The 55865-nt window shown below is 70.1% G+C and carries 58 protein-coding genes and 1 pseudogene (1 of these 59 running past the window's edge); 31 read left to right on the top strand and 28 right to left on the bottom strand.

The window, feature by feature from the left end; genetic code table 11:
* Positions 1-343, top strand: the 3' end of a protein-coding gene (locus tag U3653_RS21580) for an amino acid permease (protein WP_195081677.1). Its footprint begins 1094 nt before the window's first position; the window shows 343 of its 1437 coding nt (coding positions 1095-1437); the start codon falls outside the window, past its left edge; its stop codon occupies positions 341-343.
* Between the two features lie 9 nt (positions 344-352).
* On the opposite strand, the gene U3653_RS21575 is transcribed toward U3653_RS21580, so the two are convergent.
* The 7 genes from U3653_RS21575 to U3653_RS21545 form a co-directional block, all read right to left on the bottom strand.
* Positions 353-718 (bottom strand): DUF4345 family protein, encoded by a 366-nt coding sequence (locus U3653_RS21575; protein WP_195081678.1) that lies wholly within the window; start codon positions 716-718, stop codon positions 353-355.
* A 192-nt stretch (positions 719-910) separates the two neighbouring features.
* The gene (locus tag U3653_RS21570; protein ID WP_195081679.1) at positions 911-2320 is read right to left on the bottom strand and encodes an MFS transporter; all 1410 of its coding nucleotides are present in this window, start codon (positions 2318-2320) and stop codon (positions 911-913) included.
* 141 nt (positions 2321-2461) lie between these two features.
* A complete protein-coding gene (locus U3653_RS21565) occupies positions 2462-2863 on the bottom strand; it encodes a DUF779 domain-containing protein (RefSeq protein ID WP_195081680.1) in 402 nt (133 codons plus the stop codon).
* Entirely contained in the window at positions 2863-4380 is a 1518-nt protein-coding gene (gene adh / locus U3653_RS21560; protein WP_195081681.1) for an aldehyde dehydrogenase, read from the bottom strand. The genes U3653_RS21565 and adh overlap by 1 nt, the downstream gene beginning before the upstream one ends.
* An 83-nt stretch (positions 4381-4463) precedes the next feature.
* Positions 4464-5666: a helix-turn-helix domain-containing protein gene (locus U3653_RS21555; protein WP_195081682.1), complete on the bottom strand. Its 1203-nt coding sequence runs from the start codon at positions 5664-5666 to the stop codon at positions 4464-4466.
* Between the two features lie 230 nt (positions 5667-5896).
* Positions 5897-6451: a DUF8020 domain-containing protein gene (locus U3653_RS21550; protein WP_195081683.1), complete on the bottom strand. Its 555-nt coding sequence runs from the start codon at positions 6449-6451 to the stop codon at positions 5897-5899.
* Between the two features lie 586 nt (positions 6452-7037).
* Positions 7038-7379, bottom strand: a complete 342-nt coding sequence (locus U3653_RS21545) for a hypothetical protein (protein ID WP_195081684.1) — start codon at positions 7377-7379, stop codon at positions 7038-7040.
* A 211-nt stretch (positions 7380-7590) separates the two neighbouring features.
* Between U3653_RS21545 and U3653_RS21540 the strand changes: the two genes are divergently transcribed.
* Both U3653_RS21540 and U3653_RS21535 read left to right on the top strand, forming a co-directional pair.
* Positions 7591-8103, top strand: coding sequence for a mycothiol transferase (locus U3653_RS21540; RefSeq protein ID WP_195081685.1), 513 nt, complete (start codon positions 7591-7593; stop codon positions 8101-8103).
* A gap of 1037 nt (positions 8104-9140) precedes the next feature.
* Positions 9141-9935: a metallophosphoesterase gene (locus U3653_RS21535; RefSeq protein WP_323124315.1), complete on the top strand. Its 795-nt coding sequence runs from the start codon at positions 9141-9143 to the stop codon at positions 9933-9935.
* Positions 9936-9944: 9 nt separating this feature from the next.
* Here the strand turns inward: U3653_RS21535 and U3653_RS21530 are convergent, their stop codons facing one another.
* Positions 9945-11375: an AIM24 family protein gene (locus tag U3653_RS21530; RefSeq protein ID WP_195081687.1), complete on the bottom strand. Its 1431-nt coding sequence runs from the start codon at positions 11373-11375 to the stop codon at positions 9945-9947.
* Positions 11376-11603: 228 nt separating this feature from the next.
* Positions 11604-11900: a hypothetical protein gene (locus U3653_RS21525; protein ID WP_067806823.1), complete on the bottom strand. Its 297-nt coding sequence runs from the start codon at positions 11898-11900 to the stop codon at positions 11604-11606.
* 396 nt (positions 11901-12296) lie between these two features.
* On the opposite strand from U3653_RS21525, the gene U3653_RS21520 reads away from it, so the two are divergent.
* Positions 12297-12491: a hypothetical protein gene (locus tag U3653_RS21520; RefSeq protein ID WP_195081688.1), complete on the top strand. Its 195-nt coding sequence runs from the start codon at positions 12297-12299 to the stop codon at positions 12489-12491.
* A gap of 96 nt (positions 12492-12587) precedes the next feature.
* Here the strand turns inward: U3653_RS21520 and U3653_RS21515 are convergent, their stop codons facing one another.
* Together U3653_RS21515 and U3653_RS21510 are read right to left on the bottom strand one after the other, a co-directional pair.
* Positions 12588-13292 carry a DUF6081 family protein gene (locus U3653_RS21515; RefSeq protein WP_195081689.1) on the bottom strand — a complete coding sequence of 235 codons (705 nt, stop codon included), beginning with the start codon at positions 13290-13292 and terminating at the stop codon, positions 12588-12590.
* Between the two features lie 15 nt (positions 13293-13307).
* Positions 13308-14225 (bottom strand): SAM-dependent methyltransferase, encoded by a 918-nt coding sequence (locus U3653_RS21510; protein WP_195081690.1) that lies wholly within the window; start codon positions 14223-14225, stop codon positions 13308-13310.
* Between the two features lie 668 nt (positions 14226-14893).
* On the opposite strand from U3653_RS21510, the gene U3653_RS21505 reads away from it, so the two are divergent.
* The gene (locus U3653_RS21505) at positions 14894-15790 is read left to right on the top strand and encodes a Sco1979 family transcriptional regulator (RefSeq protein ID WP_195081691.1); all 897 of its coding nucleotides are present in this window, start codon (positions 14894-14896) and stop codon (positions 15788-15790) included.
* Positions 15791-16464: 674 nt separating this feature from the next.
* On the opposite strand, the gene U3653_RS21500 is transcribed toward U3653_RS21505, so the two are convergent.
* Positions 16465-17214, bottom strand: a complete 750-nt coding sequence (locus U3653_RS21500) for an LGFP repeat-containing protein (protein WP_397070947.1) — start codon at positions 17212-17214, stop codon at positions 16465-16467.
* Positions 17215-17521: 307 nt separating this feature from the next.
* Positions 17522-18403 (bottom strand): LysR family transcriptional regulator ArgP, encoded by an 882-nt coding sequence (locus U3653_RS21495; RefSeq protein WP_195081692.1) that lies wholly within the window; start codon positions 18401-18403, stop codon positions 17522-17524.
* Between the two features lie 74 nt (positions 18404-18477).
* On the opposite strand from U3653_RS21495, the gene U3653_RS21490 reads away from it, so the two are divergent.
* Positions 18478-19101: a LysE/ArgO family amino acid transporter gene (locus U3653_RS21490; RefSeq protein ID WP_323124316.1), complete on the top strand. Its 624-nt coding sequence runs from the start codon at positions 18478-18480 to the stop codon at positions 19099-19101.
* A 10-nt stretch (positions 19102-19111) separates the two neighbouring features.
* Here U3653_RS21490 and U3653_RS21485 read toward each other — a convergent pair whose 3' ends face one another.
* Positions 19112-19918, bottom strand: a complete 807-nt coding sequence (locus U3653_RS21485; protein ID WP_195081693.1) for an LLM class flavin-dependent oxidoreductase — start codon at positions 19916-19918, stop codon at positions 19112-19114.
* A 519-nt stretch (positions 19919-20437) separates the two neighbouring features.
* Between U3653_RS21485 and curA the strand changes: the two genes are divergently transcribed.
* On the top strand, positions 20438-21454 hold the full coding sequence (curA, locus tag U3653_RS21480) for an NADPH-dependent curcumin/dihydrocurcumin reductase (protein WP_195081694.1): 1017 nt from the start codon (positions 20438-20440) through the stop codon (positions 21452-21454).
* Here curA and U3653_RS21475 read toward each other — a convergent pair whose 3' ends face one another.
* The 3 genes from U3653_RS21475 to U3653_RS21465 all read right to left on the bottom strand — a co-directional run bounded on the left by U3653_RS21475 (position 21455) and on the right by U3653_RS21465 (position 23091).
* The gene (locus tag U3653_RS21475; RefSeq protein WP_195046122.1) at positions 21455-21808 is read right to left on the bottom strand and encodes a hypothetical protein; all 354 of its coding nucleotides are present in this window, start codon (positions 21806-21808) and stop codon (positions 21455-21457) included.
* Between the two features lie 64 nt (positions 21809-21872).
* Entirely contained in the window at positions 21873-22700 is an 828-nt protein-coding gene (locus tag U3653_RS21470; protein ID WP_195081695.1) for an SAM-dependent methyltransferase, read from the bottom strand.
* Positions 22701-22935: 235 nt separating this feature from the next.
* On the bottom strand, positions 22936-23091 hold the full coding sequence (locus U3653_RS21465; RefSeq protein WP_195081696.1) for a hypothetical protein: 156 nt from the start codon (positions 23089-23091) through the stop codon (positions 22936-22938).
* A 372-nt stretch (positions 23092-23463) separates the two neighbouring features.
* Here U3653_RS21465 and U3653_RS21460 point away from each other — a divergent pair, with 372 nt between their 5' ends.
* Positions 23464-23745, top strand: coding sequence for a hypothetical protein (locus U3653_RS21460; protein WP_195081697.1), 282 nt, complete (start codon positions 23464-23466; stop codon positions 23743-23745).
* On the opposite strand, the gene U3653_RS21455 is transcribed toward U3653_RS21460, so the two are convergent.
* A complete protein-coding gene (locus tag U3653_RS21455; RefSeq protein WP_195081698.1) occupies positions 23735-26953 on the bottom strand; it encodes an AfsR/SARP family transcriptional regulator in 3219 nt (1072 codons plus the stop codon). The genes U3653_RS21460 and U3653_RS21455 overlap by 11 nt on opposite strands.
* 306 nt (positions 26954-27259) lie before the next feature.
* Between U3653_RS21455 and U3653_RS21450 the strand changes: the two are divergent.
* The 3 genes and pseudogenes from U3653_RS21450 to U3653_RS21440 all read left to right on the top strand — a co-directional run.
* Positions 27260-27529 (top strand): annotated as a pseudogene (locus tag U3653_RS21450) (NADPH-dependent FMN reductase); the annotation flags it as partial.
* A 58-nt stretch (positions 27530-27587) separates the two neighbouring features.
* The gene (locus U3653_RS21445) at positions 27588-27842 is read left to right on the top strand and encodes a hypothetical protein (protein WP_323124317.1); all 255 of its coding nucleotides are present in this window, start codon (positions 27588-27590) and stop codon (positions 27840-27842) included.
* Positions 27843-27968: 126 nt separating this feature from the next.
* Positions 27969-28520, top strand: coding sequence for a dihydrofolate reductase family protein (locus tag U3653_RS21440; RefSeq protein ID WP_195081699.1), 552 nt, complete (start codon positions 27969-27971; stop codon positions 28518-28520).
* A 61-nt stretch (positions 28521-28581) separates the two neighbouring features.
* On the opposite strand, the gene U3653_RS21435 is transcribed toward U3653_RS21440, so the two are convergent.
* From U3653_RS21435 to U3653_RS21425, 3 genes are all read right to left on the bottom strand, one after another.
* Complete coding sequence (locus U3653_RS21435; protein WP_157111944.1) at positions 28582-28824, bottom strand: hypothetical protein; 243 nt, start codon at positions 28822-28824, stop codon at positions 28582-28584.
* 309 nt (positions 28825-29133) lie between these two features.
* Complete coding sequence (locus tag U3653_RS21430) at positions 29134-30105, bottom strand: DUF5996 family protein (protein WP_195081700.1); 972 nt, start codon at positions 30103-30105, stop codon at positions 29134-29136.
* Positions 30106-30316: 211 nt separating this feature from the next.
* Complete coding sequence (locus U3653_RS21425) at positions 30317-30493, bottom strand: hypothetical protein (protein ID WP_195081701.1); 177 nt, start codon at positions 30491-30493, stop codon at positions 30317-30319.
* Between the two features lie 444 nt (positions 30494-30937).
* On the opposite strand from U3653_RS21425, the gene U3653_RS21420 reads away from it, so the two are divergent.
* The 12 genes from U3653_RS21420 to U3653_RS21365 are packed head-to-tail and all read left to right on the top strand — an operon-like array spanning position 30938 to position 42755.
* Positions 30938-32176: an aspartate aminotransferase family protein gene (locus U3653_RS21420; RefSeq protein ID WP_195081702.1), complete on the top strand. Its 1239-nt coding sequence runs from the start codon at positions 30938-30940 to the stop codon at positions 32174-32176.
* A 19-nt stretch (positions 32177-32195) separates the two neighbouring features.
* Entirely contained in the window at positions 32196-33239 is a 1044-nt protein-coding gene (locus tag U3653_RS21415) for an SDR family oxidoreductase (protein WP_195081703.1), read from the top strand.
* Positions 33239-33697, top strand: a complete 459-nt coding sequence (locus U3653_RS21410) for an SRPBCC family protein (RefSeq protein ID WP_195081704.1) — start codon at positions 33239-33241, stop codon at positions 33695-33697. Before U3653_RS21415 ends, U3653_RS21410 begins: the two co-directional genes overlap by 1 nt.
* Entirely contained in the window at positions 33694-35172 is a 1479-nt protein-coding gene (locus U3653_RS21405) for a class I adenylate-forming enzyme family protein (RefSeq protein WP_195081705.1), read from the top strand. The genes U3653_RS21410 and U3653_RS21405 overlap by 4 nt, the downstream gene beginning before the upstream one ends.
* Positions 35172-35441, top strand: coding sequence for an acyl carrier protein (locus U3653_RS21400; RefSeq protein ID WP_195081706.1), 270 nt, complete (start codon positions 35172-35174; stop codon positions 35439-35441). The genes U3653_RS21405 and U3653_RS21400 overlap by 1 nt, the downstream gene beginning before the upstream one ends.
* Positions 35425-36120: a dihydrodipicolinate reductase C-terminal domain-containing protein gene (locus tag U3653_RS21395; protein WP_195081707.1), complete on the top strand. Its 696-nt coding sequence runs from the start codon at positions 35425-35427 to the stop codon at positions 36118-36120. Before U3653_RS21400 ends, U3653_RS21395 begins: the two co-directional genes overlap by 17 nt.
* Complete coding sequence (locus tag U3653_RS21390; RefSeq protein ID WP_195081708.1) at positions 36117-37286, top strand: acyl-CoA dehydrogenase family protein; 1170 nt, start codon at positions 36117-36119, stop codon at positions 37284-37286. The genes U3653_RS21395 and U3653_RS21390 overlap by 4 nt, the downstream gene beginning before the upstream one ends.
* A gap of 7 nt (positions 37287-37293) precedes the next feature.
* Entirely contained in the window at positions 37294-38004 is a 711-nt protein-coding gene (locus U3653_RS21385) for a class II aldolase/adducin family protein (RefSeq protein WP_195081709.1), read from the top strand.
* 7 nt (positions 38005-38011) lie between these two features.
* Entirely contained in the window at positions 38012-39193 is a 1182-nt protein-coding gene (locus U3653_RS21380; protein ID WP_195081710.1) for a hypothetical protein, read from the top strand.
* 21 nt (positions 39194-39214) lie between these two features.
* On the top strand, positions 39215-39829 hold the full coding sequence (locus U3653_RS21375) for a hypothetical protein (RefSeq protein WP_195081711.1): 615 nt from the start codon (positions 39215-39217) through the stop codon (positions 39827-39829).
* Positions 39826-42018: an MMPL family transporter gene (locus U3653_RS21370; protein ID WP_195081712.1), complete on the top strand. Its 2193-nt coding sequence runs from the start codon at positions 39826-39828 to the stop codon at positions 42016-42018. Before U3653_RS21375 ends, U3653_RS21370 begins: the two co-directional genes overlap by 4 nt.
* Complete coding sequence (locus U3653_RS21365; protein ID WP_195081713.1) at positions 42015-42755, top strand: oxygenase MpaB family protein; 741 nt, start codon at positions 42015-42017, stop codon at positions 42753-42755. Before U3653_RS21370 ends, U3653_RS21365 begins: the two co-directional genes overlap by 4 nt.
* Positions 42756-42899: 144 nt before the next feature.
* Here the strand turns inward: U3653_RS21365 and lipB are convergent, their stop codons facing one another.
* From lipB to U3653_RS21350, 3 genes are all read right to left on the bottom strand, one after another.
* A complete protein-coding gene (gene lipB, locus U3653_RS21360; RefSeq protein ID WP_195081714.1) occupies positions 42900-43535 on the bottom strand; it encodes a lipoyl(octanoyl) transferase LipB in 636 nt (211 codons plus the stop codon).
* Positions 43536-43575: 40 nt separating this feature from the next.
* On the bottom strand, positions 43576-44028 hold the full coding sequence (locus U3653_RS21355; RefSeq protein WP_323124318.1) for a hypothetical protein: 453 nt from the start codon (positions 44026-44028) through the stop codon (positions 43576-43578).
* Positions 44029-44159: 131 nt separating this feature from the next.
* Complete coding sequence (locus tag U3653_RS21350; protein WP_323124319.1) at positions 44160-45446, bottom strand: PucR family transcriptional regulator; 1287 nt, start codon at positions 45444-45446, stop codon at positions 44160-44162.
* Positions 45447-45601: 155 nt separating this feature from the next.
* Here U3653_RS21350 and U3653_RS21345 point away from each other — a divergent pair, with 155 nt between their 5' ends.
* Complete coding sequence (locus U3653_RS21345; protein WP_195081715.1) at positions 45602-46507, top strand: class I adenylate-forming enzyme family protein; 906 nt, start codon at positions 45602-45604, stop codon at positions 46505-46507.
* 64 nt (positions 46508-46571) lie between these two features.
* Here U3653_RS21345 and U3653_RS21340 read toward each other — a convergent pair whose 3' ends face one another.
* Both U3653_RS21340 and U3653_RS21335 read right to left on the bottom strand, forming a co-directional pair.
* On the bottom strand, positions 46572-47378 hold the full coding sequence (locus U3653_RS21340; protein ID WP_195081716.1) for an MBL fold metallo-hydrolase: 807 nt from the start codon (positions 47376-47378) through the stop codon (positions 46572-46574).
* 99 nt (positions 47379-47477) lie between these two features.
* The gene (locus U3653_RS21335; protein ID WP_195081717.1) at positions 47478-48188 is read right to left on the bottom strand and encodes an SDR family NAD(P)-dependent oxidoreductase; all 711 of its coding nucleotides are present in this window, start codon (positions 48186-48188) and stop codon (positions 47478-47480) included.
* Between the two features lie 25 nt (positions 48189-48213).
* On the opposite strand from U3653_RS21335, the gene U3653_RS21330 reads away from it, so the two are divergent.
* Positions 48214-48666 carry a MerR family transcriptional regulator gene (locus tag U3653_RS21330; RefSeq protein ID WP_323124320.1) on the top strand — a complete coding sequence of 151 codons (453 nt, stop codon included), beginning with the start codon at positions 48214-48216 and terminating at the stop codon, positions 48664-48666.
* Between the two features lie 42 nt (positions 48667-48708).
* On the opposite strand, the gene U3653_RS21325 is transcribed toward U3653_RS21330, so the two are convergent.
* Entirely contained in the window at positions 48709-49521 is an 813-nt protein-coding gene (locus tag U3653_RS21325) for a class I SAM-dependent methyltransferase (protein WP_195081803.1), read from the bottom strand.
* 72 nt (positions 49522-49593) lie between these two features.
* On the opposite strand from U3653_RS21325, the gene U3653_RS21320 reads away from it, so the two are divergent.
* Complete coding sequence (locus U3653_RS21320) at positions 49594-50184, top strand: TetR/AcrR family transcriptional regulator (protein WP_195081718.1); 591 nt, start codon at positions 49594-49596, stop codon at positions 50182-50184.
* A gap of 16 nt (positions 50185-50200) precedes the next feature.
* Here U3653_RS21320 and U3653_RS21315 read toward each other — a convergent pair whose 3' ends face one another.
* On the bottom strand, positions 50201-51202 hold the full coding sequence (locus tag U3653_RS21315; protein ID WP_435406579.1) for an alpha/beta hydrolase: 1002 nt from the start codon (positions 51200-51202) through the stop codon (positions 50201-50203).
* Positions 51203-51617: 415 nt separating this feature from the next.
* On the opposite strand from U3653_RS21315, the gene U3653_RS21310 reads away from it, so the two are divergent.
* The 5 genes from U3653_RS21310 (at position 51618) to U3653_RS21290 (ending at position 55596) form a co-directional block, all read left to right on the top strand.
* Positions 51618-52022: a GlcG/HbpS family heme-binding protein gene (locus tag U3653_RS21310; RefSeq protein ID WP_195081720.1), complete on the top strand. Its 405-nt coding sequence runs from the start codon at positions 51618-51620 to the stop codon at positions 52020-52022.
* A gap of 249 nt (positions 52023-52271) precedes the next feature.
* A complete protein-coding gene (locus U3653_RS21305; protein ID WP_195081721.1) occupies positions 52272-52832 on the top strand; it encodes a DUF6764 family protein in 561 nt (186 codons plus the stop codon).
* Positions 52833-53038: 206 nt separating this feature from the next.
* Entirely contained in the window at positions 53039-53179 is a 141-nt protein-coding gene (locus U3653_RS21300; protein WP_195081722.1) for a hypothetical protein, read from the top strand.
* A 178-nt stretch (positions 53180-53357) separates the two neighbouring features.
* Positions 53358-55055, top strand: a complete 1698-nt coding sequence (locus U3653_RS21295; protein WP_195081723.1) for an FAD-dependent oxidoreductase — start codon at positions 53358-53360, stop codon at positions 55053-55055.
* A gap of 52 nt (positions 55056-55107) precedes the next feature.
* On the top strand, positions 55108-55596 hold the full coding sequence (locus tag U3653_RS21290; RefSeq protein ID WP_323124321.1) for a GNAT family N-acetyltransferase: 489 nt from the start codon (positions 55108-55110) through the stop codon (positions 55594-55596).
* Positions 55597-55865: the final 269 nt, after the last annotated feature.

Raw genomic sequence — 55865 nt, 5'->3', positions numbered from 1 at the left:
CCTGGTCTCCCCGGACAAGGCATTCGCCTACATCACCTCGGTGTCGACCATCGGCATCATCTTCGTCTGGGGCGTCATCCTGGTCTGCCACCTGCTCTACCGGGCCAAGGTCGCCCGCGGCGAGCTGCCGGCGAGCGATTACCGGCTGCCCGGCGCGCCCTACACCACCGTGCTCGCGCTGGCGTTCCTCGGATTGGTGGTCGTGCTGCTGCTGTTCACCGACAGCGGCCGCACGGCGCTCGTCGTCGGCGCGGTGTGGGCGGTGCTGGTGTCGGCCGGATACGTCGCGCTCCGGAAACTCGCCGGCTCCGGCACGGCGGCGGACGCCGCGCGGACCAGCTGACCGTTTGCGCTAGGCGGCGAGGAAGAGCGCGGCGGCCCCGATCGTCTCCACCGCGGCGTAGAACCAGGTGGGATAGAAGGCCGTTCGCTCGTCGAGCACGGCCGACACCACCCGGCCCATGGCCATGCCGGCCAGTGCCGCGCCGACCGCGACCATGATCCCGCCGCGCAGCGCGGCGAGGTCGACGGCGGCCACCGCGAGCACGGCCGCCATCGCCAGTCCGAAGCCGCCGTAGACGGCGCGCACCTCATAGCGCGCGCTCGGTTCGGTGAGCCGGATACCGAAGGGCCGGATCAGAGCGGCGGGCGCGGCGAGCGCGTAGACACCCATACCCAGGAAGAACACCCCGATTATCACGCATACGGCCTGCGCCACTGCGACCTCCACATTCTCGCTCGGTTGGAAAGCCCAGCTCGCGTCACGGCCGGTGCCGAAGGCTTCCGGAAAACCCGCTGCCTCGCGGGCTGTGCCGCATGCTCCCGCAGGCTGTCGAGCGCGCACTGGAGTTCACCGACCGACAGTATCGCCGGGGACGGACGCTACCCAGCCCTGGGCCGCCGCGACCGGTCAGGCGCTGGCCGAACGCCGGGGCATCATGGCCGAGGCGACGAGCATGACGACGGCCATCGCCGTGATCGTGACGAAGACCAGATGCACCGCCGAGGCCAGTGCGGCAGGCTCCGGGTGATCGGTGTGCCCGACACGCGAATTGACGATCGCGCCGAACACCGCGACGCCCACCGCACTGCCGATCGAGCGCGCGAACATGTTGGCCGAGGTGACCACACCACGCTCGGTCCATTCGGCGCTGGTCTGCGCGGCGATCAAGGTCGGGGTCGCGACCAGTCCCATCCCGGTGCCGATCACGAAGCAGGACGCGGCGACCTGCCACAGTGCCGAGTGCTGCGTGATGAACAGCGTGCTGGTGGCGCCGAGCGCGGCCAATCCGCTGCCGATCAGGGCGGTGGCGCGAAAGCCGAAGCGCAAGTACACCTTTCCGGCTTGCGATGCGGCCAGCGGCCATCCGAGCGTCAGCGCGCCGACGGTGAGGCCCGCGACCAGCGCCCCGGTGCCGAGCACGCCCTGGGTGAAGGTGGGGACATAGGACGTCGCGCCCAGCACGACGGCCCCCACCAGCACCGACGCCAAACTGCTCGCGATCACCACGCGCCGGGTGAACACCCACAGCGGCAGGATCGGATTGCGCGCAGCGCGTTCCACCAGTCCGAACAGGATGAGCACGACCGCGCCGCCCACGAAGATCCCGATGCTCGCCGGAGACGACCAGGCCCAGGCCTGACCGCCTTCGAGTAGGCCGAGGATCAACGCTCCCGCGCCGAGGGTCAGCAGCGCCGCGCCCAGGTAGTCCACGCTCTGCCGCTGCCGGGGAGCGCTCTCGGCGAAGTTGCGCACCAGCATCCATCCGGCGAGCGCGGAGAGCGGAAGATTGATCAGGAAGATCCAGCGCCAGCTGACGTACTCGGCGAACAGACCGCCCAGCAGCGGGCCCGCCACACTGGACATGGCCCACACGCTGGCCAGATAGCCCTGGACCTTGGCGCGCTCTGACAGCGTGTACAAGTCGCCCGCGATCGTCATCGTCATCGGCTGGATCGCACCCGCGCCGATGCCCTGCACGGCGCGGAAGACGATCAACCCCAGCATGCTGGTCGCGACGCCGCACAGCAGCGAACCCAAGGCGAACATCGCAATGCCGAACAGGATCACCGGTTTGCGGCCAACGGTGTCGGCGAGCTTGCCGTAGATCGGCACCGTCACCGCCTGGGCCAGGAGATAGATGGAGAACAACCAGGGGAACTGCGCGAAGCCGCCGAGACTGCCGGTGATGGTGAGCACCGCTGTGGCGATGACCGTCGAGTCGAGCGCGACCAACGCGGTCGCCAGCATCAGCGACCCGAGAATCGCGCCGCGCTCGGATCGAAATCCCACGGACACCGTCGCCGTCTCGGTCGCCACCCGCGGCCCCTCTCGTTCGCCTGTCTAACCACCTCCAACGACCGTATCCGCTTCCCGACTATTCCCGCATGGGCTTTATTTCGTCCTCGGGACAGGAAAGGGCTGCTCACCGGTGGTCCGGTGAGCAGCCCACACTACGGATCAGTGCGGCAGATCCGCCCCGGTCAGCGGCGGCTCGGCTTCGAGGACCGCGAGCTCCTCGTCGGTGAGCAAGCGCGAGCGGATCAGGAAACGCACGCCTTCGGGAGCCTCCAGGGAGAACCCGCTGCCGCGTCCCGGCACCACGTCGACGGTGAGATGGGTGTGCCGCCAGTACTCGTACTGATCGGCGCTCATCCAGAACGGGGTGTCCGCCGCCGGATACCCGAGCAGCACGTCCGACCCGCCGACCCGGAACTCGCCGCGCGGATAGCACATCGGCGAGCTGCCGTCGCAACAGCCGCCGGACTGATGGAACATCACCGGACCGTGCTGTTCGATCAGTCGCCGCAGCAGCGCCTCCGCGGGCGCGGTGAACTCGACGCGGTGGACCGGACCGGGCATCAGAAGAATCCGAGCTTGTCCGGCGAGTAGCTGACCAGCAGGTTCTTGGTCTGCTGGTAGTGGTCGAGCATCATCCGGTGGTTCTCGCGTCCGATGCCGGACTTCTTGTAGCCGCCGAAGGCCGCGTGCGCGGGGTAGGCGTGGTAGCAGTTGGTCCACACCCGGCCTGCCTTGATCTGGCGGCCCAGGCGGTAGGCGGCGTTGATGTCGCGGGTCCACACGCCAGCGCCCAAGCCGTAGAGGGTGTCGTTGGCGATCTTCAGCGCCTCGTCGACGGAGTCGAACGTGGTCACCGACACCACCGGCCCGAAGATCTCCTCCTGGAAGATCCGCATGTCGTTGCGGCCGGAGAAGATCGTCGGCTCGACGTAGAAGCCGCCGGGGAACTCGTCCACCTTGCGCGGGCCGCCGCCGGTGAGCACCTCGGCGCCTTCCTGGCGGCCGATGTCGATGTAGGACAGGATCTTCTCGAACTGGTCGTTGCTGGCCTGCGCGCCGATCATGGTGGCCTCGTCCAGCGGGTTGCCGCTGACGATGGCCTTGGTGCGTTCGACGCACCGGGCGATGAACTCGTCATAGATCGAGGAGTGGATCAGCGCGCGGGACGGACAGGTGCACACCTCGCCCTGATTGAGCGCGAACATCACGAAGCCCTCCACGGCCTTGTCCAGGAAGGCGTCATCGGCGGCCATGACGTCGGGCAAGAAGATGTTGGGACTCTTGCCGCCCAGCTCGAGGGTGACCGGGATGATGTTCTCGCTGGCATACTGCATGATCAGCCTGCCCGTGGTGGTCTCACCGGTGAAGGCCACCTTGGCCACCCGCGGGCTGGACGCCAGTGGCTTGCCCGCTTCGACGCCGAAGCCGTTGACCACGTTCAGGACTCCCGGCGGCAGCAGATCGGCGATCAGTTCGACGACCTTCAGGATGGAGGCCGGGGTCTGCTCGGCGGGCTTGAGCACCACCGCGTTGCCCGCCGCCAGCGCGGGCGCGAGCTTCCATGCGGCCATGAGGATCGGGAAGTTCCACGGGATGATCTGCCCGACGACGCCGAGCGGCTCGTGGAAGTGGTAGGCGATGGTATCGGCGTCGATCTCGCTGATCCCGCCTTCCTGGGCGCGGACCGCTCCGGCGAAGTAGCGGAAGTGATCGACCGCAAGCGGCAGGTCGGCGGCCAGCGTCTCGCGCACCGGCTTGCCGTTCTCCCACGTTTCGGCCACCGCCAGCGCCTCGAGGTTGTCCTCGATCCGGTCGGCGATCTTGTTGAGGATGTTGGCTCGTTCGGTGGTCGACGTCGCGCCCCACGCGTCGGCCGCCCGGTGCGCGGCGTCGAGGGCCAGTTCGATGTCGGCGGCCGAGGACCGCGCGACCTCGCAGAACGTCTGGCCGTCCACCGGGGAGGGATTCTCGAAGTAGCGGCCGTCCACCGGGGCGGTCCACTCACCGCCGATGAAGTTGTCGTAGCGTGTGGCGAATTCGACCACGCTGCCTTCGGTTCCCGGCTTCGCGTAGCTCATGGCGGGTGACTCCTCGCTGGTTGCGGACGTGATGCGGGTCACTATGCCGCGCGAGGGTTGACGAAACGTTGAGGCGCGCGAGCTCAGTCGCGCAGCGCGCCGTGCAGCCGGGCGGCCGCGAGGGCGCGACGGCCGTCGCCCGGGGGAAGCAGGCGCAGCGCGTGTTCGTGGATCTCGACGTCGTGCGGCGCGCGCTCGCCGTAGCGCAGCGCGTGCTCGACGTTTCCACTGGACAGCACGGCGGTGCGCACGCCGACTTCCAGATACTCGCGCCACTGCACGATGCCCGGCGTGTCCGAGTCCGGCAGCAGGGGACCGCGATACAACTCGACCGCGGTAGCGGTGTCGCCCGCCTCGAGCGCGGCCAGCACGTCCACGGCATCGCAGGACAGTGGGCTCACCAACTGATAGACGCGGCTGGTGATGTCGCCGCCGGTGGCGCGCCGCAGGTAGGACATCTCCGATTTGAGCGTGCTCGCGCCGACCGGCCGGTCGCCGTACACCGCGAAGTGCAGGCGTTCGTGGGTGAAACCCTCGGGCTCGAGCGCCAGCAGCGTCAGGATCTCCAGGTGGCGGGGGCGCAGCCGCACGGGCGCGCCGTCCCGGATCAGGCGGGCGGCGCCGAGGCAGGTCAGCCGGACCCCTGGCGCGGCCATCCGATGGTGCAACTTGGTCTCGATGGCGGTGACCAGGGTACGAGCGGTGGACATGGCCAGCGGGTGGGCGCGGTCCCAGGTGGTGGACAGGTCGAGCACGCCGAGCTGGCGACCGTCCGCCGCGCGGATGGGTGCGCAGTAGCAGACCCAGCCGTGCAGGGCGGCGACCAGGTGTTCGGCGGAGAACACGGTGTGCGGCTGTTCGGTGCGCAGCGCCAGCGACAGCGCGTTCGTGCCCATGTGCGCCTCGTCCCATCGACCACCCGGCGCGAAGTTCACCTGTTCGGCGCGGCGGCGCATCACCGGGCCGCCGTGCGACCACAGGATGGTGCCGGTCTCGTCGGTGATCGCGGCGACGTAGCCCGCGCCCTCGGTGATGTCGCGCAGCTGATCGGTGAGCTCGGACACCGGTGTGCGCAGCGGAGATTCGGCCCACCGGGCGGTGACGTCCGCTTCGGCGAGCGGCGCGTGCTCGCACGCCGGATCGACGGTGCGCAGCGACCGCAGCCACGATTGCGCCACCTCGCTGCGCAGTGCGGAATCACCCTGCGGCGTCCCGGCGGGTATCCATCGGGACCACTCTTGTTCCAGTGCAGCGCGCCGCTGCGAGAGGGAACTGCGCTGTGCCATCTCGGCCGATCCTGTGTCTTCGCTCCGATCGTCTTCGTGCCATCCCATCATGCCCCAGCGCGCCGCCGGGGCATTTCGTTTCGGCTCGCGGTCCACGGGGCTGGACGACGGTCGGATCGCCGCGACTCCCTCGGCGAGCGTTGCGAGAGCGCACGCCCGGGGAACCCCGGCGGCCCGACCGGCGATCGGTGTGCGGTCGTCCTGCGACGCCCGCACACCGGACCGGCCGATTACGGCGTGGAGAAACCGATCAGCGCACCGATGCCCGCGCCGATCGGGATGGTGACCAGCGCGCCGACCCCGCCGAGGAAGAAGCCGATCACCGCGCCGATCCCCGCGCCGATGAGAGCGCCGATCCCCGCGTTGTACTGCTTGCGGGCGAGCGTCTCGTCCTCACCGACGAACTGGTTGAGGCGCTCGGTGGTGGCGGGTGAGCCCACCGGCGTCACCGTGAGGGTGCGGCCCGCGTCGCTGATCGCGGGCGCCAGCCCGTGGGTGGCGCCGGAGGCCTGGAATGCCAGGGGCAGGGTCGCGACGACCTGTCCCGTTTCGCTGCGCAGCTCGACCGCCCTGGCGTCGGCCGTCAACGCGAAGCTGCCCGCGTCGAGGGTGGTGACCACCCCCGTTCCGTCGGCGGCGGGAGCGGAGGTGAAACCGATGCCCTGCTCGACACCGTGCACGCCGACCTGCGCTGGCGCCGCCGGCTGGGCGTGCGCGACGCCCGTCGCTATTCCGGTGGCACCGACCGCGAGCAGGGCGGTTGCGGCGAATCTGTTGACTCTCATCGTATTTCCCCACTTAGTCGTGTCGGCCACGAGTGCCGACGGATCCCCAAGATGCCGGTTCTCGGCCCCACCCATTCTGGCCGCAGCGGTTTCCCGAAGCAATCGTTCTGCGAATTCCACGGAAAAATCCGTGCGGTGCCCGCGACGGATATGGACATGAAATATGCGGAGTCAGTGCTTGTTTCGCCGATGGAGTCGGCTGATTGCCATATGTGTGCTAATGCATTGCCGCGACGCATAATTCGATCGAACGACTCGAAAATTATTCGAAACGCGCTGGTCTCGCGACTGTTGAAGTCGCCACGAACGGCGGTGCGCTGCCAGGATGCTGGACCGGGTGCCTCCGGGTCCGAAACGCGGCTTGCGGTCGGTCGGATCGCCGGATGCATCGGCGCGGCTCGCGAGTCGACGGTCACCGCGAGGTCGCGGTGCTCGTGCCGGATGGTGGAGTGTGCGTCGGTGCCGAGAGCGTCGCCGGAAATGGGCGATCGTTTCGCAGCGGCGGCAGCGATCGGCCGCGCGCTCGCGGTGCCCTACGGGAGCGCGCGGCCGGATCATCTGGCCGACTGTGCGGGGTTGTTCCTACTCAGAAAGCGCTTCCGGTGCCGGGCAGCAGCCACGCGATGCCGGGCCAGGGGGCGAAGGGGCTACCCCAGTAGCCGAACGGGCTACCCCAGTAACCGTAGCCGCCCCAGCCGCCGTAGCCACCCCACCCGCCGTAGCCGCCGCGGCCCCACCCGCCATGGCGATGCCAGCCGCCGTGGATCTCTTCGGCCTGACTCGTCTGCGCGACGGTCGGCTGCGCCACGGCGGGTGCGGCGATCGCGGGTGCGGCGACCGCCGCGACGGGGGTCAGCGCGAGCGCGGCGACCATCGCCACGCGGACGAACGCTCGCCGGACGTGTCCGATCTCGACGTCGTTGATCATCGGTACTTCCTCACTTCGGTATGTGTTCCTCCGGTCGGTGACCGACTCGAAAGGTCATCGACCCAACCTCACCACCATGCATCGTACCGTTGAACAACGGCACACTCAATGTGGTTCGATCGTGCGAGAATTCGTGGCCCGCCTGTCGGTCGTGCCGGGCGGTTCCGCTCGGTACGGTCGGGACAGCGGACACTTCGAGAGGAGTCGACTGATGGCGACCAGCGCCGACGTACTGACCGACGGCTTCGAACGGATCAGGGAGGTGGTGCACGAAGCGGTGGACGGACTCGACGAGGACATCCTCGCTCAGCGCATCGATGCGGGCGCCAACTCGATCGCATGGCTGATCTGGCATCTGACCCGCGTGCAGGACGACCACATCGCCGATGTGGCCGGTGTCGAGCAGGTTTGGACGGCTCGAGGCTGGTACGACCGCTTCGGTCTGCCGATCGACAAGGGCGCGACCGGTTACGGTGACCGGCCCGCCGACGTGGCCGTGGTGCGAGCGCCCGCGGAGTTGCTCACGGGGTACTACGACGCGGTGCACGAGCAGACGCTGCGCTACGTCCGCGATCTCGCCGACGGCGATCTGGACCGTATCGTCGACACCCGGTGGGATCCGCCGGTGACGCTGGGGGTGCGGCTGGTCAGCGTGATCTCGGACGATCTGCAGCACGCGGGCCAAGCGGCGTTTCTGCGCGGCGTGCTGGAACGGACGGGATAACCGGCGCAGGGAAGTCGGCGGCCCCGCGTGGTTCGCGCCGTGCCGTAAGTTGATGCCGCGCAAGCCGAATGTTCACAGAGAGTGCCGTCGTGGTCGTGAAAACTGTTCTGGTCGGTGTCGCCGTGCTCGTTCTCGTCGGTGTCGTCGTGCTCACGGTGGTCGGCGCCCACTGGTACATATGGCGGCGGCTCGTGCGGGACACGACCACAGCGACATCGCGCGCACGACGCGTCGGCACCGCCATCGTGCTGACCGGGCCGTTGCTGCTGCTGGGCACGACCGTGGCGGAGCTGGTGTCCGCTCCGTTCACGCTGATCCGGATCATCGCCTGGCCCGGCTACCTGTGGGGGGCCCTGTTCCTGTACCTGCTGCTGGCGCTGGCGGTCGGCGAGCCGATCCGAGCCTTGGCGCTGCGCCGGCTCGACCGGGGCCGGGCGGCAGAGGGATCCGAGTCTCCGACGGAAGTCGGGCCGACATCGGGGTCGCCGGTAGGGGTCGATTCTGCACTGGACTCCGTGGTGAGAGCTCGTCCCGGGCGGGAGTTCTCGGCGGAACCCGGGTCTGAGCCGGAGTCTTCGGTGGCAACTGTCTCTGCGCCGGAATCATCGGTGCGAACCGAGTCCGGGCCGGAATCCCCAACTGAAACCGCGCCCGTGCCGGGGCCCTTGGCTGGAACCGTGTCCGCGCCGGAGTCTTCGGCTGCAACTGTGTCTGCGCCGGAATCGTCGGTGCGAACCGAGTCTGGGCGGGGATCTCCAACTGAAACTGTGTCCGTGCCGGGGTCCTGGGCTGGGACGGTGTCTGCGGCGGAGTCGTCGGTGCCAGCTGGGTCCGCGTCGGAATCCGTGGCTGGGACGGTGTCCGCACTGGAATCGTCGGTGCGAGCCGGGTCCGCGTCGGAATCTGTGGCTGGGACGGTGTCCGCGCCGGAATCCTCGGCCGGAATCGAGTCCGCGCCGGAATCCTTATCGGACCCGGCCACTGCTGCCGATTCCACGGCGCCTCGGGTACCGCGCCGTGTCTTCGTCGCGCGGGTGATGGGTGCCGCCGCTGTCGCCGCCGCCGCGACCACCGTCGGCATCGGCGCCCATGGCGTGCTGAACGGACCGAGTGTCAAGCGGGTGGCCGTGCCGTTGGCGAAGTTGCCGCGCCGAGCGGACGGGTTTCGCATCGCGGTGGTCAGCGATGTGCATCTCGGCCCGATCCTGGGCCGTGGCTTCGCCGAACGCGTGGTGCGCACCGTCAACGACACCCGGCCCGACCTCATCGCGGTCGTCGGTGACCTGGTGGACGGCAGCGTCGAGCATCTCCGTTCGGCCGTGGAGCCACTGGCCGGGCTGCGGGCCCGGCACGGCGCGTTCTTCGTGACCGGCAACCACGAGTACTTCTCCGGCGCCGAGCAGTGGGTGGAGCATGTCCAGGAACTCGGCATGCACCTGCTCGCGAACGCACGCACCGAGCTGCCCGGCTTCGACCTGGCGGGCGTGAACGACGTGCAAGGCGAACGAACCGGGCACGGCCCCGATTTCGGCAAGGCGCTCGGCGACCGCGACCGCACGCGCGCCGCCGTGCTGCTGGCGCATCAGCCCGTGCTGATCGAGGACGCGGTGGCGCACGGCGTCGATCTGCAGCTGTCCGGCCACACCCACGGCGGCCAGCTCTGGCCCGGCAATTACCTCGCCGGCCTGGCGAATCCCACCGTCGCCGGGCTGGAGCGGTACGGCGACACCCAGCTGTACGTGTCCAGGGGCGCCGGAGCCTGGGGTCCGCCGGTGCGGGTCGGCGCACCGTCGGACATCACCGTCGTGGAACTGGTGTCGCTGCGGGCTTGAGCGCCCGCGTCAGCCGAACAGGCCGCCCAGCACGCCGCCGCTCTGGCCGGCTTCCTGCCCGCCACCGGTACCGCCGACGAAACCGCCCGGCGGCAGCTCCGACGGCTGCACGATGACGAAGCCGCGTCCGGAGAACGACAGCGTCATCCCCTCGCCGGTGCTGCGGCCCATCAGCCTGCCCAGCCCGAACGAGTCGTTGCGTTTGATGCCCGTCTGCAGGCTCGACGACCACGCCACCGCCGCTTGCGGATCGGCGTAGGTCGGCTGGTCGACGTTGAGCACGACGGGCGTGCCGTGCGTGGTGATGGCGATGCGGCCACGGCCGGTGAAGACACAGTTGAACAACCCGGCGTTGCTGGCGAACCCGGCGGCGCCCTGCACCATCCGGATGTCGTAGCGCAGGCCGGAATCGAAGGCGAGCACGTTGGCGCCGTTGATGGTGAGGCCGTCGGTGCCGTCCAGGTCGATGGTGTGCACGTCGGCGGCGCCGTTGGCCACGAACAGGTCGCCGCGCCCGGACACCTTCATCAGCGGGACGCCCTCACCGGTCAGCCGCTGCTGGATCGCCCGGCCGATCCCGCCCGCGCCGAGCGCCTGGAAATGCAGATCGCCCTGATAGGCGACCATCGATCCGGCCCGAGCCATCACCTCGCCGTTGACGGCCACCTTGATCATCTTGCCGCCCTGCTTCTGGATACCCGCGCCGGTGACTTCGGCGTGGCTGGGGGCGAACAGTTCGCTCTGCATCGGCAGCGCTCCTTGCTGAGGTGATGGCATCGGTGGTGGCGGCACCGCGGCGGCCGGCGCGGAATAGGCCGGTTGCGGTGGATAGGCGGGCGGGGGCGGAGGCTGGTATGCCGGAGGTGGGGCAGGTTGATACGCCGGGGGCGGCGCGGGTTGATGCGCCGGTGGGGGAGCGGGCGCCGAAGGCGGCGGGGCCGGTTCGTCATCGATGTTCACACCGAACGCCGTCGCGATTCCGGCCAGGCCGTTGTCGTATCCCTGGCCGACCGCACGCACCTTCCATCCGCCTGCCCGGCGGTAGATCTCCACGCACACCACGGCGGTCTCGGTGCTCAACCCGGTCATCGGGAAGGCGAGCGTGCCCGACGAGGACGCGATGGTCGCGCGCAGCGAACCCGCGGCGGCGAAGGTGGGCGGACCGCTGCCGTCCAGGCTCGCGGTGACCACGACGCGGTCCACGTCGGCGGGTAGCGCGCCGGTCTGGATGTCCACCACGTCGCCCGCGCCCTGACCGTGCCGGTAGGTGACGCCAGGGGCGACCGGTTGATTGAAGAAGACGAAATCGGCGTCGGAGCGCACGCGCCCCGCCGAGTTCAGCAGCAGCGCCGATACGTCGACGGGAGCCGAGCAGGTGACGGTCACCGTCAGCCGGTCGCCGGGCGCGGGGCGGTTCTCACCGCGGGCGAGATCGGTCACGGCAGGCCGTCCGATCCGCGGCGGCGTCGTCGGGTTGACATGCGATTCACGGGCTCCAGTGTGTCGTGCGCCCGCGACGTGCGCCACACGCCTACCCGCACCCGGCGTCCACGAGGTCTTTTCGTCAGGCGGTCCGTGGCAGGGCCGCCGTGTCGCCCCGAGGTCTCGGCGATCCGGTCGCACCGGCGATCGGAATGAGCCCGGCCGGGTCCGCCGGGCTCTCGCGGGTCAGAGGACTTCGGCGTACATGGTGCCGTCGAGGATGCCGAATTCGACCTGTCCGGGGAACAGGGGCAGCGCGCCGGTGGCGTGCTTGCTGTGGTTGAGGGCGATGGTTTCGGTGGCCCACCGGTGCAACGGCTCGGGTAGCCGCAGAACCCGGTGATCGGTGCAGCGAACGTAGGGATAGGTGGTCTCGCCGGGCCGGGCGAGCGGGTTGTGGATGTCGAGCGCGGCGATGTCCAGGACCAGGCCGGTCTGCTTGGCGGAGGCGACGGTCGGTGGCTGCAGTTCGATGTCGTCCATGACCGCTCACGGTAGCTCGAAGGATGCCCAGAGTGGGTGATTCCCGCTGAATGTCCCTCGGATTTCATCGGAAATGGAGGACGGCGAGGTTCATCGATTCGGGTGAACCCCACCGCTACCACCAGCGATCGCGGCAGGCTTGGGCGTGCCGGTGCCGCGCCGGACGTCCCGGAGCCACCGGGACGATGACGAGCCTAAGCGACGCTGAAGATTCGCGGGGGCGTTTCCGTGAATCGGTGAGAGCGGCCGTCCGGTGGCGACCGGCCGGTAACCACCGTCGGAATGTCCGGTTCCCGGCGGCGCGGCTTACTATGCCAGCGGCGTGAAACAAGCTGTGCGCGTTGAGTATCCGGCACGGCTGCGTGCTGTTCTGTTTACCTCAGGAGGATGGAAGACGTGCTCTATGTTGTCATCGCGGCCATTGTCGTGGCACTGCTGGCCGTGTCGGCCGTCGCGATGGTGTGGGACCCGCGCCGTCGCACGGAGTCGGACGAGTACGACTACGAGTACGACATGAACGGGGAAGACGCGACGGCGGACGAGTACGCCCGCCCGCGCGGTGTCGAATGGCCCCGCAAGGAAAGCGTCTGATCGGTGGAAGCCGCCGCCGGACCGGCGGTGGAGACGATGGCGCCCAGTCGAGTGCGGCTGGGCGCCATTCTTTTCCGTGGCGCTGGGCCGGTTCGGTCACGCCACGGTGAAGTCGCGCCACGACGCGTGCAGACCCTGCCCGCGCAGCGACGTGCTGCGCCCGTCTTCGATCGGATGCAGGGTGATGATGCCGAAACCGATCTGGACGGACTCCGGCAGCTGCGGCGCGCGCGTGGTGTACACCGGGACGTCGTCGACGTGCCAGCCCGCGGTGCCCGCGGCGCGGTCGATGGTGACGGCGTAGCGGTGGAACTCGCCGGGCTTGATGTCGATCCCGGCCAGCGGCGCGTGCACCACGTGGGTGAACGCCTCCGCCGCGGGGACGACCCCCGGCACGAACAGCCGTTCGTGGATGGCGTACGCGTGCCTGCTGGTCGCGATGAGGTCGAAGACCTGCGCGGTGCTCATGTCGAGGACGTTGAACGCGGCGAAGCCGTCGCGGTAGTCCTCGCCGGTGGCGCCGATGTTCTCCGAAGCCATCTCCACCGCGAAGGTCCGCGGTCCGCCGGTGAGGTCGAACGTTTCGGTCGACACCAGCAGATGTTTCGGGTTGTCCAGGATCTGGACCTCGGCGTGGGATCGGGTGAAGGCGTCGATCCGGACCGATACGGCGCCCGCGCCGACCTCGGTGCGAGCGGCCGGGTCCGCGTAGCGCCACGTCTGCTCCGGGCCCAGCGGCACTTCCAGGAAACGCCACCGGTCAGCGCTGAGATCCGGTCCGTTCAGGTCGTCGTAGGTCATTGCGAGAGTTACCTTTCAACCGAGTGATTCGGGGTCCGATAGGTCGTCCTTGGTCGCCCGGCGGCGCAGCGGGGTCACCACACCGTTCGACGATCCGGACTTGTAGCCGACACCGCCGAGCAGCAGACGTTCCTCGGTCAGCCGCGGCCGCAGCGCCGGACCCATCGGCCACCAGTCGTCGAGCTCGACCAGACCGGGCTCGATCAGTTCCAGATCGCCGAAATACGAGGCGATCTGCTCCCGGGTGCGGTACCAGCCCGAGCCGAGGCCCATTTCGGTGAAACGCCGTTGCAGCTCGATGGCCATCTCGTGCGCCTCGCCGCCGTCGGCGGGATCGTAGAAATGCGTGATCGCGACGTAGGAGCCCGCGGGCAGCGCGTCGATGTAGCGGCGCATGATCCCCGCCGGATCGAGCTCGTCGTCGACGTGATGCAGTATGCCGCACAGGATCAGCGCCAGCGGGCGGGTGAGGTCGAGGTGCTGGGTGACCTCGGAATGCTCCAGCAGGGTTTCCGGCGCGGTCAGATCGGCGGGTACGAAATGCGTGAACTCGTTGCGCTCGAGCAGCACCCGGCCGTGGATGTTGCACACCGGATCGTTGTCGACGTACACCACACGTGCCGTGGGATTCTGCTGTTGGGCGATCTCGTGTGTGTTGCCGACGGTCGGCAGGCCTGCGCCGATGTCGAGGAATTGGTCGATGCCGACGGCGCCGGCCAGATAGCGCACCACGCGGTGCAGCCAGCGGCGGTTCATCCGGGCCACATCGCTCTGCCGCGGCGCGACTTCGGCGACCTTGTCGCGCACGAACCGGTCGACTTCGTAGTTGTCCTTGCCACCGAGGGTGGCGTCGTAGACGCGGGCGATGCTCGCGCGGGTCGTGTCCACGCCTACCGGCGCGCGGACACCGGTCTGGGGAGTGGGATCGGACATGGAGACCTCTCTCTGGATTCCGTCGCCTGGCTCACCAGCCTAGGGACCGCCGAATCGGCGAGCAATCCGTGCGGATGCGTTCGGCCGGTGGTGATTTCGGGAACCGATGGCCGTCCTGCCGACCGGCATCGAGCATGGGAACCGGTCGGTACTCATCGGTCGTCTGCGGTGACTCGGGACGCGCCGTGGCCGGTGCGGCGCCCGTCCGGGCGACCACCCGCCTCGACGGGCGTGGACGAGGACGGTTCGATTCCCGGCTCCTTCCGGCACAGATGTCAGGACTTCGCGGTGGTGACGGGCCTCGGGCGCCGATACGCCTGCCGTTCCGTCCCGCCGAGGGGCCGCGCACCCGTGCGATGCGGGTGCCGTCGGGGCCGCACCCGCTGAGCGGGTCGATCCCTCGGCCGACGACATGGCGCTCCTCCTTCGCGTGGCCACCGTCGGGGGCGACTCTACGCACGGCCGCCCGGGCGCGCGCGGGAATCCGGCTTCGATATCGCCTTGGCGCTCTTGTGATTACTCGCGTGCGCGCGCGATCCGCGCCACGCGTTCGCGCCGGGGACGGTCGCTGGACCCGGCCGAGTAGGATCTTCAGCCGACGTTCCGACAGCAGTGATGGTGGAGGCACTACGCCCCGCGGTCTAACCCCCGATCGACCGGAGGCAAGCATGACCAACGACGAGGACAGTGGTGACAACGCCGAATTCCCTGCGGCAGAACGTGGTCCGACTGTTCTGCGGATCGCGCTCGGCAGCCGGTTGCGTCAGCTGCGCGAGGGATGCGGGATCAGCAGGGAGGCCGCGGGCGACGCGATCCGCGGCTCGCACGCCAAGATCAGCCGCCTGGAACTGGGCCGCACCGGGTTCAAGGAACGCGATCTGCAGGACCTGCTGAGCCTCTACGGCGTTGTCGACCCCGCTGAACGCGAAACGTACTTCGAACTGGCTCGGCGGGCCAACGACCCGGGGTGGTGGCAGCACTACAGCGATCTGCTCCCGGCGTGGTTCGAGACCTACATCGGCCTCGAACAGGCCGCGACCACGATCCGGACCTATGAAGCGCAGTTCGTCCCCGGCCTGTTGCAGACCGCCGACTACGCGCGCGCGGTGATCCAGCTGGGCAACATCGACGAGACCGAACGCCGCGTCGCCATCCGCATGCGCCGCCAGCAGATCCTCTACCGGGCCGCCGCGCCCACACTCTGGGCGGTCATCGACGAGAACGCGCTACGCAGGCCGGTCGGCGGCGCGGAGGTGCTGCGCGAGCAGATCGAGCATCTGGTCGAGATGGCCGACCGTCCCACCATCCGGATCCAGGTGCTGCCGTACGCGGCGGGCGGGCACTCCGCGGCGGGCGGCCCGTTCAGCATTCTGCGTTTCCCGGAGCCCGAGCTGCCCGACATCGTCTACACCGAGCAGCTCACCAGCTCCTTGTATTTCGACAAGCAGCGCGATGTGGAGCTGTATATGTCGGTCATGAACCGGATCAGCGTGGAGGCGCTGTCTCCCGCCGACAGCGTGCGTTTCCTACGCGAGCTGCTCACCGAGACGCGCTCGGGCGAGTAGGACTTCAAGCGTCCCCGCCGAGCGGGGCAGCCCTGCTCGGGGGCGGGGCGCGGTCGCGCCTGCGGGGAGTTTGCCGAGCGAGTCCTTCGCGACGGGAGGACCGTCGTGGCGCCCTGTCGATGGGGGTTCGGCGTGGGAGCGCTCGGGAGCCGGCCGGTCGGCCTGATTCGGCTGCTGCGCGGTGAGGGGTGAAGGCCTCGAACCGAATCCACGTTTCGGGCGGTGAAAAGCATTGTCGTCGAACCGAACTCGGCGAAACACGCGGCGAAGATATAACAGTTTCATATCGCGACCGGCTGCATGATGCTCATTCGTTATCCGTCTCTCCGCGTTCACCTCGATTTTCGAGGATTTCGATGCCGGTGGCGCTCATGCACATGCACGCGCGCATGTACGTACCGATGGACGATCACCGATGCGACGCGGCCGTCGTGATGTGGCAGTATCCCTGTCGAGGTCGGGGTCTGAGGATCGACTCGGGCACTGGCTGGTTCGGCCGCGGCGGCCCCAACGCGAGTTGGGGCCGCCGGCGGAGCCGCCGCGGATCGCTCCGATGTCCGGATTGCCGAGAGTTCACGGCATCGGCACAATCCGGATCGAATGGCCTTCCTTTTCTCCGATGCAGATGCTCCGGTCCGGAGCCGCGATGCCCGCGCAGCGGTCGAGGCGATCGACTAGGGCGTCCAGGTGATGCGGCCGCCCTCGAAGTCCTGGGCTTTCCCGTTCTCGAAGTCGTACTCGTCGCTGGTGGGGTAGCCGTACCGGCCCGCCTCACCCGCCGCGGCCTCCCAGGTCTCCCGGATGGACCCCCAGACGACATGGGCGCCGGTGCGCGGTGCCCAATAGATCGCCCCGCCGCCGAACAAGTTGTAGCGGCCGTTGCCCGCGCGGGCGGCGGATTCGTCCGTGATGGGGAACCCGAGCGGACTGCTCTCCCAGCCGTAGGCGCCCCACTTGTCGCGGATCACGCCGCCGATCTGATGCGCGGCGGTGCCGATCGACCAGTAGATCGAACCGTTCTGGAACACGCTGTAGCTCCCCGGCTTCGACGGTGTCGCCGCTTCGCGCGCCACGGGATAGCCGAGCGCTCCGCCCTCGTAACCCAGGTTCCCCCACTTGTCGCGGATGGCGCCACCGACTTGATGGGCGCCGGTGTCGGGGTGCCAATAGATGGACGAGCCGCGCTCGAACGCCTGATAGCGGCCACCGCGGGCGGTGGAGTCCTCCGGCGTGACCGGGTCGCCGAAGAACGCGGGCCCACCCGCCTGGTCGTACTCGACTTCGATCGCCCCGCCGACGTCGTAGGGGCCGATCGGACGCGCCGCCGTATCGGGTGCGATGCCGGCGAGCAGGATGCCGAACGCGGCGACTATGGCGAGCGCCCCGCGGGCGCGCGAGCGGTTCGGGCGACGGTGCCGTGCCAAAGGGAACTCCTGTGCATCTCGGGTGGGTGCGGGATGGAGCTGAAGCTGCTTTCGGTCGGCGTGCGGAGATCAAAGTACCTCGCCGGAACGCGATGCGGAGCGATACGGGGTACTCGAATGGCCTGGTGTCGTGCGGTGGGGTGGTGCGGCCATCCAACTCGTCCCTCGCTCCGAACAAACTGGCGGTGCTGCCGTGCCCACGGGAGCGCCTTCTCGGATACGGCGCCGCCGGGGCGTGGTGCTCGCACTCTCGGCCCGGCGGTGTCACGAACGGAAGATGGTGCCGGGCAGGGCAAGTCGTGCGCAGTCAGCGCAGGACGTGCGCCGCCTCCGCGGCGATGGTGGCGGCGACCGCACCGAGAGCGGGGGAGTCCAGACGCCACTGCTGCCAGTACAGCGGGACATCGATGACCGCGCCGGGAGCGATCGAGACCAAGCGGCCGTCGGCTCGGTCCTCGCGGGTCTGCAGGTCGGGAAGCATGCCCCAGCCGAGCCCGAGCCGGACCGCCGCGGCGAACGCCGTGGAGGACGGCACATAGTGGCGCGGCGGATCAAGGGGTTTGCGACTTCGCCTGCGCAGGAGGCGATCCTGCAGGTCGTCCTTGCGGTCGAACAGCACGACCGGAGCCGCGGCGTAGGACTTCGCGGTCGCGCCGTCGGCGAACCAGGTGGCGGCGAAATCCGGGCTCGCCATCGGCCGGTAGCGGATCGCCCCGAGCCGTTCGGCCTTGCAGCCCTGCACCGGCTGTGCGGTCGAGGTGATCGCCGCCATCACGGTGCCGTCGCGCAGCAGGCGCGTGGTGTGTTCCTCGTCCTCCCGGTGGATCTCGAAGCACACGCCGTGCGGTGCGCGGGCGAGGGCGGGCAGCACCCAGGTCTCCAGTGAGTCGGCGTTGATCGCGATCGGCACCCGGATGGGGCCGTCGGAGGGTTCGCCGCCGAGTTCGCGCGCGGTGTCGCCGGTGAGCAATTGGATCTGCCTGGCCAATCGGAGTACGGCCAGCCCGGATTCGGTGGCGCGCACCGGTTTCGTTCGCTGCACGAGAATCCGGCCCGCGGCGTCCTCCAGCGCCTTGATCCGCTGGCTGATCGCCGACGGTGTGACGCTCAGCCGCCGCGCGGCGGCGTCGAAGGTCCCCTCGGTGATCACGGCGTCGAGTGCGCGAAGCTGATCGAGCTGGAGATCCATATTAAGGCATCCTAATGATAGGTTAGAATCTTTAGCTTGCCTGGGGATGAGCCGCGGCCTTAGCGTCGCTGGACGTGAGCGTTTCCTCGGCGGTGGTGGCGACCGCGTCCGGTTTGGGCTTCGGCCTGTCGCTGATCGTGGCGATCGGCGCGCAGAACGTGTTCGTCCTGCGGCAAGGGATCAGCGGCAGGCACGTGCTCGCGGTGGTCACGGTGTGCGCGGTGTCGGACATCGTGCTGATCGCGGCGGGGATCGGCGGATTCGGCGTGGTCGTCCAGGCGGCTCCCGGGGTGCTCGTTGCGGCGCGCTACGCCGGGGCGGCGTTCCTCATCGGCTACGCGGCGCTGGCGGCACGGCGGGCGTTCGGCTCCGCCGCGCTGAGCGCCGGATCCGGGCGGACCACCGCGGCGCTCGGCGCGACGGTGGTCACCGCCCTGGCGCTGACCTGGCTCAACCCGCACGTCTACCTGGACACCGTGGTGTTGCTCGGCTCCTTCGCCGGCACCTACGCGAGCCCGGATCGCTGGTTCCTCGGCGCGGGAGCGATGCTGGCCAGCGTGCTGTGGTTCACCGCGCTCGGTTTCGGCGCGCGTCTGCTCGGCCCGCTGTTCGCCCGCCCGCGCGCGTGGCGCGTGCTGGATTCGGTGATCGCGGCCGTGCTGCTCGGTCTCGGGCTGGGGTTGTTGTGCTCCGGATGAGACCGCGACGTCACAGCTGCGCCTTGATCTTCGCGGCGAACTCGTAGCCGGCCTGCCACTGCGGGCCGGAGACGGCGAGTACGACGCGTGCCGCGCCCGCCTCCGCGTAGGCGTTCAGCTGCTCGGCCGCACGGCCGGGATCGGTCGCCAGCGTCGGCGCGACGACCGTCACGGTGAGCGGCGGGCGGTCGTATTCCTCGGCCAGCGCGGCCAATTCGGTCACGTGCGCGCCGACCCGGCGCGGCTCGAGTCCGATGGCGACCCAGCCCTCGGCATAGGCGGCGGCGCGGCGGCGCGCCGCTTCGGCGTCGCCCGCGACGAGCACCGGTGGCATGGTCGCACCGGGTGCCAAGGTGATCTCGGTGCCGTCCGGGAGCACGGTCGGCCGCCCCGCGACCAGGTCGGGCAGCACGCGCAGCGCCTCGTCGGTGCGACGGCCGCGCTCGGCGAAGGACACGCCCGCGGCACGCCACGCGGCATCCCCGTGCACCGGGTTGCCGGTGCCGACCCCGAGGATCAGCCGGTCACCGGAGACGTACTGCAGCGTCGCGATCTGCTTGGCGGCCCATGCGGCCGGCCGCAACGCCAGCAACATCACCCCGTAGCCGATGCGGATGCGATCGGTCACGGCGGCCGCGGTGGCCAGCACGACGGTGCTGTCCAGCATCGGCCCGCTGGCCGCGAGATGGTCGGTGGACCACACCGAGTCCAGGCCGCCCTGCTCGGCGAGGCGGGCGGCGGCGCGCACGTCGCCCAGGATGGGTCGCGCGGGATCGGGGGTCGAGGTGGGCAGGATGATGCCGACTTCCAAGGTCATGCTCTCGACGCTACGAACGCCTCGCGCCCACGCCAATGTTCCGCTCGCTCGAGTCGATGTCTCGGACGCTCACACCGAACCCACCGGCGCAGGGCGCGTTCCGCGCCACGGTGGGACGCTCTCCGCTGCGGTGTGCTGCGACGGTCACGGGGCGGCACCGGTGCGTCGGCCGCGAGCCTGGAGATCGGCTGAGGAGAGTTGGCCGGCGGCATGTGGCTCGGTGGTCGCGGGGCGATCCGTGGTCGGGGGACTGCGGGCGAAGCAGCATCTGAGTTGCGCCCGCACCCCGGTTCTTCGAGGACCGCCGTCGGGCAGGCGACGCCCGAGCCTCCGACCCGGCTGTTCGCGCGACGCGTGCTCGGCCGCTCGTCGGCCGACCCCGATGAACGACAGCGATCCCCGGATTGTCCGGAATCACCGCCTGGATGGCTCTTCGGTACTGATCACAGTCGAGTCGGGTCGCCGGACACGGTCGGGCACGGGCCGGTGGGGGCGGTAGCCTGCGGCTAGGGTGGGCGCATGGTCGAGTCGACACGAATCGTGCTTGCTTCCCGGCCGGTGGGCGCGCCCACGGCGGAGAATTTCCGGACCGAGACCGCGGAACTCCCCGCTCCTGCCGAGGGCGAGGTCCTGCTGCGCACGCTCTATCTGTCGCTCGACCCGTACATGCGCGGCCGGATGAGTGCGGCCGAGTCCTACGCCGAACCGGTCGAGGTCGGCGCGGTGATGGTCGGCGCGACCGTGGCCGAAGTGCTCGAATCCCGCGACCCTTCGTTGGCGAAAGGCGATGTGGTACTGGCTTATTCGGGGTGGCAGTCCCATGACGTGGCCCCGGCGCGCGGGCTGCGCAAGCTCGATCCGGCGAAGGCTCCGGTCTCCACCGCCCTCGGCGTGCTCGGCATGCCCGGCTTCACCGCCTACGCGGGACTGCGCGAGATCGGCAAACCCCGGCCCGGCGAGACGCTGGTGGTCGCCGCGGCCACCGGACCGGTCGGTTCGGCCGTCGGCCAGATCGCCAAGATCGGCGGCGCCCGGACGGTGGGCATCGCCGGCGGCCCGCGCAAGGTGGCCTACCTGAACGAACTCGGCTTCGACGTCGCACTCGACCACCGCGCCCCCGATTTCGCCGAGCAACTCGCGGCTGCGGTCCCCGACGGCATCGACGTCTATTTCGAGAATGTCGGCGGCGCGGTGGCCGACGCGGTGTACCCGCTGCTGAACACCTACGCGCGCGTGCCCGTCTGTGGACTGATCGCCAACTACAACGCCACCGGCGCCTCGGAAGGCCCGGATCGGCTGCCGGGCTTCTACGGCCGGATCCTTACAAAGAGCCTCACCGTGCGCGGGTTCATCCAGTCCGAATTCGTCCGTGCGCTGTACCCGGACTTCTTGCGCGAGATGGGTGAGTGGGTCGCCGACGGCCGCGTGCGGTATCTCGAGGACGTCGTGTCCGGCTTGGCCGCGGCCCCCGAGGCGTTCATCGGCATGCTGGAGGGCCGCAACTTCGGCAAGCTGGTCGTGCGGGTCGCCGACTGATCAGCCCGCCAGCGCGCCGCTGCCGATGCTGAGATAGGCCAGCATCAGCACGAACAGGAACCAGCCCGCGCCCTGCCAGATGGGCCAGGTCCGTCCGCGGCGCCACTGCACGTAGGTTTCGACGAAGGCGCCGATGCCGCCGATCAGCAGCACCACCGAGGGGCCGAGCACCACGGCGAGCTGCGCGGCGGTGTCGCACAGCAGCTTGTCCTGGTCCACGCATTCGCGCTGCGCGGCCCACAGCACGGTCAGCAGGAAGACCAGCGCGGCGGTGGCGAGCACCGAGACGACGTAGGTCGCGGCGCGCCGGAACCCGCGCGGATCGCGCCAGCGTTTCTCCACGTCGTCGACCATGTGCACCACCTCGCCGTCCGGTTCCTCCGACGTGATTGCCGAACGGCGGTGGCTCAAACGCCGCTCAGGGTTTGCGTCCGACCCCGGCCCAATACCAGGCCGACCGCGCCGCGGCAGGGGCGGCATCGGTGTCCGGACGCCAGGCGTCGGCAGGAACGATCCCCGGCTCGACGAGTTCCGTTCCGGCGAAGAAGGATTCGGTCTCCGCGCGGCTGCGCGGCTGGAACGCGATGCCGGCCTGCTCGGCGGCGGCCCTCGCGCGCGCCATCGGGCGCGGGTCGAAATCGCCGGTGAAGTGGGTGAGCACCAGGTAGCTGCCGGACGGGGCCGCCGCCAGCAGGCGCCTCACCACGCCGTACGGATCGTCGCTGTCGCGGAAGAACATCATGACCGCGACCAGCAAGATCGCGAGGGGCCGGTGCGGGTCGAAGGTGTCGGCCAGCTCGGGCGCGTCCAGGATGGCGCCCGGATCGCGCAGATCGGCGTCGAGGTAGGCGATCCTGCCCTGCGGTGTGCTCGCCGTCAACGCTCTGGCATGGGCGAGCACGAGCGGATCATTGTCGACATAGACCACGCGCGCGGCCGGAGCGATGCGCTGGGCCACCTCGTGCGTGTTGCCCGCGGTGGGGAGGCCGGTGCCGATGTCGAGGAACTGATCGATGCCCGCCTCGCCGGCCAGGTGCCGCACGGCTCGGCCGAGGAACGCGCGATTGGCGCGGGCCATGTCGCGGATGCCGGGGATGTGCATGGCGACCGTGTCGCCGAGGGCGCGGTCGGCGGGGTAATTGTCCTTGCCGCCGAGCCAGTAGTCGTAGACCCGTGCCTCGTGCGGGAGGCTTGTGTCGAGCTTGGTCGACGATCCGGCGCGCACTCGCGCGTGACCGTCCGGCATGTGCGACTCCCTTCCCGGGCGGCGCCGGTGCGGGAGGCGCCGCACCGCTGTCGCCTCCGAAGGCGACCCTCGCGCTGCGAATTACGCGTCAAGAATAGGGTGACGCGTCCACAATGAGCGGCGATTCGGCCGAATGGTCCGTTTTCGGCGGCGGCCGACCGGCGGTGACCCTCTGTGCGTGCACCGGGTTCGGCGGGAGACAACCGACGGGCCGGGGTTCGCGCGCGGGCGAGAGTCAGCGTGGCGAAATGTCCGGATGGCCGCCGTGCCTTTGGGCGGCGCGCAGCTCACACCAATAGGCTGCGACAACGGTGGCATAACCGGCTACGACGGCCGTCGCGGTGACGATCACCAGTGTGATGAGTAGTGGAATCAAGAAAGCGGTGTGCATTGTGCCCTCCCCGCGGTCACGCTGATATCAGCGGAAAGTTCGGCGCCGCACTGCACCGACATCATGTCAGTCCCTGCACCTAGTGAAATCGTAGTTGGCGCGGCGTGGTCGGGCACGGCGCGCGGCTGTGAGTTGAATCATGCAGATCACGGTGTGTCGCGCGGAATACACCTGTGGCGTGCGGTCTAATCGATCTTGTCACGTGTTCACCGGCAACCATCCGGAACGCGGGACACGACCACGACACGGGACCGCCGGACCGGCGGCCGTCGCAGTGCCCGTGGCGCGCCGAACTCCTCGGTAGCGCAGCTCTTTCTCTCGGATTGTCTCCAGCATCACCTCGGCATGCGAAAAAGGAGCACGAACGTGAGCATGATTCTCGCCGCCCTGCACGACACCGTGATGGCGCAGCAATTCGAAAATCCGACCGCCGAAGAGCCGCCGCTGGCGGACAAGTTGATGCAGATGGGCCGCTACTTCACCTGGTTGGTGCAGCTGTCGGGCATCACGGCGATCACCTACGGCGGGGGCAGGTTCGCATGGGAGAAATGGAACGGCGGCAGTCTCCAGTCGCCGAAGATGGTCGCAAGCGCGATGGCAGGCGGTGCGGTGGCGACGAGCGCGGGCACGATCATGAACGCGATCATCGGCTGACGCGCACCGCGCGGGCCGCCAGGTCGCGCGCCGCGACCGGAGCCGACCGCGTTCCCGCGGCATAACGCTCGGCGAACACGCGTTCGCCGAGCGCCGCCGCGGCGCGGGTCGCCGGACGGTCTATATCGGGGCGCTCGGCCGGAAGCAGCGCGATGCCGTTGGCCTCGCGCACCGCCGCCGCGGCGCCGAGCAACTGGGCCGCGATCTCCGGCTGGCACAGCTCGGTCAGCGCCGATGCCAGCGCGGCCAGCGCGAAGGCGGTGTCGCGGGGTGCGCCGATGCGCTGCGCGCCGTCGAACGCGGTCAGATACAGCTCGAAAGCGGCGCCGGGCTCGCCGCGCTGTTCGAGGATGTAGCCCAGCTCGACTTGCAGCATCGGCAGGAACAGCGGAGTCTCCTCGCCCGCGGCCAAGGGGAGGGCGAGCAGCTCGCGCAGGATCCGCTCGGCGGTCTCGGACCGCCCGTCGCGCCGCGCGGTGAACGCGAGCACGAGCGCGGCGAACAACCGGCCCGCTTCGTACCCGTGCTCGGCCGCGACGCGCTGGGCCTGTTCGCCCAGCTCCTGCGCCCGGCCGAAGTCGGTGCGCTGCATGGCGATCCAGCCCAGCCAGCACAGGTGGGTGCACGCCTGCCCCCACAGCTCCAGCTCCTGCGCCAAGCCGAGCGCTTCGGCGTGGATGGCGGCGGCTGAGGTCAGGTCGCCGGTGAGTTCGGCCAGGCCGCCGAGCCATTCGGCGGCCTGGAGCCTGCCCCAGCGGTCGTCGAGCTCGGCGAACAGCCGTGCGGCGGTGCGGGCGTGCCGCTCCAGCGCCGGGAGATCGACCCGATTGTGGGCGGCCTTGGCCAGCGCCACATGCCCGCAGGCCACGCCCCAGCGGTCGCCGAGTTCCGTGCAGACCGGAAGCGCCTTGCGCAGGAGCGCTTCCAGCTCGTGCACGTCACCGGAATCCAGCGCGGAGAATCCGAGGAAGAGTTCCGCGCGCGCCCGCCCGGCCGGATCGTCGACCATGTCGTACACCGCGAACACCGCCGCACGCTTGGCGGAACCATCCTCGAAATCGCCTTGCTGGAAAGCGAATCCGACGCTCCACGCCAGCGCCCGCGCCCGGTGCCGCGGGGAGCCGCCGAGCGCGAGCGCCGCCTCCAGCCAGCGCCGAGCCTCGGTCGGCCTGCCGCGCAACTGCCAGTACCAGGCGAGCGCGTTCACCAGCCGCAGGGCCTGATCCGCGTCGCCCGCGCGCACGAAACCGTCCAGCGCCGCCCGCAGCTCGGCCGAGTCGTCGTCCAGCCGGCGCAACCAGCGGCGCTGGTCGGCGCCGTACAGCTCCGGCTCGGCGCGCTCGGCCAGCGCCAGGTGATACCGATGGTGGGCCAGATGCACCGCGTCGAACTCGCCCGCCTCGGCCAGCCGGTCGAGACTGAACGCGGCCACCGATTCCAGCAGGCGGTAACGCCGTCCCGCCCGGTGCACCAGCGAGCGGTCGACCAGCCTGGCGATGACGTCGGCGACGAGTGAGGCGTCCACCGCGGGTTCGCCGCCCGCCGAGCACACCGCCTCCGCGGCCGCCAGGGTGCAGCCGCCCGTGTGCACCGCCAGTCTGCGCAGCACGGTTTGCTCGGTCGCGTCCAGCAGTCCCCAGCTCCAGTCGATCATCGCCGCCAGCGTCTGCTGGCGCGGCGGCACGCCGCGATGCCCGGTGGCCAGCAGTTTGAACCGGTCGTCGAGCCGGGCGACGATCTCGTGCACGCCCAATGCGCGCACGCGGGTGGCGGCGAGTTCCAGCGCGAGCGGGATGCCGTCGAGCCTGCGGCACAGCGTCGCGACCGGCGCCGCGGTGTCGGCGTCGAGCGCGAAATCGCGGGCTGCCGCTCGCGCTCTGGACACGAACAGCCGCACCGCCCCCGCTCGGGCGATCTCGTCGAAAGACGCCTCCCGGGCGGGCACATCCAGCGGTTGCAGCGCGACGATGTCCTCGCCGGGCAGACGCAGCGGTTCCCGGCTGGTGGCCAGGATGCGCAGCCGGGGGGCCGCGCCGAGCAGCATCTCGGCCAGTTCGGCGGCGCGATCCACCACGTGCTCGCAGTTGTCCAGGACGAGCAGCAGTTCCTGGTCGGCCAGCGCTTCGCACAACGAGGCGGTGCTGTCGGCGCCGTCGGCGGCGTGGATGCCGAGCACGCCGGCCACGGCGTCGGCGAGGAACGTCGCGCCGTCGGCCGCGGTCGGTTGCAGCGCGGCCAGTTCCACCAGCCAGGTGCCGTGGCCGAATCGCCGGGTCAGCGCCGCCGCGGCCGCGAGCGACAAGCGCGTCTTGCCAACGCCGCCGGGCCCGGTGAGCGTGACCAGCCTGGCGTCCTGCACGGCGTCGCACAGCTGCGCGAGGTCGGTGTCGCGGCCGATCAACTCGGTGCGCTGCGCTGGGATGTTGGAGCTGCGCCGCCGCGCGACCACGATCTGCGCGGGCGCGGCGAGCGGCAGGTCCTGCGCCAGGATCGCGCGCTGCAGCGCCACCAGCTCCGGGCTCGGGTCGATGCCGAGTTCGTCGGCGAGGCGCCTGCGCAGGTCCTCGTAACCGTCCAGTGCCTCGGCCTGCCTGCCCGCGCCGTACAACGCGCGCAGGTGGGCCGCGCGCAGCCGCTCGCGCAGTGGATGCGCCGTCACGAAGCCGGTGAGTTCGCCTGCCACCTCGCGGTATTCGCCCAGTGCCAGCCGCGCCTCCGCCAGTTCCTCCACCGCCACCGAACGCTGCTCTTCGAGCTGCGCGATGGCGGCCCGGGCGAAGGACGCGTCCCGGAAATCGGCGAACGCGGGCCCGCGCCAGAGCGCGAGCGCCGCGCAGAGCGCCCGGACCCGCTCGGCGGTGTCGGTCGTCGCCCGCGCCGACGCCACCAAGGCGCGGAACTCCTGCGCGTCGATGGCGGAGGCGGCCAGCCGATACCCGGGCGGCGGGGACACCACCAGGTCCCGGCCGCCGGGTTCGGCGTCCTCCAGCGCCCTGCGCAGTTGCGAGGCCTTCGCCGCCAGCGTGCCCGCCGGATTGCCGGGCGGGTCATCGGTCCAGATGTCGTCGATCAGCCGATCGCCGGAGACCGGTTGGCCGGGTGTGACCAGCAGGTCGGCCAGCAGCGCCCGCACCTTGGCCCCCGGAATCGGCACTGCGGCGCCCCCGTCCGTCCAGACCGCCAACGGACCCAGCACCCCGAAACGCATGGGGGCCAGCCTAGGCGAGCGGTGCGGGAAGGCGACCGCAAACAAACCGGAAGGCGGCCGGCCCACAGTGAGGAAGCCGTACACCGTACTCGGGGAAAGGGAGCCCGACATGCCACTCGTCACGACCACCGCACTTCGGAACGTCCGCGGTGCGGCCTCCACCGCGCGGACGCCTGCCCGCGCGGACGGACTGCCCCGGGACCGTGGGCCGCATGACGGAGCGCACGGCCTGCCACGACCGCCGGATGACGCGCTCGCCCCCGACCCCACGAAGCCGAACGCCGGTGTGACAGCGGAGGACGCGCGATGACCGGTCACCGCCGGATACGGGTGGCGCTGATCCTCGGCAGCACCCGCGCGGGCCGTTTCGGCCCCACAGTGGCGGACTGGTTCGCCGGGCGGCTCGGCCGCCGCGACACGGACGTGGACCGTATCGATCTCGCCGAGACCGCGTTGCCCGGCCGATTGACCGATCCCGACGAGCCGCTACCGCCCGAGGTGCGCGCTCTCGGTGAACGGCTGGCAGCGGCGGACGCGTTCGTCCTGGTCACACCCGAATACAACCGGAGCTTTCCGGCCGCGGTGAAGCATGCCGTCGACTGGTTCGACGAGGAGTGGGCCGCCAAGCCGGTCGGTGGTGGGATACGGCCGCGACGCCGACGGCGGTCACGCCGCGGCCCAGTTGCGTCCGGTCTTCGGCGAACTGAACGCGGTGCTCATCCGACGCACCGTCACCGTCACCAAGGCCTGGCAGCGTTTCGCCGGCGACGGCAGCTGGCCGCGCCGCGACGCCGAACTCGACGAGGACGCCGACGCCGCGCTCGACCAGCTCATCTGGTGGGCGTGCGCCTTGCGCGCGGCACGGGCCGAAACGCCGTTCGTGCGGTAGAAAGCAACCTCGACACCGGGTCCGCCCGAAGGCGGCGGACCGACCGTAAACAAACCGTAAGGCGGCACCGGCAGAGTCGTCGCCGACAGCGGCACCGGCCGCAGCGCCCGAGAAAAGGAAACACCCATGGCAACCATCGCAGTTCACGAATTCATCGCTCTCGACGGCGTGTACGAGGATCCGTCCTGGACCTTCGAGTTCGGGTTCGATCCGAAGATGGGGGAGACGCTCGGCGCGATCACCTCCGCGTCGAAGGCGATCCTGTTGGGCCGCAACACGTTCGAGATGTTCGCTCCGGCCTGGTCCACCCGCACCGTCGAGGACGACCCGGGCGCGCCGTTCTTCAACGACACGCCGAAGTACGTCGTCGGCGCGCGGGAGCCGCAGGTGGAGTGGGCCAACAGCACCCGCATCGGTGGCTACGACCCGGACGTCATCCGCAAGCTGAAGGACGAGATCGACGGCGTCATCTACATCAGCGGCAGCGGCACACTGGTGCGGGCGCTGCTCGCGGACGGCTTGGTCGACGACCTGCACCTGTTCGTCTACCCGATCGCGCTGGGCAAGGGCAAGCGCCTGTGGAGCGACGGCGTCGACGCGACCAAGCTCGCGCTGAAAGAGCACGAGGTCTACGCCAACGGCGTCGTCCACCTCGCCTACGGTCCGGCGCAGGACTGATGGCACGCGGAAGGGCGGCCCTTTCGGGCCGCCCTGGCGATGCGCCGGACGCTGCGTGGAGCTAGCGTCCTCCGGTGCAGTAACCCTCGGGGGTGTACTGGCACGGGCGCTCGTTGCGTCCCTGGTAGCCACCGTGGTTGCTGCTGCGGGCGCGCTCGCCCACGCCGGAACCGCGCTTGTCCGCCGGGTTGTGCGAGTACCGGTCCGCGGTGGTGGTCACCGTGGGTTCGGGCGAAGCGACCGCCGCCGCAACGACGACCGCCCCACCGATCAGCGCCGAGGCCACCACTCGACGCACTGTCACGCGCTTTCTCGTGTTGTGCATAAGATTCATCCCGTCGATTAACGTGCCGTCATATAACGATACATTGATTGGTGATCCGTCCGACAGGGGCTTCCCATCTGTGGGAGGTTTAGGGTTGGCGCGAAGCTCTGCCCAGCTCGTCCGGGATCGATTCGGGAATCGGCGATCATCGGACGCGCATTACCTGACCAACGTACCGTTGAACAGGTCACTCACCTGCTCTTCCGGTGATGTCCGGAGGGACGAGGGCGGGTCGGTGCCCGGTCTCGCGCCCGCTGGGTCGTCGAGCGACGCAACGAAGCCGGATCACTAGCCGGGCGGCCGCGACATGTCCGTCTCGCGCGCTCGGCGTTTGTGCTTCCACCGGTTCGGGTCGGCCTCCAGGGCGGCGCGGTCCCAGTGGCCGAGGTCGGCGGCGGCCGCGTAGGTGGTCTCGAGGAATTCCAGAAGCGCGCGCTCCGGCGCCGCGGCGGTGCGAACCGCCTCGTACGGCAGCAGGAATTGGCGGTTGTCCCGGCTGTAGAAGGCGTCTGCCGGGCCAACCGGATACTCGGCGAATCCGTCCGGTTCCGGGTAGGCGTAGGCGTAGAAGGCGCCCTCCGCCCCGCCGCCGGGCCAGAAACCGCAACTGCTCAGTTCATGCGAGTAACCCTCGACCATGACCCAGTCGCCGCAGTTGGGCGCGCCGCCCGGATGTCGCGGAGCCGGCCGTCCGGAGAATCGGGTGCACGCCAAATCCATTGCTCCCCAGAAGAAGTGCACCGGGCTCACTTTCCCGATGAAGCGCGCGCGGAACTCGTGCACGACCCGGTCTGCCGCCAGCAGCTGGCGCCAGAACAAGGTCGCGGCCGCGGCGTCGTAGGAGCGGTGCTCGTAGTCGTCGGCGAAGGGGATGGCGGGCTCGACCTCGTTGGGCCTGGCTTGGATTCGCACGGGAATACCGAGTTCGCCGAACGCGGCGACGGTTTCGCCGTAGAAGTCGGCCACCGGCTTGGGTTCCAGCGCGATCTGCCTGGTCCGGCCGTCGCTGGAGCGGATACGCAGCCGGTGATCGAGGAAGTCGAACTCGACGTCGAAGCATCCGGCCGGGTGCGCGATGGCGGAGGTGGTCAGGCCCCTCGGGCTGACGTAGAAGGTGACCTGCCACCAGTGGTTGACCAGCGGAGCGTGCGAGAGCCTGATCTTGCCGATGATCTGCGTCCACATGTGCAGCGTCTCCCGGGTGGGAGTCCAGTCGTCGACGCGCAACGCCGGCCACTGCGTTGCCTCTGTGCCTGTCACCGCCGCACCTCCGTCGTCTCGGGATCATCGGTGCCAGTGCCGCACGCGGACGCCTGCCAAGGCTCGGCGCAGCGCTCTTCCTCCGCACCGTACCCCGTGGGCGTGCACCGGGAAGCCCGAAATGCTCACCGGCGGGCAACCGTTTGGCAACACTGCGGGTCGGCGGGTCGGCTCGACGGCCGGACGGAGCGGGCCGTGGCCGGATGAGGCGTCAGGATCGGCGCGGCCAACTGTCGTACGCCGAGGGAACGGCCGTCAGCGGCGGCGGGGCGACCCGCTCGGCCGCTCTGGCTTTCCGGCGGGGATTCGGATCCCACACCATCGCCGCGGCCGCACCGCCGAGCAGAACCACGACGATGGCAACGATCACCACCCACAGCAGTACCACCGCTATTTCTCCAGTCGTCGCGTCCGCTCCGTATGGCGCGTTATCCCCAGGCGGACAGTTGATCTCGTGATTGCGAGCATTCTTCACAGCTCGTGCGGCCCGCGCGAATCGACGCGCGGATTTCGTGGTCTGCCAGTACTGCGGCTCATCGAGTTTGGGATACGTCCGGTAACGCATAAGGGCGGCCGATCGCCGTACGGCACGAGCTCGGTCGTGCCGCGGCGGCCGCGGGCCGGCTGCCGAGCGCCGGGGAAGTTGCTGTGACCTGCGGTTGTGGGCCATGCCACAACCGGTCGCAACCGGGCAGCTCCCGGCCTTAATGGTCGATCGTTCAGTGTGCGGGACGCGGGGTTCGAGTTGACGCTCTGAGAGACTGAAACTTAGTGTCTCTCATGTCCTCAGGGGGTGTGCGGGGCGCCCTCATTATGACCCGGAAAGTCTTGTATGACAACGGAATTCGTGGTTCTGGAACAAACTCGGCAGCATCTCGGCAGGGCGCGTGCACAGCTGGGCAGCCTGCTCGGCGGACTGGTGGAGCGTCGCTCCGAGGGGACGCGGCTGTGGACCACCGACGGTCGCGAATTCCTCAATTGCGGCGGCTACGGCGTCTTCCTGCTCGGCGCCAGGCATCCGCGGGTGGTTGACGCGGTGACCGAGCAACTGGGTCGCCATCCGGTCGGCACCCGCGGCATGCTCGAAGCCGCCGCTGCGGGCGCGGCGGCGGCTCTGGCCGAGGTCGCCCCGGCCGGGCTGACCAAGGTGTACTTCGCCGGCGCGGGCACCGAGGCCACCGAGGCGGCGCTGAAGATGGCCGCCATCCAGGGACGCACGCGGCTGATCGGCGCGGCGGGCGGCTATCACGGCAAGACCATCGGCGCGCTGTCGCTGACCGCCAACGACACCTACCAGGCGCCGTTCCGCGCGCTGCTGCACGGCGCGGCCCGGGTGCCCTACGGCGACGCGGCCGCGCTGGAGGAGGCGCTCGGCCCCGACGGCTCGGACGCCTGCGTGGTGCTCGAGCCGATCCAGGGCGAGGGCGGAGTGATCGTGCCGCCCGCCGGATACCTGGCACAGGCGCAGCGGCTGTGCCGCGAACGCGGCGCGATGCTGGTGCTCGACGAGATCATGACCGGACTCGGCCGGACCGGCACCTGGTGGCGCGGCGAGATCGAGCAGATCACCCCTGACGTGCTGCTGGTCGGCAAAAGTCTCGGCGGCGGCGTGCTCCCGGTCTCCGCCGCGATCGCCACCGAGGAGGCCTACGCGGCCTTCGACGCCGACCTGTGCCTGCACACCTCCACCTTCTCCGCGGCCCCGCTCGGCATGGCCGCCGCGGCCGCGACGCTGGCGGTGCTGCGGGACGAGGACCTGGTCGCGGCCTCGGCGCGGATCGGAGACCGGCTGCGTACCGGCCTCTCCGAGATCCGCGACCGCACCTGCCCGCGGCAGTTGATCGATATCCGCGGCGCCGGAACCCTTTTCGGCCTGGAATTCGCCGACGCCGGGCTGGCGGGCGAGTTCCTGCTGGAAATGATCGACGCGCGGGTGGTCGTCAACCACTCGCTCAACGCGGGACCGGTGCTGCGTCTGACCCCACCGGCCACGCTGCAGCCACTCGACGAGGCATGGCTGCTCGAGGCCTTCGAGAAAGCATGCGTGCGCCTCGCGGCCCACGCGATCTGACCTTCTGCGAGGAGAAGTAGTGAAGATCTTCGTCACCGGCGGCGCCGGTGTCGTCGGAGTGCCGCTGCTGCGGATGCTCGGTGCCCGGCACGAAGTCGTGGCGCTCACCCACAGCCGTCCCGTCGCGGGCGCCGACGCCGTGGTGCGCGGCGACCTCACCGCGCCCGGTCTCGGGCTCGACGCCCGAGACACCGACATGGTGCTGGACGGACTCGATCTCGTCGTGCACTGCGCGGCGAACGTCGACTTCGCCGCCGGACCAGAGAAACTGCACGCGGTGAACGTCGTCGGCACCCAGCGTGTGCTGGACCTGGCGGCGCGCGCCTCGGCGCGGGTGGTGCACGTGAGCACCGCGTTCGTCGATCTGGATCTGCCGGAGGACATCACCGGCGGTTACGCCACGTTGCGTCCCGGCGAGTATCTCGTGGCCAAACGCGCAGGGGAGGCGGCGGTGCGCGGCAGCGGCCTGCCGTACACCATCGTGCGCCCCTCCGCGATCGGCGGACATTCGAAGACCGGTGCGATCACCGAATATCAAGGCGTGCACAGTATCTCGCGCGCGATGCTGCGTGGCTCGGTGCCGCTGTTCCTGTGCGCGGCGCAAGCGCGCTACGACCTGGTGCCGTGCGACGTGGTGGCCGCTGTGATCGCGGCCGTGGTCGAGGCGCAGACCCCACCGGAACTCGCGTGGGCGACCATCGGCCCCGCCGCGATCACCGCGCAGCGCCTGCTGGAGATCTTCGACGAGACCGCCGCGGAATACGGCCTGCCGCATCGCAGTCCACGCCGCGTCGATCCCGAGATCTTCCAGCGTCTGCTCAAACCGGCCTTCTTCGACGATCTGCGCCCCTCCGAGAAAACGAAAATGGCGAATCTGATGACCACCCTGGCCGCGCTGTTCCAGCCCGATCCGATGCCGACCTCGCTGGGCACGCTGCCCGGCGCGCCGCAGGCCTATTCGGCGGCCGAAGCCGAAGAGGTCATGCGCACCACCTACCGCACCGTGATCGCCCGCGAGAACATGGCCGCGACCGCGCACGAGCGCAGCGAGGTGATGGTCTGATGGCCGAGCGTTCCGTGGCGGTGCGGGCGACCGTGCGCGACATCGATCCCGACGTGGTGTTCGCGCGCCTGCGTGATTTCCCGTCCTATGCCGAGCACGCCGATGTCGTCCGCGACATCACCCTCGACGTCGATCCGCACGGCACCCAGGTCAGCAGCTGGTCGGTGTGGTTCCGCAACGGGCTGCTGCAGTGGACCGAGCGCGACGTGGTCGACGACGTCGCGCGCACCCTGTCGTTCGAGCAGATCACCGGTGATCTCGCGCGTTTCGACGGCGCGTGGCGGGTGACGCCGCACGAGGACGCGGTGACGGTGCGGTTCGACGCCGTCGTCGACCTCGGCATCCCGTCACTGGCCGACATGCTCGACCCGCTGGCCGAACGGGCGTTGCGCACCAACACCACCGAGATCCTGCGGGGCTTGTTCGGGCCGGACATCGAATTCGGCGGACCGGCATGAGCGCCGCCGCGCGCCCGACCCGGATCTACGAGGCGCTGGTCGCCGCGATGGACGACGCGCCCGACGCCAGGGTGCTCACCCTGCGGGAGACGCGCACGTTCGCCGAACTGCGCGCGGACGCCGAGCGCCGAGCCGGTCTCCTGGACGCGGTCGCGCCGCGCGGCGGCAGCCGGATCCTGCTCGCCCTGGCCAATCATCCCGACTACATCGCCACCCTGCTGGCCGTGTGGTCGCGCGCGGATCTGCCGATCCTGGCCGACCCGAGCCTGGGGCGGGCCGAGATCGACACGCTGGTGCGCGGCTGCGGCATCGATGCCGTCGTCCACGCGCCGACCGGTGACGTTCCCGCCGGGGCGGTCGCGCTCGACGAACGCTCGGTGGCGGAGGCGACCGGTCTCACCGGTGCGCGTCCCGCCCTGGCCGCCGACACCGAGCTGGGGCGGCTGACCTCCGGTTCCACCCGCGCTCCCGCCTGCATCGAGTTCTCCGCCCGCGCCGTGCTCAACGCGGCCGGGACCTGGGCGGGTGCGGCGGGGCTGACCCGCGACGATCTGAGCCTGTGCTTCGCGGGCTGCTACAACGGCCTGGCGTTCAACACCACGCTGATGCCGAGCCTGCTCACCGGCGCGAGCCTGGCCCTGCCGGGCGGGATGCCGAGCGGCGGCGCGATCATGCGTCACGTCACGGCGCTGCGCCCGAGCATCCTGGTGGCGTTTCCCGCGGCCTACGAACGGTTCACCGACTACACCGCCGCGGCGCTCCCGGAAGAAACCCGGGAAGCCCTGCGCCGCATCCGGTTACGGCTGTCGTCGGCGGCGCCGCTGTCGGCGTCGGTCGCGTCGCACGTGGCGGCGCTGTCGGGGCCGATCTCGGATTACTACGGCATCGCCGAGACCGGGCCCGTCACCTTCGCCGACGGCACCCGGCCGGAGGGCAACGGCATGCTCCTGCCGGGAGTGACCGTCGAATCCAGGCCCGGCGCCGACGGTGTCGAGGTGCTGCACGTCCGCACGGCCTCGATGGGCACCCGGTACCTGAACTATCCGGGGGAATTCGAGCGCGCGATCGCCGCCGACGGCAGCTACGTCACCTCCGACACCGGCTCCGTGACCGGCGGTGAGCTGTTCCTCGGCGGCCGGGCCCAGCCGGTGCTGAACATCGGCGGGCGCAAATTCACCGTCGAATCGGTCAGCGACGCCATCACCGCGCACCCCGACGTCACCGACTGCCGGGTGCTGGCCTTGACGACGCCGAGCGGCCGCGACTGCGTCGGCGCCGCCGTGCAGACCCGCGTCCCGCTCGACGCGGCGAACCTGCGCGGGTTCCTGCGCGAACGCCTGGCCGACTACAAGGTGCCCGAGGTGCTCGTCACCGTGGGGGAACTGCCCCGCGGTGCCACCGGCAAGGTCAAGGCCGCGGCGGTGCGCGAGCTGCTCATGCACACATTCCAGCAACCGGTCACGGGAGGCCGCTGATGTCCGACGTAGTGCAGGATTCGCTCACGAGTGCGGTCGCCGATCTGGTGGCGACCGCGACCGACGGCACGCTCGACGCCGACAGCGCGCAGCGCTCCGAGCAGACCTTCGCCGAAGCGGGGATGACCTCGCTGTCGTTCCTGCGATTGGTGGACGCGCTGGAGATCCGCTACGGCGTGGAGATCGACTTGGAGAACGACCTCGACCACCTGCGCACGGTCGCCGCGATCGTGGCCTATCTGAGGAACCAGGGTGTCGAGGACGCCTGATCGTCCGGTGGCGGTGATCGGCGCGACCGGACGCCTCGGCCGGGCCGTGCTCGCCGCGTGCGAGCGAGCCGGTGTGCCGGTGGTGACCACCGCCGACTCCGCCGGGTGGACGGTCGGCGAAACAGCGCCGGGTGTGGTGATCGACGCCAGCAGGCCCGCTGCGCTCGACGCGGTGGCCGGGTACTGCGTGCGGACCGGGGCGGCGTTGCTGTCGTGCGTGTCGGGTCGGCCCGGCAGCGCACAGGACACGCTTTCCGCTCTGGCGCAACGGGTTCCGGTCATGGTCGCCGCCAATCTCAGCCCGCTGCACTGGGTGCAGGCGCGGGCGGTGGAACTCGCGGCTCGCTTGGCCGTCGCGCTGGTCCCGGACGCCGAGTTCACCGTTCTCGACCGCCATCCCACCACCAAGATCGACGCGCCGTCGGCGACCGCGACCAACCTGGCCGCTCTGCTGCCGGACGGCGCGGCGGTGCTCGCGCAGCGCTACGGCATGCCGGTCAGCGACCACCACGTGGTGATCGCGTCGGCCGGGGAGAGCTGGGAACTGAGCCACCGCGTCCGCGACCTGGGCGGGCCCGCCGCAGCGGCGCTCGGTTTGGCGGCGTGGCTGGAACAGGCGGAGCCCGGCCGGTACACGGCGGCCGAGGCGTTCGCCGAACTCGCGGGAGTGCCGGTATGAGCGGGGCGGCCGCGAAGGCGGCCGAACACGCGCACGACACCAGGCGGGAACCGCAGGGGGCTGCCTCCGAGCCGTCGGCGCAGGCCACAGAGTTGCTGCGCGATCTGCTCGGCGGCTGCGCCGGAATGGTGGATGAATACGAGGACGAGGGCCGGTTCCCGGCGGAACTGTTCCGCCGGATCATGGCGACCGGCCTGGCCGAGCCGGTGATCGCGGGCCGCCGGGGCGCGGTGCGCTCGTTCTGCGCGAACGTGGAGGTCATCGCCGAGAACTGGCTCGCCCTCGCCGAATCGGTGCATCTGCAAACGCTCGTCGCCCTCACCGTGGCCAGGCACGCGCGACCACGAGTGCGGGACGAGCTGGTGCCGGCGCTGGCGGAGGGCCGCATGCTGGGCGCCAACTGCGTGAGCGAACCCGCGGCCGGATCCGACATGTCCGCCATCGAGTTGCGCGCCGAACGCAGCGGCGACGGATTCCGCTTGCACGGCAGGAAGACCTGGGCCGGGCACGCGCCGGTGGCGGGCGTGTTCGTCGTGTACGCGCGCACCAGCGACGCCGGACTCGGCGGCCTGACCTGCTTCGCCGTCGACTCCGCCGCCGAGGGCGTCACCGTCGCGCCCGCGGCGCGCAAGCACAGCGCCGCCGCTCTGCCCAGCGCCGACGTCGTCTTCGACGGGGTGGCGGTGCCCCCGGACCGCGTGCTGGGCCGGGTGAACCGTGGCGCGCGGGTGGCCGACGACATGTTCACCCAAGGCCGGGTCGGCCTGGCGGCGTGCGCGGTGGGGCTCGCCGCCGCGGCGCTGCGGCGCGCGACCGCCTATGCCAAGTCGCGTGTCCAGTTCGGCGTGCCGATCATCCGGCATCAGGCCGTCGGTCATCTGCTCGCCGACATGTCCACCCAGCTCGCCGCCGCCCGTCAGCTGCTGCACCGCGCCTGCGCGGAGATCGACGCGGGCGGACCAGAGGCCGGGCTGCTCGCCGCGCAGGCGAAACTCTTCGCCACCGACACCGCCATGCGGGTGACCACCGACGCCGTGCAGGTCCTCGGCGCCTCCGCCTACCTGCCGGGCGAGGCGGCGGAGCGGTGGATGCGGGAAGCGAAACTCTTGCAGATCATCCAGGGCACCAATCAGATCCAGCGCAACGCCATCGCGGCACGACTGTGAGGACGCTATGACTTCCCCGTTGGTGATCCAAGCGGCGATCGGTGCGCGAGCACTGTCGTCCGGCGGCCACGACGACTTCAACCAAGGACAGATCTCGGTCCGCAGGCCGGGGCGGGACCGCTTCGCCATCAAGGGCGCGCTGGTCGGTTTCGACGAGGCCACGCCCGCCGATTTCGTCGACGCCGCGGTGGATGCGGCCGAGCCGCCGGACGCGCAGGCGCCCCCGGAACTACCGCTGCACCAAGCCATCTACGCCGCTCGCCCGGACGTCGCGGGCATCGTGCACAGCCACGCCCCGGCGAGCCTGGTCTTCGGCGCGCTCGACGCCGAGCTGGCGCCGCTCAGCCACGAGGGCGCGCTGCTCGGCGGCGAGGTGCACCGGTTCCACGACACCAGCAACACCGTGCTCACCTTCGACGTCGGCGCGGCGATCGCCAAGACCCTGGACGACGGGGTCGGGGTGTTCCTGGTCAATCACGGCAGCGTGGTGGTCGGCCGCAGCGTGCGCCACGCGGTGGTGTTCGCGCTGATGCTCGAGCGCGCCTGCCGGCTCCAGCTCGACGCGCTGGCCAGCGGGCGTCCGTTCTCGATCTCGAATCCCCTCGACGTCGCCGCCAAGCGCGACTACATCTTCGCCGACCTCTCGGTGCGCTCGTACTGGGAGCACACCCGCAGGCGGGTGCGCCGCGCGCACCCGGAGACCGCGGAATGGAGCTGACGTGCAGATGACCGGATCCGCCCTGGCCTGGGGCGATGTGATCCATCCTCCGCTGCCGCAGACCGTCGGCATCGAACCGCTCACCGGTCCGGTGGCGGGCGCGGTCGGCCACGTGGACCGGTTGATCGGCCGCCGCCGCGGCGGTCGGTCACGGTTCGTGCCTTCCGCCGGAGCGACGTATCCGTACGAGATCCTCCTGGTGGAACCGGAATCCGGCGCGATCGCGCTGCTCGACCCCGCTCGCAAGCAGCTGGTGGTGCGCGCCGACACCGAGTTCGGTACCGGCGCCGAGGACTATCTGTGCCTGCTGGTCGGGCGGCCCTGGCTGTCCATGCGCAAATACGGCGCCCGCGGTTACCTCTACCATCTCATCGACGCCGGTCACGCCCTGTTCTCCTTGGCGCTGCTCGACCGGGACGACAGTGCGGCCGATCGCTTCGCCGACGGGCTGCCTGGCACCGGGGCCGGCGGCGTCGCGGGCGACGTGCTCGCCGCCGGACTGGTCCGTGCCTTCGTGCCGCACGACGGGGAAGCCGACGGCTGGCGGCTGGTCACCACGTCCATGCCCCGAGTGCAGATGGGCCGCAACGAATTCGAGCAGTGGGCCGATCGCCTGCGACCGCCGGGACCACCGCAGCCGGTGTTCTTCGACCGTGCGGGCGAGTTGCCCGGCAATCTGGCCCGGTTCATCCCGATCCGCCGCTCCGCCGCGGCCTTCGGCACCGGCACGCCGCCCGGCTACGACCTCGGCGCCGTGGTCGCGAGCGCCCGTGAGATCGCCGCGATCGCGCTGAGCCGCCTGGGATTACCGACGCCGACGATGCACGTGGTCGGGCAAGCGCCCGGCGGAACGGCACTGCCGCCCGGTGACCTGCTGACCGGCTTGGCCGGACAGGAGCACCTGCTCGGAGCCGAGGCGTTCGTCGTCTTCAGCGCCCCTGCCAGCGAGGACGACTCGACCATCGACGCCGACCGGCAGGCGCTGCTGCTCGGCACCGGAGTCGCCGGACAGGTGCTCTACCTCCTCGCCGCCCGGCACGGCGCCGGCGTCACGGGGGTCGGGGGACTGGCGCCCGAGTACTGGAACCGCGCGCTGCCCCCGGGCAGGCAGACCTTGTATTTGACCGCCCTCGGCCGACCCGCGGGCGGGGAGAAGTTCGACGCCCTCTACCAGGGCGCCCACGGGTGAACCGTGACCAGAAAGGCTGAGATGACCACCGTGACGATGCCGTCGAACGTCGCCAGGCACCAGCGGGCCGCCGCCGCCCGGGTGCTGGCCGACGCCTTCACCGACGACGCGATCTGGCAGGACGTGCGCCCGAAGCGGCCCGCCCGCGCGGCGAAGGCGCTGTACTGGTTCTTCCGCGGCGAGGTGGAGATCTGCGCGCGCCTCGGCGGCTACCTGCAGGCCACGTTCGACGCCGACCGGTCACCCTCCGCCGTGCTCATCGCCTACGAGCGCACCGGACCCCGCTTCCCGCTGTGGGTCTGGCTGTTGCGGCTTCCCGCCATCGTGCTGCTCGGCCTGCCGCGCACGGTGCTGATGGCGAGAATGCTGTCCAAGGTGGAGGCGGCGCACCCCACCGAACCGCACTTCTACTTCTGGTATGTCGGCGCAAGAACGCTCGGCGGCGGCGCGGCGCTGCTCAAACGCGTCATGCGGGTGGCGCGGGCCAAGGGCCTGCCCGGCTACGGCGAAGCCAAGTCCTCCGACGTGGTCCAGATGTGCGAGATATTGGGCTGGCAATCGCATCCGCCGATCGAGATCGGCGCCGGGCACAAGGTCACTCCCGTCTGGTGGCTGCCCGCCGTGGAGGGGAAATGACGACTTCCGCCGACACCGCCGACACCGCGGGCGCGACCGGAGTGATCGCCCGCGTCGCCGAGATCTGCGCGCGGGCGCCGAAACTGGTCCTTGTCGTGGCGGGCGTCGCCTTCCTCGTCTTCGGCTCCCTGGGCGGGCTGGTGACCGACCGGCTGACCTCCGGCGGGTTCGTCGACCCGGACGCCGAGTCCGCGCACGCCGCCGATGTGCTGGCCGCCGAGCACGGCGTCTCGCACATGCAACTGATCTTCGCCGTCGACGCGCCCGGCGGCGCGGACTCGCCCGCGGCGCGCGCCGCCGCCGACCGGATCGTCACCGACCTGCGCCGGGACGACCGGGTGAGCACCGTGACGTCATGGCTCGAGCCCACCGGCGCCGCGCTGGTCAGCCGCGACCACCGCACGGGTCTGGTGATCGCGGGCCTGGACGGCGACGACGACACCGCCCAGCGCACCGCGCACGCCCTCGCCGAACGCCACACCGGCGACCGGGACGGCGTCGCCGTGCTCGCGGGTGGCCAGGCGATGGCGTTCGAGGAGATCAACGCCGCCGCTTCCCGCGACCTCGTGCTCGCCGAGGCGATCGCCGTGCCGCTGACCTTCCTGCTGCTGGTGCTGTTCCTGCGCAGCGTGATCGCCGCCGCCGTTCCGGTGGTGGTCGGCGTGCTCGCGATCGTCGGCACCACCGCGGTGCTGTTCGCGCTCACCTTCCTCACCGAGTTGTCGATCTTCGCGCTCAACATCACCACCGCGCTCGGCCTGGCGCTGGCGATCGATTACTCGCTGCTGCTGATCGGCCGCTACCGGGAAGAGATCAGCCGCGGACTGCCGCACCAACAGGCGTTGTCCTCGGCCATGCGCCACGGCGGGCGGGCGGTGGTGTTCTCCGGCGTCATCGTCGGCACCGCGCTGGTCGGCCTGTGGGTCTTCCCGATGGCCTTCTTGCGCTCCATCGGCTATGCGGGCGTCGCCGTCGTCGTCCTGTCCATCCTGCTGGCGCTCACCTGCGTGCCCGCGCTGCTGGCCCTGTTGGGCCCACGCATGAATCGCAAGCCCCCGCGCGAGGCCGCTCCCGCCGAGAGCACCCGGCTCTACCGGGTGGCGCGCGCGGTGCAGCGACGTCCGCTGCTGGCCGCGCTGCCGGTGCTCGCGCTGTTGCTGCTGGCCGGATCGCCGGTGCTCGACCTGCGGGTCGGCCTGCCCGACGATCGGGTGCTCGCCGCCGACGCGCAGTCCAGGCAGGTCGGCGACCGCATCCGGGACGGGTTCGACCAGAACATCACCGGCACCGTGCACATCGTGGTCACCGGGGCGCCTGCCGAGCGGCTCGGCGAGTACACCGCGGGCTTGTCCCGGGTCCACGGCGTCACCGCGGTGAGCGGTCCGGCCGGTGTCTACGTGGCGGGTTCGGCGGCGGGCCCGGCCGATGGACGAACCGGGTCCGGCGGCTCCGCGCACCTGACCGTCGCGACGGCGCTGAACCCGTACTCCGACGAGGGGCGCGACCAGCTCGACGCGATCCGCGCCGTCGACGCACCGGGGAACATCCTCGTCGGCGGGCTGGCGCAGCAGACCGCCGACACCTCGGCGGGCATCTCCCGCGGCTTCGTCGTCGCGCTGCTGTGGATCGTGGCGACCACCGCGCTGCTGTTGTTCCTGCTCACCGGCAGCATCGTCTTGCCGCTGAAAGCCCTTGTGCTGAACACCCTTTCGCTGAGCGCCACGTTCGGCGCACTGGTGTGGATCTTCCAGGAGGGCCATCTGGGCTGCCTCGGCACGACGGCCACCGGCTACACCGTCGCCACCGTCCCGGTGCTGCTGTTCTGCGTGGCCTTCGGCCTGTCGATGGACTACGAGGTCTTCCTGCTCTCCCGCTTCACCGAGGAATGGGAACGTTCCCCGCGCACCCGCGCCGACGCCGACACCGCCGTGGCCGTCGGCCTGGCCCGCTCCGGGCGGGTCGTCACCGCCGCCGCGCTGCTCATGGCCGTGGTGTTCGTCGGCATCGCGACGAGCGAAGTGTCGATCATGCGCGCCCTGGGAGTCGGCTTGGCCCTGGCCGTCGTCCTCGACGCCGCGCTCGTGCGCACCATCCTGGTCCCCGCCGCCATGCGGATAGCGGGCACCGCCAACTGGTGGACTCCCCGCCTGCTCGCCCCGGTCGTCGCGCGGATGAGGCTGCGGGAATGAAATCCGCTCCGCTCGACCGGGATTCGCTTCTCGGGCGGTATCTCGGCGACCGCCGCTTCGTCTTGAGCCTGCCGCGTGCGGTCGGGTTGCAGATCCTGCACCCGTCCGTCGCGGCGGCCATCGTCGCCCACGCGCCGAGCAGCCTGTGGGCGCACAAGAAGCGGACCGTGTCGCGAATGATCCATCTGGCCTACACGCTGTGCGATCCGCATCCGGCGATTCTGTACGGGCACGGACTGGTGCACGGCGTGGACAGCCGGGGAAAACGCTACAGCGGCCTGACCCCCGAGCTGTTCTTCTTCCAGCACGCCACCTACGTCGACGCGCTCTACACCGCGATCGAAACCTTCGACCGCCCACTGACTCTCGACGAGAAGCAGACGCTCTACGCCGAATGCTGTGAGTGGTACCTGCGCTACGGCATCTCGGCGCGGCACATGCCGCGAACCTGGGCGGATTTCGACGACTATTTGAAATCGGTGTGCGCCACCGAACTCGCCGTCACCCCGCACAGCGACAAGCTCGCGCCGGAACTGCTGCGCCCCGACACCTGGATTCCGCGCGCGCTCCCGGATTTCGCGGTCCGCACGGTGCTGCACCAGCGAACCCGCGAACTGCTGAACATCCCGCTACGGCCCACCGATCGAGCCGCCACCACCGCCTACGCCACCGTCGTGAAGAGGAGCATGCGCACCTTGACACCGCGGGCCCGGCTGATCCCCGCAGCCCGCGCCTGAGGAGTGCCCGCCCGCAGGTATATGCCCACGTGCGGTCAGCGGTCGCCGCTCACTCGACACCGCGGCCTGCGCCTGAGGTGCGTCGGCCTGCGGGCACACGCGCGGTCAGCGGTTGCCGCACAGGGGATGCGTCGCGCGCCGGGTTCAGCTCGCTTCGAAAGCGGTGGCGACGATCGAGCGCACGTGTTCCATGGTGGCCGCGCCGGATTCGCGGGCCACGGAGGTCATGTCTACGTCGGGGAGCCCGCAGGCGACGGCCCAGCGCCAGGGCTCGAGGTCGCCGTTCACGTTGAGGGCGAAACCGTGACTGGTGATCCCTCGGCTCTGGCGCATGCCGATGGAGACGATCTTGCGGCCGGTGTCGCGGGTCCACACGCCGGTGAGCAGCTCGGAGCCGGGGGGAGTGTCGCGGCGTTCGGCGGGAACGCCCAACCGGCCGAGCGCCTCGATCAGGCGGAACTCGACCTCACGGATGTAGTCCACCACACCTTCGCCGGCATCGAGCCGGACGACGAGGTAGCCGACCAGCTGGCCGGGCCCGTGATAGGTGAGCTGGCCACCGCGCGTGGTCTGCACGACCGGGATGTCGTGAGCCGGGTCCGGCAGGTGCTCCCGCGGTGTCTTCCGCCCGATGGTGTAGACCGGCGGATGGCTCAGCAGCCACAGGGTGTCCGGCCGCGCGCCGCTGTGGCGCTGGTCGACCAGTTCCCCCATCCGTTCCATGGCCTTGTCGTAGTCGACGAGGTCGTCCTGGATCAAAGTCAAGGGCCGGGATCGCATGCTCCGACCATATCGCTGCCCGCGCCGCGCCGGAGGGCGCCTAGGACGTGGCGACCCGGCCGGCGCGCCGACGCTCGAGGGCGAGCGGCCGCACCAGCATGTAGAGGCCGGAGAACAGCAGCAGGGCGAGCGGCAACAGCGGCAGATAGGACACCCAGACGACCGGCTCCTGCTGCGCCAAGGCGACGAAAGTGGCGAGAACGGTCACGACGAAGCCGATGCCCGACCAGCGGTGCAACTGCCGGACCCGCGGCGCCGACACGACTGGCCGCGGTGCGGTGTTCCCGGCAGCCCGGCCGCGTCGCCTGGCCGCCCACGACAACCCGAAGACGCCGAGCCCGGAGAAGAGCAGCAAGGCGAGCGGTGGCAGCGGCACGTAGGAAAACCACACCGGGCCGCTCAGTGCCAAGGCGACCACGGTGACGACGACGCTCGCCGTGAAGATGACGGCCAGCCACCGGTGCGTCTGCCGAACCCGTCTGTCCCAGTTCATTCGTCCTCCTCTGTGTCCGAACGGCTCGCGTCCAACGTAGCGGTAGCCCGCTGACCAGCGCTTCTCGATTCCTGATCGCTTGATCCCTCCGTACGGAGCCGGGCCGCGCCGCCGAGGGCGCGGCAGCAGGGTCACGCCGAATCGGGTCGCCGTACCGCCGGTCCGTACCAGTGGCAGATGAGCAGTGCGAGTTCGACGTCGAGCCGGTCGTCGCCGATGGGCCTGCCGCGTCGCGAAACCGCCCGTCCCACCCGGTATTTCACCGAGTTCGAGTGGAGGTCGAGTTCCGCGGAGGCGGCCTTGTAGCTCGATCCGGTGCGCAGGAAGACCTGCAGCGTGTCACGCAGCCGCGCGTCGTTGTCGGTGTCGGAGGCCAGGTCGCCCAGCACGTCGACGACCCACTCCCTGACTTCGGCGGTGCTGCCGTCGAGCAGCGCCGCCACCGACAGTCCCGGGTCGTCGGCCGCGACCACGCGGTGTCCGGCGTCTTCCCGCGCGAGCGCGACCGACCGCGCGTCCTGGGCCAGGCGATGAGACCGGCGGAACCCGGACAGTCCTGGCGCCATCGTTCCGATCGCCACGCTCGGGCCGTCGCGTCGCGCGGCCGCGAAACCACGGACCTCGGCGACGGCTTCGGGCCGCGCCGAACGGTAGGGCAGCCAGGCCCAGCCGCAGAGCTGATCGTCGGGGACGAACAGCGGGGTCGCTGAGGTCGCCGCCGTGTCGGCCGACCGGCGAACGAACCGCTGCAGCTCGCCGAGTTCGTCACCGCGGGATTCCACGCCGGGATACCAGACGACGAGCGCCAAGTGATGCCAACGCAGCGGATAGCGGATCTGCTCGGTGGCGCTGTCGACGTCGACCGGCTTCTTGCCCGTCAGCAGCTCGCGCACACACAGCGCGCGCACACTGTTGCGGGTGTCCAGCCACTGCTCGCGCTCTCCTTCATAGACGGCGACCACTTGCTGGATCACCTGGTCGAGGTACCGGAACAGCCTGGTGGCGATGGCCTGGGCCACCACGAAGCGATCGACCGGCGCGACGTCGGCGCTTTGCAGTTCGGCGAAGACCAGTTCGGTCGCCCGCCGCTGTCCCACGTGGTACGCGCGCACCAGGGTGTTGAGCGGGACGCCGCGCTGGGCCAGACGCCTGGTGTACTCGGTCGCGGCCGAGGGCAGGTGGGTGCGCGCGACGGGGATGTCGTGGCGCAGCGCGTGCAGCATGGTGTCGACATTGCCCTGCACACTGGCGCCCAGCAGTTCCACGGTGCGGACATCGGCGCGCAGCTCGGGTATCTCTTCCTCGAGCGCGCTATGGATGCTCGCGCTGATTTCCCGCACCCGCTCGTTCATGCGGGCGGTGATCATCGCGACACAACGGTCGATGTCGGCTTCGCCGTTGCGACGAGAACTCGTCACGAGCCGATCGTATTACCTGGCCGCGACCGCGGCGGCGGATGTTGTCTTCCGGCGACAAGGTGGGCGGCGAAATTGATCGTTGTACGACGGTGGCGAGCCGAGCGGTGCTTTCTAGCGTTGTCATCGAACGACTACGCCGCTGCTGAGGACATCGCATGACGCTTTCCACCCTTCCGGACCGTCGCGCTGTTGCCGCCCCGCACGAGCCGGCCCTTGCCGCCGACGGAGCCGAGCTGACCAACAGTGAGTTCCTGTCCGCCGTCCAGCGCGCCGCGGCCCGCCTGCGCGGCGCGGGCGTGACGACCGGCGATGTCGTCGGCGCCGTGCTGCCCGGCGCCGTCGACCTGATGGTGTCGCTGTTCGCGATCTGGCGGCTGGGCGCCACGGCGGCCGTGATCGATCCGGTGGCCTCCGACGAGGAAGTAGGTCAGCGGGTAGGCGACGCGGAGTGCGAGGTACTCATCGTGCACGAACGCCCGGCGGCGATCCCTTCGTCCGTCCGGGTACTCCCGGTCGCCGTGGCACTCGGCGCGGGGGAACGCGACCGCACCCCCGCCGTGCGGCCCGGCGCGGAGACGCTGGCCTTGATCACCTACCGCGACGGCGACCGGGCGCTGCTCGATCACCGGAATCTCGAGGCCATGTGCCGATTGGTGATCAAGGTCTTCGCCCTCACCGGTGCCGACCACAGCCTGTCGACCCTGCCGATGCGGCACATCTGCGGCCTCGTCGTCGGCGCGCTCGCGCCGTTGGTGGCCGGAGGCCGCGCCACCATGGCGGGCCAGCTCGACCCGGAGTCGTTCCTGGAACGGGTCGAGCGAACCCGGCCCACCTACTCGTCCGCGGTGCCGAACCTGTACGCGGCGCTGTCCGACCTGCCCGGCCGGACGCGGCCGGACACCTCGTCGGTGCGTTTCGCCCTGTGCTGCGCGGCGCCGGCCGGAGTCGACCTGCGCACCAGGTTCAAGAACCGCTATGGGATCCCCATCGTCAACGCATACGGACTGACGGAGGTCATCGCGCGAGCACACGCGATCCGTTCACCCGCGGCAGCGCAGTAGAACGGCGCGTCCGTCGCGCCATGACCGTCACCAACCGTCGGCTATTCCGCACGCCGCAGGCGTCTCACAATGTGACCGTCTCGCCTCGGGGAACCTGCACGATGCGATCGCCCCACCCGCGTCGCTGCATCTGCGCCTGGAAATCGCTCAGGGGAGAGGCGAAGACGGTGTAGTCGTCGTAGTGCACCGGCACGACCCGGGGAAGACGCAGCAGGTCGACGAGGCCGGCGCCCTGGCGACCGTCCATGGTGACGGTCAGCCCGAACGGCAGGCGCGCTCCGGCGGGCAGTCGCGTGCCGCCCAGATGCAGCACGCCGGCATCGATGTCGTCGAATCGAACCGGTATCTGCGCGAGTTCCGCGACCAGGAGGGTGTCGCCGGAGATGTAGATCCGGCGCTCGGGCGGGCCGGCGATCGGCCCGAACTCGAGCATGGTCCCCATCACCGGCGGCAACAGGCGCCAGCTCCAGGTCGGCGCGTGACGGCCGGGCAGCGACGTGACGCGCACCTTGTGCCCACTTCGGGCGATTCGGTCGCTGTGCCAGGTACGCAGCCCCTTCGCCGAGGTGAAACCGCGGCGGCGCAGCCGCTCGGCAGCATGCGGCGTGGTGAGAATTCGCAGGGCGTGATCCAGGTCGCGCTGCGCGGTGCGGTCCCAGTGATCGCCGTGCATGTGCGACAACACGACGGCGTCGATGGGCGGCAGTTCATCGATCGTCAGCGCGGGTTCGCGCAGCCGCTTGGACAGCAAGCCGTATCCCAGGTAGGCGTGCTGCCCCCGGTGCAGGAAGTTCGGGTCGGTCAGCAGCGTGATCTCGCCGTAGGAGAGCAAGGTCGTGGCGTTGCCGACGAATGTGATGGACAGGTCCATTGCAGAGCCCTCCGTTCGGCGCCGTGGCGACTCGTATCGGGACTGCCCTGCGCGGCGCGGACTATGCAGTCCGCGTCCGCGGACCTCGCCCGATGCCGACTACCAGGGCAGGACGCCGTCGGCCGCGACGTAAGCCCCGGTGGGGCCGTCCTTGCCGATCCGCGCCATCCGCACGATGATCTCCGCGCCTTGCTCCACGCTCTGCAGGCCGGTGTTCCCGTTGAGGTCGGTCTTGGTGAAGCCGGGCTCCACCGCGTTGATCCGCATATTCGGGAACGCCTTCGCATACTGCACCGTGAGCGCGTTGACCGCGGTTTTCGATGCCGGGTAGGCGACGCCCGGGTAGGCGTAAGCCGGGCTGCCGGGGGTGCTGATGCGGGTCAGTGAGGCCAGCCCACTGCTGACGTTCACCACCACGGGCGCGGCGGAACGTTGCAGCAAGGGCAGGAACGCGTGCAGCACGCGCACCGTGCCGAAGACGTTCGTCTCGAAGGTCTGCCGCATCAGGTCGGCGGTCAGTTCCGCGGCGCCGGTCACGGCGCCTGCCGCGGTCCATTCCGGCGCGATGCCCGCGTTGTTGACCAGCACGTCCAAGCCGCCGTCGGCTTCGACGACCGCGACCGCGGCGGCCACGGACGCGTCGTCGGTGACGTCGAGCTGGACCGTCCGCGCGCCCAACCGCTCGGCGGCGCGGCGCCCGCGCTCGGCGTCCCGGCTGCCCAGGTAGACGCGGTGGCCCGCGGCGAGGAGCCTGCGGGCGGCCTCGAAACCGAGACCTTTGTTCGCTCCGGTGATCAGTGTTGTCGTCATGAGCACGGACGCTAAGTTTTAGAGCGTGCTCGAAGTCAAGCCGCAGCCGGATTCCGACCCGTCTGGCGAAGGCATGAACATCGCCGAGGCCGCCCGGCGGACGGGGGTCAGCGTGCACACCTTGCGCTACTACGAACGCGCCGGCCTGGTCGTCACCCCCGTCGACCGCGCGGCCGGGGGCTGGCGGCGCTACCGGCAACTGGATCTGGACTGGATCAGGGTCTGCACCAGGCTGCGAGCCACCGGCATGCCCATCAGAACCATCCGCCGCTACGCCGAACTCGTCGCCGCGGGCCGCGGCAACGAACACGAACGGCTCGCCCTCATGGAGGCGCACCGCGCCGAGGTCGCCGCGAAAATCGCCGAGCTGCACGAGAACCTGGAACTCATCGACCACAAGATCGACGTCTACCGCGGCCGGATCACCGCGGGCGACGCCGACCGTCTGTGGGCCGACCACCGAGCCGACGCACCCTGAGCGCGCCCGGACGCAGAACTCCGCGCCGACCGTGCCGGCGGGTCAGGGCGTGGCGGAGCGGGTCGCGGTGATCGCGACCGTCGTGTAAGGCAGGGTGAAACTGCCGCCCATCGCGTCGATCGCCGCGCCGACGCCGTCGAGCACTTGCGTCAGCTTGTCCTGCGGCAGCCGGGTCATCGAGCCGTGCGTGGGAAGTTGGTCGAGCCACTCGTCCCTGGTGTAGGTCCGCTCCCACGGGAAATTCGATTCCAGAGGTTCGTCGAAGCGGCCGGTCTTCCGGATTCCTTCGGCGGTCTTGTCCAGGATCGGCCGGTACATCGCCGCGGCTCGGGTGCCCGCCTGGAGGGGGAACGGCGAGTCCGGCACCACCCGCCGGTATACCGCGCCGTACGCTTCGGCTACCTCGTCCGGGAGCTGGAACACATGCCAGAACGTGGACAGCACGCCTCCGGGGCGCAAGACCTCCGCCGCCTTCGCCGCTCCCGCGACCGGATCGACCCAGTGCCAGGCCGTTGCCGCGATCACGGCATCGAAAACGCGGCCTCCGCTGTCCCAGGCTTCGAAGGTCGTCACATCGACCTCGAGCCCCTGACACCGCGCGAATTCCGCCATCCGGGAATCCGGTTCGACGCCGAGCACCGTGCAACCGGCTGCCTGGAACTGCCTGGCTTCGACGCCGGTGCCGCAGCCGACGTCCAGGACCGCACGCCCGGGGCTGGCGGAAACAATGTGCTCGACGAGGGCGTCGGGATAGCTGGGACGGGTCCGGTCGTAGCGTTCGGCATCCACCCCGAACGACTCCGCGATCTGCCGTTGCCGGTGCGGCGTTTCCTCCGGCGAAGGTATAGTGGGCATGTGCCCACTGTAAATGGGCATGTGCCCACTCGACAATGGGGTGGGCCGATCCGAACCGAAAGGGACATCGGCATGCCCACCGGAGTCGCCCTCCGCGACGTGCGCGAGCAACTGTTCGACGCCGCCGACCGGATCCTGCTTCGAGACGGGCCGAGCGCGTTGACCAGCCGGGCGGTCACCACGGAGGCGGGCTGCGCGAAAGGTGTTCTGCACCGGCACTTCGCCGACTTCGACGACTTCCTCGCCGAATTGGTGACCGCCCGGATCGCCGAGAACGAGCGCCGGGCCGCCGCTCTGCGGGAATCCGCCGGAGAAGGCGCGGTGGTCGAGCACCTCACCGACGCGCTGACCGACCTGTTCGGCCCGGTCACCACGGCCATCGTCAGCCTGATCGCGTTCCGGGACGAGTTGCGCGCGCGCCTGCGCCGTGACCGGCCGACCGGCGTCCCCGTGCTGGCGGAGGCGACCGCCATGATCGCCGATTACCTCACCGCCGAACGCGATCTCGGCCGGATCGCCGCGACCGCCGATATCGGCACGCTCGCCCCCATGCTGATCGGAACCGCGCATCTGCTGTTCGCCGACCGGGACGCCGGTCCACCTTCGCGCGCGGCGGTCGGCGGCGCGGTGAGCGCGGTCGTCGCGGGCGTGCTGTCCGGCTAGTGCGGGTGCAACGCGGTCAGTGCGCGCCGAGCGCGTCGAGGATCATCGGACGCGCGGTGGCGAGCGCTTGCGACCAGTACGGCCAGGTGTGCGTCCCGTCGACGGTGTCGACGCGGGCGGTCATCCCCAGCTCCGCGAGGCGATCACGGAACATCTGGGCGGCGATCGTCGTCATCGACTCCAGGCCCATCGCGTTGACCGTGTTCCCGACTCCGAACGGCACGTCGAGCGGGCCGGGCAGGCCGTTGCCGGTCGAGACGTAGATCGGCAGTCCGCGCAGCAAATCGGCCTGCACGGTGGCGTCGTTGCGACTCCAGGCCGGGTCGTCGACCGGCCCCCACATGTCGTCGACGCTGAAATTGCCCTCGTCCCGCATGGCGGCGCGCATCGCTTCGTTCCAGAGCGGGAACGTCGGGTGCAGGAACCCGGAGAACGATCCGGCGAACTTGAACTGGTTGCGATGGTATCCGGCCAGGATCAGGGCGGCGTTGCCGCCCATGGAGGCTCCGACGACGGCGTTGTTGGTTCGCGATACGCCGTAGCGCTGCAGATAGGCGGGCAACTCCTGGGTCAGGAAGGTTTCCCATTTGTACGTCGTCTCTTGGCCGTTGGTGCTGCTGGGCCGGTACCAGTCGGTGTAGAAGCTCGAGTGGCCACCGACCGGCAATACCAGCGTGACGTTGTCGTCCGCGAATTGGCTCAGCGCGTCGGTGTCGCTCGACCACTGACTGTGGTCGGCGGGCGCGCGCAGCCCGTCGAGCAGGTAGAGCGCCGCGCTGCCGCCGCGCGCCGCCCACTGCACCTGGACTTTGATCGGCCCCATGCTCGACGGCACGGACAGCTCGCTGAAACCGCGCGCGGGCGCGCGCAGCACCGGGGTGTGGATCGGCGCGGCGGTGGCGACGGTCGCGCCGATGGGCGACATCAGCACCGCCGTCACCATGACGGCGCTGGTTCTTCTCAGCCGACCGCGAACACCTCGCTGCTTTCCGGACCGTGCTGTCGCGCCCACTCGCATACCTCCTGCCCGCTTCCTGCTCGGTGACAAGCAACCGAATTCATTTGTCGCTCAGTGCAATTGCTTCGTCGGCGATCACTGCCACCCCAATGATCCAGAATTCATCCTATGTTGCGACATGTTGGCTACGGGCTCCGTCCCAGTCAGGGCTGGGAAGTCCCACCGCCGGGGCGGGCGAGGTGGGCGGCTCACCGGCGCTGGTCCGTCGCCGCGTCCGCGCGGGCTCTGTGGATCACAGGTCGAGGGAAACGCCGGTGAGTAACTTGGTGAAATGGTAGCTCGATAGTTGCTACAGGGAGAGTCTTCGGTGTGTTCGAGACACGGCGTGTCGCGGGCGGTCGTCCACTCGATGAATCGCACGGACGCTCGTGCGGGTGGCCTTCGAGCGTGGCCGATCCCGGGCAAGAATGGTCGTATGTCGATTTCGCTCGACCAGGCCGACTCGGTGATCGCCGCCGCACGCAAGGCGGCGGCCGAACTCGGCGAGGCCGTGTCGCTGGCAATCGTGGAAACAGGCGGAACGGTGGTGGCCGTCGCGCGGATGGACGGTGCGCCCCCACCGGCGAGCGATATCGCGAAACACAAGGCGCGGGCGGCTGTCGCGCTGGGGTTCGACACCGTGCACATGACCGCCGCACCGCAAGGGCGGTCGCTGTTCGGCGAAGCGCGGCGCGCGGATGCGCACGCGCTGGTGCCCAACGGCGGCGGCGTGCTCATCCGAATCCGCGGCACGGTCCTCGGTGCGCTCGGCGTGTCCGGTGCGGCATCCTCGATCACCGATCACAAGATCGGCGCAACCGCTGTCGCGCAACTGAATTGATCACGCACTGCCCGTCGTCCGGCCGTACCGTCGTCGAAATCCATGGGCGGTATCGCGTCCGCGACCGATCGGTCAGAGGTTCCCGCTGAACCAGGCCGGCGGACGCGGCGCGGCACACCGCCTCCGGCTGATCGGTGTGCGAAACGTTCGTGTGTTTCCGTGCCGGTTCGGCGGGTAACGCCGGGTGAAGGACCAGCAGGCCGCCATGCTGGTTCGCGATTCCCAGCGTGGCGCGGAAAGAGGTTGTCCATGAATACCATCAGTGCGATTCTCTGCTCGGCCGCCGCGGTGGGAACCGCTTTCGTGGTCCCCGCGGCGGCCTCGGCAACCTCCCTGTCCTGTGCGGCCGAGCGCGGTGTCGACGCCACCGTCATCGACGGCAACACGGGGTGCCGGGCGGCCAGCGATCACAGGGGGCAGGCGCGCTCGGATGGCGTCGACGGGGTCGGTTACGCCCGAGCCACCCTCGGCGCGACCGCCCTCGGCGTCGGCGTGGCGGGTGGCGTCGGGGCGAGCGAGGGAGCGGGCGGCATGCCTATCGCGCTGGGGATCGGTCCGGACGCCGTAGCGTTGAGCACGGTGGTCGACGACCACCTGCGCGACGGCCCGGCGGTGGGGGTGGCGATCGCGTTCGAGGGCTCCAGATCCGAGGTGGGTGGCACGCCCGATGGCGCGGTGGTGTGCCTGGGCTCCGGCGCCTTCGCCTGGAATTTGCAGAGCGGAGCGAGTTGCCTGGCCACGCCGTTCGGCCTGTGGCGATCGCCCGTGAGCCTGCCGCAGCCGCCGGATCAGCCTCCCGCCGCGTGGTGAGCAGGCAGAGCGAATCGTCCGGCATGCCGTGATGAGAGGTGGCGCTCTGCTCAGAGCTGGTGGCGCAGTTCCCGCCGAGATGTGACTCCGAGCTTGCGGCAGCAGCACTCGGTGCAGGCCGGCGAAACCCGATCGCCTGAGACACCGCTCCGATCTCATCCGCTCGAGCGGATGAGATCGGCCGCACCGCGCCTGCCCGTGGCGCGGTGGTCGAAACCCAAGCTCTGGCGAATCCGCGCAAGGCTCCGCCCGGCAGCCTGGCCGGTTCGATCCTGCGGCAGCGCCATCCGGAACTGCCGTCGCTGACCTGGGACGAGATCCTCGCGTCGAGCGGCTGGCACGACTGATCGCCCCCGTATCCGGCTGCCACGACGGCGGCCTGGGGCAGCACGCCGGTTCCGGTCGTGGTCGCCGTAGGTCGCTGAAGATCGGAATGCGCGGGGTGGTGCGATATGGCCGGAAATCTCGATATCGCGTCCGTATCTCTCGTCCGGGCGGTGTGTTCGCCGCCATACGCTCGAGCGCATGGACAGCCACTACGACGTGCTCGTCATCGGTTCCGGCTTCGGCGGCAGCGTTGCCGCGCTGCGAGCGACCGAGAAGGGATACCGGGTCGGCGTGCTCGAGGCGGGCCGGCGGTTCGCCGACACGGAGTACGCGAAGAACTCCTGGCATCTGCGCGAGTACCTGTGGGCGCCGAAGTTCGGCTGCTACGGCATCCAGCGGATGACCCTGCTCAACGACACGTTCATCATGAGCGGGTCGGGAGTCGGCGGTGGGTCGTTGGTGTACGCCAACACGCTGTACGAGCCGCCGGAGAAGTTCTACCGCGACAGGCAGTGGGCGCACATCACCGATTGGCGCGACGAGCTGGCGCCGTACTACGACCAAGCCAAGCGCATGCTCGGCGTCACCCAGAACCCGGCGACCACGCCCACCGACCGGATCCTGCGCGAAGTCGCCCAGGACATGGGCATCGCCGACACCTATCGCCGCACTCCGGTGGGAGTGCTCTTCGCGGACAACGATTCCCGGCCGGGTCAGCAGGTCGCCGACCCGTTCTTCGGCGGCGTCGGGCCCGCGCGCTCCACCTGTACCCACTGCGGCGAGTGCATGACCGGCTGCAGGCACGGCGCGAAGAACACCTTGGTGAAGAATTACCTCTACCTGGCCGAGAAAGCCGGGGCGACGGTGCATCCGCTGACCACGGTGACCGACGTGCGACCGCGGCTGGAGGGCGGCTACGAAGTGCGGACCGAGCGCACCGGGCGGTGGCTGCGCAAGGGCGAGCAGACGTTCACCGCGGACCAGGTGATCTTCGCGGCCGCCGCGCTCGGCACCCAGAAACTGCTGCATCGGTTGCGCGAGAACGGTTCGCTGCCGCGCGTCTCGCCGCGGCTGGGGCATCTGGCCCGCACCAACTCCGAAGCGGTGCTCGCCGCGCGCTCGCTGCGCAAGGACACCGACTTCACCAAGGGCGTCGCGATCACCTCGTCCGTCCACCCCAACGAGTACACCCACATCGAGCCGGTCCGCTACGGCAAGGGCAGCAACGCGATGAGCTTGCTGGCCACCGTGCTCGTGGACGGGCAGGAGGGCAAGGCCCGCTGGTGGCTCGGTGTACGGGAGCTGATCGCGCACCGCCGCCACCTCATCCGGCTGCACAGCCCGCGCCGCTGGTCCGAGCGCATCATCGGCGTGCTCGTCATGCAGAACGTCGACAACTCGATCGTCACCTACACCAAGCGCGGCCTGTTCGGCAGGCGCATGACGACCAAGCCGGGCGACGGCGCCGCGCCGCCGACCTGGATTCCGGAGGGACACGAGGTGACCAGGCGGATCGCCGAGAAGATCGACGGTCTGCCGCAGGGTGGCTGGACCGAACTGCTGAACATCCCGATCACCGGCCATTTCATCGGCGGCTGCGCCATCGGCGACTCGGCCGAGACCGGCGTGGTCGACGCCTATCACCGGGTCTACGGATACCCCGGCCTGCACATCACCGACGGCTCGACCATTTCGGCCAACCTGGGCGTGAACCCGTCCCTGACCATCACCGCCCAAGCCGAACGCGCGATGGCGTTGTGGCCGAACAAAGGCGAGGACGACCCGCGCCCGCCGCTCGGAACGGCCTACCGCAGGCTCGCGCCGATCGAACCGAAGAACCCGGTGGTTCCGGTCGCCGCGCCCGGCGCGTTGCGGCTGCCGATCACGCCGGTCTGAGCGTGCGGAAAACCGGTCGCGCGCGGCGGGTCCGGGTGCCAGGATCGGTGCTGTGCCCGGCCATGTCGTCCTCGAACCGCTCGATGAAGCGTTGCTCACCGATCTGCTGCACACCGCGGTGGCCGACGCGCATCCCGGCGAGGTCATGCCGGTCGAAGCGCCGGATGCGAGCTGGAATGCTGACCGAGAGGCGGGCTTCCGAGCGTTCCACCGCGGCCGCGCGCTGACGGACCCGCCCGTCGAGTCGACCTACGGCATCCGGGTGGACGGCGAGGTGGTCGGCGCGGCACGCCTGTGCCGATTGCCCGCGTCGGAGGACACCGCCGAGGCGGGAGTCTGGATCGGCCGCTCCCGCCGCGGCACGGGCATCGGCACCGCAGTGTTCGCCGCATTGATCGAGCGGGCGGCCGCCGAAGGCTACTCGAGGCTGTTCGTGAGCACGACGCCGGACAACATCCCCGTACTCCGCCTACTGACCGCCCGCGGAATCGACTACGCCCTGCACGACAACGAGGCCACCGCGTGGATTCGCTGCGGCTGAAGCCGATCTAACCGCGAGTACGGAATCGAGTGCACCCGCGACCGGCCGAGAACGATCGCACAGGTGATCTTCGCCGGCAGATCGGCAGCATGCCCCTCGTGTCCTATCGAGAAGGTGATCGTCACACGTGACCACCACCCCCCATTCCGGTAGAGCGAAGTGAGACCGAGCATGGCCGCGAGCCCTGCAAACGTTTGAACGCAGCCCAATTCGAAGCGAGACCACGTGCGCCGTCGCGGCCCCGGCTCGCGCCCAAGGTGCTCCGCCTG

The organism is Nocardia implantans (assembly GCF_035544775.1).
Taxonomy (GTDB): domain Bacteria; phylum Actinomycetota; class Actinomycetes; order Mycobacteriales; family Mycobacteriaceae; genus Nocardia; species Nocardia implantans.
Note: the sequence above shows the minus strand (reverse complement) of the source record. Positions and strands in the feature narration are given on the sequence as shown.

Coding starts and splice junctions, on each gene's coding strand:
- U3653_RS21410 (WP_195081704.1), top strand. CDS start 33,239: ATGGCCGAGCGTTCCGTGGCGGTGCGGGCGACCGTGCGCGACATCGAT.
- U3653_RS21295 (WP_195081723.1), top strand. CDS start 53,358: ATGGACAGCCACTACGACGTGCTCGTCATCGGTTCCGGCTTCGGCGGC.
- U3653_RS21565 (WP_195081680.1), bottom strand. CDS start 2,863: ATGCCCGGTCCGGTCCACCGCGTCGAGTTCACCGCGCCCGCGGAGGCG.
- U3653_RS21390 (WP_195081708.1), top strand. CDS start 36,117: ATGAGCGGGGCGGCCGCGAAGGCGGCCGAACACGCGCACGACACCAGG.
- lipB (WP_195081714.1), bottom strand. CDS start 43,535: ATGCGATCCCGGCCCTTGACTTTGATCCAGGACGACCTCGTCGACTAC.
- U3653_RS21535 (WP_323124315.1), top strand. CDS start 9,141: ATGGGTGCCGCCGCTGTCGCCGCCGCCGCGACCACCGTCGGCATCGGC.
- U3653_RS21405 (WP_195081705.1), top strand. CDS start 33,694: ATGAGCGCCGCCGCGCGCCCGACCCGGATCTACGAGGCGCTGGTCGCC.
- curA (WP_195081694.1), top strand. CDS start 20,438: ATGGTCGAGTCGACACGAATCGTGCTTGCTTCCCGGCCGGTGGGCGCG.
- U3653_RS21455 (WP_195081698.1), bottom strand. CDS start 26,953: ATGCGTTTCGGGGTGCTGGGTCCGTTGGCGGTCTGGACGGACGGGGGC.
- U3653_RS21345 (WP_195081715.1), top strand. CDS start 45,602: ATGACGCTTTCCACCCTTCCGGACCGTCGCGCTGTTGCCGCCCCGCAC.
- U3653_RS21440 (WP_195081699.1), top strand. CDS start 27,969: ATGGCAACCATCGCAGTTCACGAATTCATCGCTCTCGACGGCGTGTAC.
- U3653_RS21465 (WP_195081696.1), bottom strand. CDS start 23,091: ATGCACACCGCTTTCTTGATTCCACTACTCATCACACTGGTGATCGTC.
- U3653_RS21545 (WP_195081684.1), bottom strand. CDS start 7,379: ATGATCAACGACGTCGAGATCGGACACGTCCGGCGAGCGTTCGTCCGC.
- adh (WP_195081681.1), bottom strand. CDS start 4,380: ATGAGCTACGCGAAGCCGGGAACCGAAGGCAGCGTGGTCGAATTCGCC.
- U3653_RS21375 (WP_195081711.1), top strand. CDS start 39,215: ATGACCACCGTGACGATGCCGTCGAACGTCGCCAGGCACCAGCGGGCC.
- U3653_RS21485 (WP_195081693.1), bottom strand. CDS start 19,918: ATGACCTTGGAAGTCGGCATCATCCTGCCCACCTCGACCCCCGATCCC.
- U3653_RS21550 (WP_195081683.1), bottom strand. CDS start 6,451: ATGAGAGTCAACAGATTCGCCGCAACCGCCCTGCTCGCGGTCGGTGCC.
- U3653_RS21335 (WP_195081717.1), bottom strand. CDS start 48,188: ATGACGACAACACTGATCACCGGAGCGAACAAAGGTCTCGGTTTCGAG.
- U3653_RS21325 (WP_195081803.1), bottom strand. CDS start 49,521: ATGCCCACTATACCTTCGCCGGAGGAAACGCCGCACCGGCAACGGCAG.
- U3653_RS21355 (WP_323124318.1), bottom strand. CDS start 44,028: ATGAACTGGGACAGACGGGTTCGGCAGACGCACCGGTGGCTGGCCGTC.
- U3653_RS21385 (WP_195081709.1), top strand. CDS start 37,294: ATGACTTCCCCGTTGGTGATCCAAGCGGCGATCGGTGCGCGAGCACTG.
- U3653_RS21370 (WP_195081712.1), top strand. CDS start 39,826: ATGACGACTTCCGCCGACACCGCCGACACCGCGGGCGCGACCGGAGTG.
- U3653_RS21380 (WP_195081710.1), top strand. CDS start 38,012: ATGACCGGATCCGCCCTGGCCTGGGGCGATGTGATCCATCCTCCGCTG.
- U3653_RS21340 (WP_195081716.1), bottom strand. CDS start 47,378: ATGGACCTGTCCATCACATTCGTCGGCAACGCCACGACCTTGCTCTCC.
- U3653_RS21505 (WP_195081691.1), top strand. CDS start 14,894: ATGACCAACGACGAGGACAGTGGTGACAACGCCGAATTCCCTGCGGCA.
- U3653_RS21525 (WP_067806823.1), bottom strand. CDS start 11,900: ATGGACGACATCGAACTGCAGCCACCGACCGTCGCCTCCGCCAAGCAG.
- U3653_RS21315 (WP_435406579.1), bottom strand. CDS start 51,202: ATGCGAGTGGGCGCGACAGCACGGTCCGGAAAGCAGCGAGGTGTTCGC.
- U3653_RS21310 (WP_195081720.1), top strand. CDS start 51,618: ATGTCGATTTCGCTCGACCAGGCCGACTCGGTGATCGCCGCCGCACGC.
- U3653_RS21460 (WP_195081697.1), top strand. CDS start 23,464: ATGATTCTCGCCGCCCTGCACGACACCGTGATGGCGCAGCAATTCGAA.
- U3653_RS21555 (WP_195081682.1), bottom strand. CDS start 5,666: ATGGCACAGCGCAGTTCCCTCTCGCAGCGGCGCGCTGCACTGGAACAA.
- U3653_RS21365 (WP_195081713.1), top strand. CDS start 42,015: ATGAAATCCGCTCCGCTCGACCGGGATTCGCTTCTCGGGCGGTATCTC.
- U3653_RS21305 (WP_195081721.1), top strand. CDS start 52,272: ATGAATACCATCAGTGCGATTCTCTGCTCGGCCGCCGCGGTGGGAACC.
- U3653_RS21420 (WP_195081702.1), top strand. CDS start 30,938: ATGACAACGGAATTCGTGGTTCTGGAACAAACTCGGCAGCATCTCGGC.
- U3653_RS21400 (WP_195081706.1), top strand. CDS start 35,172: ATGTCCGACGTAGTGCAGGATTCGCTCACGAGTGCGGTCGCCGATCTG.
- U3653_RS21320 (WP_195081718.1), top strand. CDS start 49,594: ATGCCCACCGGAGTCGCCCTCCGCGACGTGCGCGAGCAACTGTTCGAC.
- U3653_RS21540 (WP_195081685.1), top strand. CDS start 7,591: ATGGCGACCAGCGCCGACGTACTGACCGACGGCTTCGAACGGATCAGG.
- U3653_RS21495 (WP_195081692.1), bottom strand. CDS start 18,403: ATGGATCTCCAGCTCGATCAGCTTCGCGCACTCGACGCCGTGATCACC.
- U3653_RS21515 (WP_195081689.1), bottom strand. CDS start 13,292: ATGACCTACGACGACCTGAACGGACCGGATCTCAGCGCTGACCGGTGG.
- U3653_RS21475 (WP_195046122.1), bottom strand. CDS start 21,808: ATGGTCGACGACGTGGAGAAACGCTGGCGCGATCCGCGCGGGTTCCGG.
- U3653_RS21510 (WP_195081690.1), bottom strand. CDS start 14,225: ATGTCCGATCCCACTCCCCAGACCGGTGTCCGCGCGCCGGTAGGCGTG.
- U3653_RS21470 (WP_195081695.1), bottom strand. CDS start 22,700: ATGCCGGACGGTCACGCGCGAGTGCGCGCCGGATCGTCGACCAAGCTC.